Here is a 56,876-nt window from a genome sequence, read left to right as displayed (position 1 = left end):
CGCGCAGAGAGAGCTCGCGCAGCTGCTGGGGACTGGCTTCCGAAGGTGCGTTCATCAACAGGTCGTAGGCCTGCTGGTTCATCGGGAACATGGTGATCTCGCGCAGGTTCTTGGCGCCCACCAGAAGCATGACGACACGGTCGACGCCGGCCGCCATGCCGCCATGCGGCGGGGCGCCATACTGGAAGGCGCGATAGAGGCCGCCGAAGCGCTCCTCGACCGTGGCGCGATCCAGCCCGACCGTCTCGAACGCCTTGACCATGGTTTCGGGCAGATGGTTGCGGATACCGCCCGAGGCGATCTCGAAACCGTTGCAGACCATGTCGTACTGGAAGGCCTTGATGCCGAGCAGGTCGTCGCCACCGAGCGCCTCGATACCGCCCTGCGGCATCGAGAACGGATTGTGGGCGAAATCGATCTTCTTCTCCTCCTCGTTCCATTCGAAGAACGGGAAGTCGACGATCCAGCAGAGTTCGAAGCGCTCGCGGTCGACGAGGTTCAGCTCCTCGCCGGCCCGCGTGCGCGCGGCACCCGCGAAGGTAACGAACTTCTTCGGATCGCCGGCGACGAAGAAGGCGGCGTCGCCATCGGCAAGGCCAAGCTGCTGACGGATCGCCTCGGTGCGCTCCTCACCAATGTTCTTGGCCAGTGGACCGGCGCCTTCAAGCTTGTCGCCTTCCTTGCGCCAGAAGATGTAACCCAGCCCCGGCTGGCCCTCACCTTGCGCCCAGGAGTTCATGCGGTCGCAAAAGGCGCGGCTGCCGCCGGTCTTTGCCGGAATGCCCCACACTTCGGCCTTTGGATCGTTGGCCAGGATGTTGGCGAAAACCTTGAAGCCAGAGTCGCGGAAATGATCGGAGACGGCCTGCATCTCGATCGGGTTGCGCAGGTCCGGCTTGTCGGAACCGTATTTGCGCATCGCGACGTCATAGGGAATGCGCTGGAATTTCTGCGTCACCGGCTTGCCGTTGGCGAAGGTCTCGAAGACGCCCCGCATTACCGGTTCCATGGTCGACAGCACGTCGTCCTGCTCGACGAAGCTCATTTCGAGGTCGAGCTGGTAGAATTCGCCGGGTAGCCGGTCGGCGCGCGGATCCTCGTCGCGGAAGCAGGGCGCGATCTGGAAATAGCGGTCGAAGCCGGAGACCATGATCAGCTGCTTGTACTGCTGCGGCGCCTGCGGCAGCGCATAGAAGGTGCCGGGATGGATGCGCGACGGCACCAGGAAGTCGCGCGCGCCTTCCGGCGACGAGGCCGTCAAGATCGGCGTCGAGAATTCGGTGAAGCCGACATCGGTCATGCGCTTGCGCATCTCGGCGATGATCTTGGTACGCGCCACGATGTTCCTGTGCAGCGTCTCGCGACGCAGGTCGAGGAAGCGGTATTTCAGGCGGATATCCTCGGGATAGTCCGGCTCGCCGAACACCGGCAGCGGCAATTCCTTGGCCGCCGACAGCACTTCGATCTCGCGGGCAAAAATTTCGATCTCGCCGGTCGGCAGGTTGGCATTTGTGGTGTCCGGCAGGCGCGCCTTGACCTCGCCGTCGACACGGATCACCCATTCGCCGCGCACCGTCTCGGCGACCTTGAAGGCGGGCGAATCCGGATCGGCGACAATCTGGGTCAGGCCGTAATGGTCACGCAGATCGATAAACAGCAGGCCGCCATGGTCGCGCACGCGATGAACCCAGCCCGACAGGCGAACCGAAGAGCCGACGTCGCTCTTTCTCAACTGGGCACAGGTGTGGCTGCGGTAACGATGCATTGTCATGGGTAAAGTCCGGATGTTGCGGGCCGAGGCCGGCCTCAAAAATTTGCGCGAAAAGCGCATGGGAGGTCTGATTTGTCAAGGCAAGCCGGCCTCGGCTGGTATCTTGGTCGTCTTTCGGCTTTCCCCCTCACAGGCCTATGAGCCCAGAGCCGATTGCCTGAGGCGGTGTGCAAGATGATCGACGACCAATGCCGCGCTGGCGGAAGACGTTGCGGCGCGATGAAGGCGTATCTCCGCCCCGGGCAATGGCGGCACATAACGGCAGGGATTGATACCGCGCAGGCCAGGCGCCAGCATGCTGCCTTTGACTACGGTGATCGCCAGGCCCTGCTCGACGATTGCCTCCGTGGCGGCGAGGCTCGGGCTGACATAGGCCAGTCGCCATGGCCGGCCTGCTTTGTCGAGCGCCTCGATGGCCCAGGCGCGAAACAGGCAATCGGGATAGGACAGAGCGACGGGCAGCGGATCGAGCTCCTCGACGGCACGGGTGGACGCTGCCGCCCAGATCGCTCTTTCGCGGCATATCAGGTCACCCTCGGTCGTGCCCTCCGGATGCATTGCGATGACCACGTCAAAGGATGAGCCGAGGCGTTTGAGCAGCAAGGCGGTGAGACCGATCTCCATGTCGACCTGCACGAGCGGAAATCGCTCGGCGATGTCGGCAAGCAGGCTTGGCAGGATCCTGGTGCCATAGTCTTCCATCACCCCGATGCGAACGTGCCCGGCCACACGCTGATTGGAAACACGCGCAATTGCCTGCTCGTTGAGGGCGAGGATGCGGCGCGCATCGGTCAGAAAGCCCTCCCCGGCGGCCGTCAGTTCGACGCGAGCGGTCGAGCGCCGAAACAGGGCGGTGTCGAGGCGCTCCTCGAGACGTTTCACCTGCAAGCTGACGGCGGCCTGGGTTCGATTGAGCTGCTCGGCGGCGCGCGTGAACGACAGCCGGTCGGCAACGACGACGAAGGCGCGCAGCAGTTCGGGGTCGAGGCCTCGAGTATTCATAGCCAAGCATTATCAAACTCATTGCGCTTATTCGATTCCTTTCGACCAGCCTGCCCGATATCGCTGGCGCTGAACTGGCAAGGTCGGGAAACAATGGAAATTCTGGGCGTGCTCGCGGCGATTCTGTCCAGCGCTCTCGGCGGTACTGCCGTCGGCGCAACACGATATCTCGCCGGCACGCTTGATCCGCTGACCATCGGCGCGGTGCGGTTCAGTGGTGGCTTTCTGGTCTTGGTCGCAGTGGCGCTCTGGCGGCGGGACACATGGCCGCCGAAGAGCGATTGGCTTGGTGCCGGCGCCTTGGGCCTGCTGTTCTTCGGTCTGTTTCCGGTGCTCTTCAATGGAGCCCTTCTCTACACGACGGCGGCGCGTGGTGCGCTGGCGCTTTCGACACTGCCGCTGCTGACCATGCTTGCCGGAGCGGTGCTGCGGATAGAGCCGCCGACGATGCGCAAGATCGCCGGCGTCCTGATCGCCATGGCGGGGGTGGCCGCAGCACTCGGCACGAGCCTGGCGACGGCTCCCGCAAGTGCGTGGCGCGGCGACCTCATCATGGTCACGGCGGCGTTCTGCATGGCGCTCTACAGCGTGTGGTCCCGACCATTCCTGTCGCGCACCGCGCCGATCCCGTTCGTGGCGTTTGGCATGGGCGTCGGTGCGGTCTGCCTGTCGGCCCTTGCGGCTTCAAACGGCGGCCTCGCACGACTTGCGACGCTGAATGCACCGCAGTGGATTGCGAGCGGCTATCTGGCCATCGTCTGCGGCGCGTTCATTTTCTTTCTCTGGGCATTCGCGATGAGGCGCGCCGTGCCGACACTGGTTGCCGTCTCGGTTGCGGTCAATCCGGTAACGGCGTCGATCTTCGGCGTCGTCTTGCTGGGCGAACAGGTTAGCGCCAACCTGCTCGTCGGGCTCGCGGCGGTGCTGGCCGGAATAGCGATCGCTTCGGGAGCCACCAGAAGATTCGGCCTGTGACGGTCAAGCCGCTCGAGTGAACAGCCAGCGCACCCTTTAAGCCAAATGGATCTCAGCGCCCTGACGCTCGAAATCGGCGAGGATCGCGGACGGCGCGGTCTTTTCGACCACAAGGTGGCGGATCGCCTCGGGCCTGGCGACCCGGTAGGGTGCGGCGGTGGCCAACTTGTCATTGGTGACAGCGATGACGATGCCTGTGCTGTTCTTGGCCATGGCCCGCTTCACCTCGGCCTCCGCCGAATCGAAGGCCGTCACGCCGCGCGAGGCATCGAGACCGCAGGAGCCGAGAACAAACAGGTCCGCGCCAAGCTGCGCGACGGCGGCAAGCGTGTCGGCGCCGACGCAGGCGCCGAGGTGGCGGTCGAACCGCCCCCCCAGCACAATCAGCTCGATCAAGGCGTGGTCGGAGAGCGCCGAGGCAATTTCGAGCGAATTGGTGGCGACGGTCAGATCGAGGTCGCGCGGGATGGCCCGGGCGATCGCGGCATTGGTCGAGCCGCTGTCGATGAACAAAGTCTGTCCGCGCGACAGCAATGCCACGGTCGCGCGGGCCAGCCGCGTCTTCTCTTCGACCGCATGGCCGGCGCGCAGGCCGACTGGTGCGGACGCGAAAGGTGCGGGCGCGACCGCGCCGCCATAGACGCGACGGCATTGCCCAGCCTTGGCGAGTTCCCTGAGGTCGCGGCGAACCGTGTCTTCCGAAACGCCGAAGCGGCTTGCCAGCTCGCCGGCCAGCACCCTTCCCTCAACGGCCAGGCGATCGCGGATGATTTGATGCCGCTCATCGGTCAGCATTGCATGATCCTGTTTTCTTTATGCACGTTCTTGCACGATTTGCATGTTTGTGCAAGATATGGAGTATACTAGGCGGCGACAACCGCCGGCTCTCTCCCTCGAAAGCATCGTCATGACCTTTGGCCTCCGCCTTGCTCCGCAACACCGGGTCTATGCCGGTTTTGCGATCTACTCGTTCGGCATGGGCAACATCTTTCCGCGGCTGCCCGACATCAAGCATGCCATGGGCATCGAGGACGGCACGCTCGGGCTCAGCCTGATCGGGACGCCGATCGGCACCTTGACCGCGCTGACGCTAGCGGCGCCAATCCTGGAGCGCGTCGGCTTTCGCCGCGCCTTGCTCGGGCTGGTTCCGCTTTTGTCGGTAGCCTATGCCCTTGCCGTGCACGCGTCTGGGCCGCTGGCGCTGTTCCTGATGCTCATTCCAGTCGGCCTGATGATCGGCAGCGTCGAGATCATCCTCAATGTCGAGGCCGACAGAACCGAATTCCTGCTCAAGCGCCGGATCATGAACCGCGCGCATTCGTTCTGGAGCATAGGCTTTTTCGGCGCCGGCCTGTTCGGCGCAGCACTTGCGCATCTCGGCATATCGCCGCAACTGCACCTAGCCATCGTCGTACCGATTGTGGCGATAGGAATAGCACTGTTTCTCGGCGGCTACGAACCGGCGCCGAGCCGCTTCGCCGGCAATGACGAGACGGCGCCAAGGCTGGCGCGGCCGACGCTGCCGATCCTCGTCCTCGTCGCGGTGACGCTGTCGGCGATGCTGATGGAAGGCGCCAGCATCGACTGGTCGGCGATCTACATGCGCACCGTGTTCGATGCAGGCCCGTTCGTCGCCGGCTTCACGGTGGCGCTGTTTGCATTCTCGCAAGCAAGCACGCGCTTCTTCGCCGACAGCTTTGTCGACCGCCACTCGCCAAGCGGCGTGGCGCGAGTGCTGCTGGCAACGATGGCGGTAGGTGTGCTGCTGGTCTTCTTCTCGCCTGCCCCGCTCGTGTCGATGCTGGGCTTTGCCCTGCTGGGCATCGGCAGCAGTGCGATCTTTCCGCTGGCGATCTCGGCGGCCGCCCAGCGAACGGACCGCTCCGCGGCAATCAATGTCGCGGCGCTGTCGCAGATCTCCTTCGTCGCCTTCCTGCTCGGCCCGCCGCTGCTCGGCTTTGTCTCCGACCATTGGGGCATCCGTTCGGCCTTCGGCATCGGCATCCCGTTTATCATCCTCAGCCTGCTGACCGCCGGCTCGCTTGGCCGAAGGGCGGCCAGCCCTGTCGCGCCGACGGCGGGCGAAGCATTGGCGAGGGCTCACGAAGCTTGAACGGCGACCTTGGAGGGCACGCGCCTGTTGGCTAGCAGAATTGCCGCTGGCATTGGCTGATATGATGGTTCAAGAAGGAAGCCGACCAAGCGATTTCCTTCATGTCCTCCATCCGCCCGCTGATCCCGCTCCTCATCGCCGCCGGCATTCTGCTTGGCGGCAACGGGCTGCAGGGTACGCTGATTGCGCTGCGCGGCGCGCAGGAAGGGTTTTCCGCCTCCGACATCGGCCTGATGGGCACGTTCTATTTCGCAGGCTTTCTGTTGGGATGCCTCGCCGTCACCCGCATCCTGAAGGCGGTCGGCCATGTCCGGACGTTTTCGGCGCTCGCCGCCACCGCCTCGGCCGGCACGCTGCTTCTGGTGCTGGTGATCGATCCGGTGATGTGGTGCGCGGTGCGCTTTGCCGGCGGCTTCTGCTTTGCCGGCCTGTTCACCGTCATGGAAGCCTGGCTGAATTCCGGCGTCGAAAACAAGGATCGTGCGCGGGTGCTTGCGATCTACCGCATGGTCGATATCGGCTCGGTGACCGGCGCGCAGTTCCTGATCCCGATCTTCGGCCCCGGCGGCTTTGCCATCTTCGCCATCATGTCGATGATGATCACGCTGTCGCTGGTGCCGGTGTCGCTCGGCGACCGCTCCAACCCGACGCCGCCGGAAGACGTCAAGCTGGATCTGGCGCGCGTCTGGCGGATCTCGCCGCTCGGCTGCTTCGGCTGCATCTGCGTCGGCGTCACCAACAGCGCCTTCCGCACGCTGTCGCCGGTCTATGCCGAGCAGATCGGCATGTCGGTGGCCGATGTCGTCACCTTCGTCAGCGTCGGTATCTTTGGCGGTGCCCTTATCCAGTATCCGGTGGGCTATCTCTCCGACCGCTGGGACCGGCGCGCGGTGCTGCTGGCCACGACATGCGGCGCCCTGCTGGCGGCGCTGGCGCTGGCTTTCATCGCCGGAGCCAATCCGACCCTCAACCTGATCATCGTCTTCATCTTCGGCAGCTTTGCCATGCCGCTCTATTCGTTGTCGGCGGCGCATTCCAACGACCGCGCCGACAAGGGAGAGTTCGTGCTGATCAACGCCGCTTTGATGCTGTTCTATTCGTTCGGCGCCATTGGCGGCCCCTTCGCGGCCTCGACGGTGATGCAGTATTTCGGACCGGGCGCCCTGTTTGTATTCAGTGCTGCGGTCTATGCTACCCTCATCGCCGTCATCCTCTACCGCATGCAGGTGCGTGGCAGCGTGCCGGCGGGCAAGCGCAGCCGCTTCACGGCGCTGCTGCGAACATCGACTGTCTTCGCGCGGCTGGCGCGCAGGAATGGCGATTCCGACGGATCGACGGATACTTGACCGAAGGGCGGCTTGACGAAAGCGCCCACGGCTGAAATTGAAAGAGAACCTTACCTGTTACTAAAAAGCGATTTGATGCACGTCATCACCACCCAAAATGAGCTCGAGTCCGTTCTCGCCGCTTTTGAAAAGTCGGATTTCGTCACCGTCGACACCGAATTCATCCGCGAAACGACGTTCTGGCCGATTCTGTGCCTGATCCAGATGGCGGCGCCCGGCGTCACCGCGCTGATCGACCCGCTATCGCCCGACATCAACCTCGCCCCGTTCTTCCGGCTGATGGCCAACGAGGCGGTGGTCAAGGTGTTCCACGCCGCGCGCCAGGACATCGAAATCATCGTTCATCTCGGCGATCTGGTGCCGCATCCGGTGTTCGACACCCAGGTCGCGGCCATGGTCTGCGGCTTCGGCGACAGCGTCTCCTACGACCAGCTGGTGCAGCGCATCACCGGCGCCCGGCTCGACAAATCATCGCGTTTCACCGACTGGCGCCACCGGCCGCTATCCGACAAGCAGCTCGACTATGCGCTAGCCGACGTTACTCATCTGATCGATGTCTACAAGCATCTCAGCGCTGAACTGGAGCGAGAAAACCGCGCCCATTGGCTGAACGAGGAAATGGAGGTGCTGACCTCGCGCGAGACCTACGATCCGCACCCCGAGGATGCCTGGAAGCGGTTGAAGATGCGGCTGCGCAAGCCGCAGGAGCTGGCGATCGTGCAGACGGTGGCGGCATGGCGTGAGCGCGAGGCGCGCGAGCGAGACGTGCCGCGCGGCAGGGTGCTCAAGGATGACGCCATATACGAGGTCGCCCAGCAGGCGCCGCGCGATGCGGCCGCGTTGAGCAAGCTGCGCACCACGCCGAAAGGTTGGGAACGATCATCGACGGCAACCGCATTGCTCGGCGCGGTCAACACGGCGCTCGCTCTGCCCCGGGAAGAGATGCCGAAGCTGCCCAAGAGCTTTCAGCCTCCCGAGGGTTCGAGCGCGGCTGCAGAGCTGCTGAAAGTGCTGTTGCGAATCGTAGCCGAGAAGGAAGGCGTCGCCTCGAAAGTGCTGGCGTCCAGCGACGACATCGACCGCATCGCTGCCGAAGGCGAAGCCGCCGACGTGCCGGCGCTGCAGGGATGGCGGCGCGCCGTGTTCGGCGAGGCTGCATTGAAGCTGGTGCGCGGCGAAATCGGCATCAAGTTCGACAAGCGCAAGATCGCGGTGTTCGACCTCTAGCGTTTTGTTATTACGCAATTCCCAAGGGAAAGCGCTGCGCGCTTTTCCCGGGAAAACCGCTTCACACTTTTCCTGGAATTGCTCGAGAGACTTGCTGGCCTGCTCAAACCAGGCCGAGCAGGTGCAGCGCGAACCAGATCCATGCCAGCAAGAGAATGATCGCGCCCATGTAGAAGGCGCGGCTGCGAAACCGTAAATTGTTGCTGGTCAGGTGGACCCAGGCGTGGCCATAGCGGGAAATCACGAAAATCCACATCAAGGCCAAGGTCAGATAATTGACGCCATTGGTCGCGTGCAGCGCCAGGCACAGCACGTAGAAAAGTACCGGCAGTTCGAACTGGTTGATGAGATTGTTGGCGACGGTTATGCTGGACGCAGGCTCGGTCGTGCGCATCTTGTATTGACCGACCTTGGCTTCGCCTGATTTGACCGCACCGTAGCGGCGCCGGCCCATTACCACATAGACGATATAGACCAGCAGCACCTGCGCCAGCATCGGCCAGAAGATTGCGGTCTGGCTCATGGCGTTGCCCCCGCATGGTTGTTCATGCCTGCGGGCGCCGCTGGCTGGCGACGATGAAAGCCGCGATGACGGCGACCGGTATCGCCAGAAGCGCGAATTTGGTGACGATCAGCGACGAGGCGAAGGACAGCGAATCCGGATTGGCCGACAGCGCATCGGACAAAAGCCGCGCCACCGCAATGTTCTGGGCATAATCGGCGCAGGTGTAGGGCAGTACGACAACCAGCGCCAACAGCGACTGAAGCTGCACCGGCAGGGTGCGAAAGAGCTTCAGCCGCCGCCCTGTGGCAAGGATCAGGCTGACCATGGTCAGTGACAGCAGCGCCGGGAACAGAAGGTCGAAGGTCAAATAGTGCCAGACGAGGATGATCTCGCTGCCGCGCCGGCCGAGTGCCGTCAGCCAGGCCATGCCCTCATCCGGGGTGAAACCGCCAAAGCGCACATCGAGCGACGACAGGCCGCCGCTCAACTGGCGGAAATAGAAGAATTCCAGCAACGTCATCGCGATGAAAACCGCCGCGGAGGCAACACACAGCGCGCCGGCATGGCGCGCCAGCCGCAGCACGATCGCCGCCTGATTGCGCCAGAGCACGTTCCGCTCTGGCTGCTGGTCAGGCTCCGCCGGGATAATTCGGGCTTTCGCGGGTAATCGTGACGTCATGGGCGTGGCTTTCACGAAGTCCGGCGTTGGATATGCGCACAAAAGTGGCGCGCTCGCGGAAATCGGCAAGGTCGCGGCCACCGACATAACCCATAGCGGCTTTTAGCCCGCCTGCAAGCTGGTGCAGCACGCCGGACACAGGTCCTTTGTAAGGCACCTGCCCTTCAATGCCTTCCGGGACCAGTTTCAGCGTGTCACGCACCTCGGCCTGGAAGTAGCGATCGGCCGAGCCGCGCGCCATGGCGCCGACCGAACCCATGCCGCGATAGGCCTTGAAGGAGCGGCCCTGGTGCAGATAGACCTCGCCCGGGCTTTCGTCGGTGCCGGCCAGCAGCGAGCCGATCATGGCCGCACTGGCGCCGGCGGCGAGCGCCTTGGCCAGGTCGCCCGAATATTTGATGCCGCCGTCTGCAATGACCGACACGCCGGATTTGTGCGCCGTCTCGACCGCCGACATGATCGCCGAAAGCTGCGGCACGCCGACGCCGGCGACGATGCGGGTGGTGCAGATCGAACCCGGGCCGATGCCGACCTTGACCGCGTCGGCGCCGGCATCGATGAGCGCCTGCGTGCCTTCGGCGGTGGCAACGTTGCCCGCCAGGATGCGCACGGAATTCGAAAGCTTCTTGGCCCGGGTCACGGCATCCAGCACGCGCTGCGAATGGCCATGCGCGGTGTCGATGACCAGCAGGTCGACGCCAGCGTCGATCAACCGCTCGGCGCGCTCGAAGCCGTCATCGCCGACGCTGGTGGCGGCGGCGGCGCGCAGCCGCCCCTGCGCATCCTTGGTGGCGTGCGGGTTGAGCTGCGACTTCTCGATGTCCTTGACGGTGATCAGGCCGACGCAATTGCCCGTTTTGTCGACGACGACGAGCTTTTCGATGCGGTGCTGGTGCAGCAGCCGCTTGGCTTCGTCCTGGTCGACATTCTCCTTGACCGTGATCAGGTTCTCACGGGTCATCAATTCGTAGACTTTTTGCCCCGGATCCGAGGCGAAGCGCACGTCGCGGTTGGTCAGAATGCCGACCAGGCGGCCGATCTTCTGGCCACCGGTGCCGCCATTCTCGACCACCGGAATGCCCGAGATGGAATAGGTGCGCATCAGCGCCAGCGCGTCGGCAAGCGTGGCGTCGGGGCCGATGGTGACCGGATTGATGACCATGCCTGATTCGAATTTCTTGACCTGGCGCACCTGCTCGGCCTGTTCGGCCGGCGAGAAATTGCGGTGGATGACGCCGATGCCGCCGGCCTGCGCCATGGCGATGGCAAGCCTCGCCTCGGTGACGGTGTCCATGGCGGCCGACAGGATCGGCACGTTGAGGTCGATGTCGGTGGCGATGCGGGTGCGGATATCGGTCTCGCCGGGCATGACCTCGGAATGGCCGGGCTGCAACAGCACGTCGTCAAAGGTCAGCGCCAGCGCGCCGGTGGACGTTTCGATGATTTTTGCCATGGCCAGTCCTTCGAATACGAAAAAGTGCTGGGAGAATACAAAAAAGCGCTGGACCGCAATGGACAGCGCCGACTCGTTTCTTCCCTTTCAGGATTGGCGCTGGCTGGTAACACGTCGCGGCGCGGTTGAAAAGCCGGGTGATTGCATGTCACCGCAAAGTGTTGAGCCTGGCCCGATAGCCGCCACCACGGGTTGCGGTCGCACAAAAGTGACAGCAAATTAATGCGACATCCGGGTAAGGGCGTGATAACCGCCTTTTCGTGTCGGCTTGCCCCGGTCGGCACGCACCTTTTGCCAGTTCGGACGCGTTCGTTGAACCGCATCGTTCCGCTCATACTGGCGGTCGCTCTGTTCATGGAAAACATGGATTCGACCGTCATCGCGACATCGCTGCCGGCGATCGCCGTCGACATCCACACCAGCCCGATCGCGCTCAAGCTGGCGCTGACCGCCTATCTGGTGTCGCTGGCGATCTTCATCCCGATCAGCGGCTGGATGGCCGACCGGTTTGGCGCCAAGAACGTGTTTCGGGCCGCGATCGGTGTGTTCATCCTGGGCTCGGTCGCCTGCGCCATCTCCAATTCGCTGCCGGCCTTTGTCGTCTCGCGCTTCCTGCAAGGCATAGGCGGGGCCATGATGACGCCGGTCGGCCGCCTGGTGCTGGTGCGCGCGACGCCGAAAAGCGAGTTGGTCGCCGCCATGTCGTGGTTGACTGTGCCGGCGCTGGTCGGGCCGCTTGTGGGACCACCGATCGGCGGCTTCATCACCACCTATTTCACCTGGCACTGGATTTTCCTGATCAACGTGCCGATCGGGCTGATCGGCATCTGGCTGGCGACGCGCTTCCTGCCGCAAACCGATGCCGCAGAAACGCCGCCGCTCGATTTTCCCGGCTTCGTGCTAAGCGGGCTCGCCGCATCGGGCGTTGTCTTCGGCCTGTCCGTGGTCAGCCTGCCCTATCTGCCGCCGGCGATCGGCTTCATCACCGTGGCGGTCGGGCTGATTTCCGGCGCACTCTACCTCCTGCATGCGCGGCGCGCCAAAAACCCTCTGCTGGCGCTGGAACTGTTCCGCAACCAGGTGTTCCGCTCCTCGGTGCTCGGCGGCTCGCTGTTTCGCATCGGCATTGGCGCGGTGCCGTTCCTGTTGCCGCTGATGTTCCAGATCGGCTTCGGGCTAACGCCGTTCCAGTCGGGCATGATCACCTTCGTCTCGGCCATCGGCGCCATCGGCATGAAGTTCGTCACGGCGCTGATCTTCCGGCTGGCCGGCTTCCGCCGCGTTTTGATCTGGGGCTCGCTGATCGCCGCCGCATCGATCGCCATATACGGCCTGTTCACGCCGGAGACGCCTTACGCGCTGATGCTGGCCATCTTGCTGGTCGGCGGCTTCATCCGCTCGATGTTCTTCACCGGCGTCAACGCGCTTTCCTATGCCGAGGTGTCGGCGGAAGACACCAGCAAGGCGACGCCGATCACGGCGGTGTTCCAGCAGCTGTCGATCGCGCTCGGCGTGGCGCTGGCCGGCGGCATCCTGGAAGTCTCGACCTCGATCCATGGCGGCCCGCTGACGCTTGACGATTTCCACATCGCGTTTTTCATCGTGGCGGCGGTGTCGGCGGCGGCGTCAATATCGTTCATGCGGCTGGCGCCGGATGCCGGCAACGCCGTGTCGGGTCATGGCCGGTTGACGACGCCGAAGACGCTGGAGCCAGTGAGCACGGCGGGGAAGTAGGGCCATCAGGCCTCGGCGTCCCCCGGCCCTCCGCCGTGGCTCCGGGCGCTCGAGCCCTTCGGAACGTCCACTGGACGTTCCGATCCACCTGACGGTGGACCGGCCTCTCGCCCTTTGAAATCCTTCGCCAGCAGATACAGCTCCACCGACTCGTCCCGCGACGCCGGCGGCTTCACGTGGTGAACCGAGCGAAAGTTCTTCTTGAGCATGGAGAGCAGCTCGTTTTCGGCGCCGCCCTGGAAGGTCTTGGCCAGAAAATGCCCGCCCGGCTTCAGCACCGACAGCGCGAAATCGGCGGCGACCTCGCACAGATGCATGGTGCGGATATGGTCGGTTCGCTTGTGGCCGGTGGTCGGCGCCGCCATGTCGGACAGCACGACATCAGGGTCGCCGCCCAGCGCTTCGGCCAGCTTTTGCGGCGCTTCGGGATCGAGGAAATCCATCAGCAGCACGGGAGCGCCGGGCACGGCATCCATTTCGAGATAGTCGATGCCGATGACATGCGGATTGTCCGCCGTCGATTTCGTCCTCGCGGCCGCCACCTGGCACCAGCCGCCGGGCGCAGCCCCGAGGTCGATGACCTTCATGCCGGGCTTCAAGAGATGATGCTTGTCGTCGATCTCGATCAGCTTGTAGGCCGCGCGCGAGCGGTAGCCGTCGGCCTTGGAGCGCTGGACATAGGGGTCGTTGATGTGGCGCTGCAGCCAGCGGCGCGACAATTCCTTCAGGCCGCTCTTTTTCTTGATCCGCGTCTTCAGCACGCGGATGCTTGCGGAGCCCGGCTTTTCTGGCTTCTTGGTCATAACGGTATTTCTTGTTTGAGTTTTTGCACTCGCCGCGTTGCGGCCGTTTTTCGGCGGCTTCGCGTTTCGCGAAGGGCTTCCCCCACTCCGTCGCCGCTTCGCGGCGCCACCGCTCCTCCCTCCGGAGGAAGGGAGCCGGCCAGCCTAAGCTCACGCCCTTCCTCTCCCCCGTCGATCGGAGGAGAGGTGTCGAGCGAAGCTCGACGGGGTCGACTGTTCACCAAGGCAACGCAGCCGCTTTTCACGATCATGCTCGGCCTCGCCCACTGTTGCGCCAGACGCCGTCATCGGCCATCAGCTCGCTCAAAATGCCTTCGCGCAGGCCGCGGTCGGCGACGCGCAGCCGCTCCGACGGCCACACCGCGCGGATGGCTTCGAGGATAGCGCAGCCGGCCAGCACCAGGTCGGCGCGGTCGGCGCCGATGCAAGGGTTGGCGCAGCGCTGCTGGAAATCCCAGCCGACCAGCTTTTCGACCATGCGGTCGACGCTGTCGCGGTCCATCCACAACCCGTCGACACGGCGGCGGTCGTAGCGTTCGAGGTCGAGATGGACCCCGGCCAGAGTCGTCACCGTTCCGGATGTGCCCAGCAGATGGAATTTCGGGCTGGCCAGCACATGGCTCAGCCGGTCGCGGCCGTCGAAGGACCTCAGCCGCACGGCGACATCCTCGACCATGGCGGCAAAGATCTCGCGCGTCACCGTGCGGCCGCCAAAACGCTCGGCGAGCGAGACGACGCCGACCGGCAGCGACGTCCATGACACGATGTGGTTGGCAAGCCGCGGCGAGCGCTGGCCGGTGAGGTCGATCAGCGCGATTTCGGACGAGCCGCCGCCAATGTCGAACAGCACTACGCCTTGCGTGTCGCGCTCGACTAGCGAGCCGCAGCCCGACACCGCAAGGCGGGCCTCGGTCTGGCGGTCGATGATCTCGAGTTTCAGACCGGCCTCGCGCTCGACACGCTGCAGGAATTCGACGCCATTGTCGGCGGTGCGGCAGGCTTCGGTGGCGATCAGCCGCGCCTTCTTGATCTTGCGGTTGCGCAGTTTGTCGCCGCAGATTTTCAGCGCCTCGACGGCGCGGTCCATCGCCGCCTGGCTCAGATGCCCGTTGGCGGTCAGCCCCTCGCCCAACCTGACGATGCGCGAGAACGCGTCGATGACGCGGAACTGGCCATGGCGCTGCGGCACCGCGACCAAAAGCCGGCAATTGTTGGTGCCGAGATCGAGCGCGGCAAACACCGGCAATTCCTGCATCGGCGGCCGCTGTATAGGCTGTTCAGGCCTGGGCTGCGGAGCCGGAGGTGCAACTAGAGGGCTCGGGGCAGCGATGCTGACGGCCGGCGGGCCGGCTGCAACGAGGTGCGCTGATACCGCCAGCCCATCGCGTGCAAAAACCTTGCGTCCACGCCGGCGCTTGCGCCGCTTTCTCGCTTTGCCTCGCTGAGGCTGGGCGTCGCCGGCCTGTCCGTCACCGGACTGGGGCCCCGCCTGGCGGGGCCGCCCGGCGGATGGGCTTGGCCCGCCTGACGGCGGCGAAGCCCTGGACACGCCCACTTCCGGCGCGCCTGCGCCGGTGTCGTGGTCTTCCACTTCGGGTCCTTCCGGCGCCGCGCGAACCGGAAACCGGACGCAGCAGGCACCTAAATGTTTTAAGTTGCCGCCAGAGTAGCAGTGCGGGACCGGATCACCAAGAGCAGCGGGTCAAATTTTGCCGGCATCATGCAGCGGCAATGCTTGCAGCGTTGAATAGCGGGGCTTGTCCGGTTGAATAGCCGGCTTCAATGAGGCATTTCTGAAATGAGGGGCAATATTGGTGAATCGCGGATTTTTTCACGCCCGCCGGGGCGATGGGCAGCAACGCATGACGAGAACTCCATGAACTGGAGGCGCTATCTGTGGCCGGTCATCGGCATTGCGGCGGTCATCGCCTCGCTGCTGTTGCTGTGGCATGAGCTGCGCGGCATCTCGCTCGACGACGTCTGGGACGGCATCGTCGCCATCCCGACGCGCGGCTGGGTGCTGGCGGCGCTGAGTTCGGTGGTCGCCTACGCCTCGCTCGCCGGCTACGACCACATCGCGCTGTTGCATATCGGCAAAAAAGTGTCGTGGCTGTTCGTCACCTTTTGCTCCTTCACCACCTATGCGCTGTCGCACAACATTGGCGGCTCGGTGCTTTCGGGCGCCGTGATCCGCTACCGCGCCTATGGCACCCGAGGGCTCACCGGCCAGGATGTCGGCATATTGGTGGCGATCTGCTGGATCACTTTCGTGCTCTCCAGCCTGCTGGTCGGCGGCCTGGTGCTGGTGTTCGAGCCGCAGATCATCGGCCGCTTCTCCGGCGCACCCCACCGCGGGCTGGCGATCGCCGCCGGCATCGCTTTGCTCATTCTGGTCGGCGCCTATATCTTCGGCAGCTGGCTGCATCTGAAGCCATTGAAAATCGCCGGCTTCCAGCTGCATTACCCGGCGCTGCCGATCGTGGCGCGGCAATTGCTGATCGGCCCGATCGAGCTGCTGGCGGCGGCGGCAATCATCTTCTTTGCCCTGCCCGTGGCCGGCAATCCCGGCTATTTCGTCATCCTCGGCGTGTTCCTGGTGTCGTTCTCGGTAGCGCAGATCTCGCACGCGCCGGGCGGGCTCGGCGTGTTCGAGGTCGTGTTCCTGGCCGGCCTGTCGCAGATGGACCCGGTCGGCGTGCTGGCGGCGCTTCTGGTGTTCCGCCTGTTCTACCTGATCATCCCGCTGCTGATCGCGCTTGGCGTGGTGCTGTTCTTCGAGCATTCGCAATACAGCCGCGGCGAGACGTAGCGCCCTGCCCGCCCGCATGGACGCACAAACCAAAAGCCCGCGATTGAAACGCAGCGCAGGCTTGACTATTTTCCGGCGGCGGCTACAAGGCACGCGCGGCTGCTTCGGCGGCCCACCAGCGCGAGAGCGCCTGCTGGGGAATAGGTTAACGGTAGACCCACGGACTCTGACTCCGTTAGTCCTGGTTCGAATCCAGGTTCCCCAGCCAACAGTTTTCCAAACGAATTCAACACCTTAGTCCGGCGGGGGATTTTCCGTTTCGGCGATTTCGTGCCGCGACACGTTGCGACACGTCCCCCTTGATTTCCAACGGTTCCAAAACGTTCCCGGCAACTCGACGCGACATGGACCCGACATGAAAGGGCATCCTCATGGTATGGTCTGACCTGCTTTTATTCTCCCCTGTGATCCTTGGCGTCGCCGGCATGGCGCTGGCCAAGCTTCCCGATCTCCTGGACGCGATCCAAGGGACGCCGGGCCAGAGCGATTTCGAACGGTTCATGATGGATGCCGGCCGGCGCGGTCTCAGCTACTCGGATTCCATGCGCGAACTCGATATCAGGACTATCTTCGCGCGGCTTCGCCGTGAGGCTAGCGGCGCCGTCGCCATCAATATCAAGAACTGGCAACCCCTGCTGGAGGCCGCCGTCCAGAAATGCCTTGCTGACAATCCGCAACATGATCGCGAGCTTAAGGCGATGATGAAGGGACTATCCTACGGGCATACTCTCTACGAACGTGAGGCCCGCATGGTCGACGGCCTGTACATCGAGTTCCAGCGCCGCCGTGGCGGTCTTTCTGTGGACCAGCTGGCAGCATTACGATTTTCTGGCTGATCGTTAATACCGGCCAATCGATTCCCAAGCCTTGAAATATGGGTAGGGCGCAACTGTGCTCGGGTCTCTTCTGATATCCCCGCTGTGAGCCGAACCATCCTCGAACACCCATTGATGCCCGGCTGTCGCCAGATCATGGAGGTAATCTCTCAAAGTATCTGCTTGATGAATTCGATAAAGGTTGCGCTGATAGCGGACCGGCCCCCTGTCCAGCACGCGAAAAAGGAGGCTTATCTGGATCAGGGGCAAGCGGTCGCCGGTAGGAAACCTGTGCAACGCATAGACGTTAGTCTGAAAATCGGAAATCCAGTCACGCCGCCTCGGCATATTCCGCCCCTCTCGCGCGATTAACATGTCTCAAATCGTACCATAAAACATTGTCATATCCATTTTTGCTAAACTATGCGGAACCGATCTTAAGCCTCGGGCTTGAATCGCGGTTTCGTGAGTCATCGCATGCATCTCAAATTCATTCCGCCGCTCATGCCGACCCTGGTTCTGGCGGTGTCGGCATGATCCTTTCGAAGTTGCCCGACATGATCGACGCCGTCACCGGCGACGATCAAGCCCCTTTCGAACGGTTCATGATGGATGCCGGCCGGCGCGGCCTTGGCTATTCGGATGCGGTGCGCGAGCTCGATATCCGGACCATCTTCGCCGGCTTCGGCGCGAGGCCAGCGACGCCGTCGCCATCGGCATCGAGAACTGGAAGTCGATCCTGGATGCCCATGTCGACCGATGCCTTGCCGACAACCCACATGCCCGCGAGCTTATGGCGATGATGGCCGGCCTATCCTATGCCCACACCTCTATGAGGATGAGGCCGCCATGGCGGATGGCCTCTACAGCGCGTTCAGGCGCCGCGGTTTTGGCTTCGCCGTTGACCAGCGGGCTGCACTTCGAATTGCGAACGGATAACTAAGCAGACAGTCGGCTATTTGCTCGCGTAGGCCTCACACCATGCGTTTTTCCCCACCTTTGACACAATGGTCAAAAGAATAGCGATAATTGGAAGGATAATAGCGGACCCAAGGCCCAGATAGCTGCCAATGGCACCGGCAATTAGCGTCATCACATGCAGCTTACCCTTATCCCATTTCTTAGAGATATCTTTTCTGAGGGGCTCATAGCGACTACCGCCGCACATGAATTCCTTGAATTCATTTTTCAAAGATTCATAGTAATTCTTTGGAGCACCGCCAGCTCCAAATGGAGCTGTATTTTCCGATCCAGTCTTGGACAAGAGTCGCACCGCAATTTCCTCAAGGCCGGCGCCTTGGGACTCCATGTCCAGGATTGGAGCGGCTTGATAGGGTTTAAGACTCGAAATCCAAGAAGGGTCGCTGTCAATCTCCGCGAAGTCAGTCATTTGATCATATCCGAAATATATTCAGCAGAGATGGCATGTGTGGTTTGGTGAAGCGTCTGGGGATTTATTCCGCCAACTATTGCGAAGCCCTCCACCGCTGGAACGTAGCTTCCAATAATCATGGCGACGATCTCCGTCGTGCCAGTCCGGAAAACAGGTCCACCAGATTGCCCAGGCCGCGTCTGAGTGTTTAGAATCGCGTGCTTAGTTTTTATACCACCGGCACCAAGCAACACTCTCCCTCCGACATTCGATTGATGAGCGGTCAGGACCAGCCGGCCAAAATCCAAATGCGGAAACCCTAGACTGATAATCGACGAATTCACACTCAGCAAATCCGTACCTCTCAAAGCGTTATTTATATAGGGAAGAGTTAGCCCCTCATGAGTTTCTAAAATAGATATATCGCGAACAGCGTCATGCTCCACAACGTTAACCGGAAAGTTCTGGAATTGATTCACTGTTGTGTCTTGGTATGTAGACAATGTCTGAGCCGTCGACATTACAGCAACAATTTTTGTTGCTTCCACTCCGACAACGTGGGCGGCGGTCGCCATAAGTCTCGGACTGATTGCAAAAGCAGTGCCCAGTGGCGTTAGGCCACTCGCTTCAACTTTTCCGATCGCAAAAACAATCTTGGCGACATTTTCATCTAACATAGCTCCCCCCAATAGATTATATTTCAGAACTGTTGCAAATTTTGAAATATTAGTCAAAGCGCTCGTTCTCACGGATCGTCCCCACAAGAACCTTTCGCCGTCGCCGCCAGCTGAGCCGGGCCTGTCCTGTTACACTGGATGAACCGCGCTCTCTCACCGGTGATCTTTTCAATCGATTTCAATAGCGGTTCATGAACCTCACGCAGGGCGCAGTAGTGCTCGCAGTGTAATCTAGCAGCGGGCCGACAATGCTCTTGTGCATCGCTTCCGCTGCCGCCAGAAGCGCTCAATTTCCGCCTGTGAAAGCTGTTTGGAAGGTTTGGTTCTGCCCATGGCGATCTCCATTTGAGTTCGCCCCACTTGGGAACAGGATGTTGCATCGAGTGCGTTTATTGCTTTGCCGGTATCGGCACTAGGCCGGGACCAAAGTCCGGCTTGTGAATGGCCTTAAGCAAGCGCAATATCGCTGAGAACCCGACGGCTGAGGGCCTGGATCGCGACAGACAAGGCGGCCCAGGCTCTCGGCTTTTCGGAGGCGATGTTTGAGGGAGCAGCGCATTGTTCGTCGATTACTACGAACTCTTGGAGATCAGTCCCAACGCCAACTCGGAGACGCTGGAGCGAATATTTCGCTATTTTGCGATGCGCTATCATCCCGACAATCAGCAAACCGGAGATGAAGCCCGCTTCAGTGAAATAGTGGAAGCACACAACGTCCTGAAAGATCCGGTCAAGCGCGCCCAATACGACATCTCCTATCGAGAGCATGCCGGTCTGCGCCTTCAATTGGCCGAGGAAGCAAGCGACGGCAAAGGCATTCAGAAGGACGCTGTGGTCCAGGCCAAACTGCTTTCTCTGCTCTATGTGAAGCGCCGCCAGGATGTCAGCAACCCCGGGATTGGCGACGTCGAAATCGAACGGTTATTGGGCTGTCCGCGAGAGCATCTCGAATTCCATCTCTGGTACATGAAGGCGAAGGGGTGGATCGCAAGAATTGAGAACGGGACAATCGCGATCACGGTTGAAGGCGTCGACCGCGCCGATTCCGAACTGCGTCGCGACACCAGCATTCGGCTCCTGGGATCATAGCCTATCGAGTCATTAGTACCGGTAAGCTTCAAGCGTTGCCGCCCTTCCACACCCTGCCTATCAACGTGGTCAAAACCCTACGCCAGCGCGTTTTGCGGCGATCAAGCGTCTGCGCAGACGCCGAGCTCGCAAAGCCTGGCGTCGGCCTCCTCGACGTTCATTTCCACCGGCGAGATCGCCCTGTATTCGACCGGCTTGTCCTGCCAGTCCTTCGAAGTGAACGTCCGCCCGGCGAGCTTGAAGATGGCTCGAACCGCTATGCCTGACACGTGCGGCATTTCCGTCGAGCATATGGCGAACGCGGTGTAGGCTGGCGTCAGGCCGCTGCGGGCCGCATCGCGCTCGACATCGCTGCGGCAGCGCGTCACGCCGATCCCGGAAAAATCGCTACGGCGCAGGACAACCACGCCCTTGCCGGGGAGGCGTGCATAAACGCCCGTTTGATCGAATGCCTGGCTCAGATAATACGTGCCGGTATTCCCGTTGAAATCGGGAAAGGTGATCCAGGCGTGCAGATATTGCCAGAAATAGATCATGGCCACGGCAGCGACGGCCAGCATGGCGGCACCGGCGCGCTGCTGCGGCGGTGTCGGCTTCCAGCCGAAAATCCAGCCGCGCTCCCTGACCACGCGCGGCGTCGCCAGCAGCGGCGCGGACGGGCTGCCGCTGAATACGCGCCAGCGCGTCTCTATTTCCTGCCACAACTCGTCGGCGGGTACGGTCAGCAGGTCGTGGTGGAAGGCGACTTGCACCATCTCGTCCCTGGGAACGAAGTGGACGTCCCAACCGGGACCCCGCCCCCACCACGATTTGACCGGATTGTTGGCGTCGAAAAATTCCCGCGACACAAGCGCGGCCGTCACGTCGCGGAAGATATGACCCTTCGCCCCCCTGATGTCTATCAGTTCGAGACCGTGGATCTCGCTCCACGGAATGCGGAGTTCCTTGTTCTTCGCGATACGGAACAGGATGCCGGAGGGAGACAGCTCGAGCATCGGCTTTCGCGGGCTGTTGCGACGATGAAAGGCGAAGCCGATGTAGGCGAGGCTGGCAAAAATGATGAACAATGCGACCACTCTCGCCTCGCTGTCATCGCTGCTGTCGCCGCCGCGCGCGAGAAACAGGACCAGGATGGCAAGAGCCATGAAACCCAGCGCCCAGGGGATCTTCTTGAACAGATATTTTTCAATGCCGAAGGCCCGCGTCGCGGTGGCGTCGACCTCTTTGCTGTTCGCGCTGGTGTCGTTCATGGGGTCGCGATCAAGGCTGTTCGTGCCCGATTACAGCACCGGGCGAAACGGTGCGTCAATGACGTGTGTCACAGACGGGCAGCCGCAAGCCGGCGGCTCGGGGCGAGATTCCCGGAGCGAAAAAGATTGGCGACGGCTGGTTTGTGGTACTGCCTAAGCTTCGTCAAAGGTTCTTGCCCAAGGCCGCGTCATGCCCACTGACAGCCAGTTCATTCTCGAACGCATCCGCCAAGGCGGCGTGACGCTCTCCGAGGACGAGTTCGTCATCGACAGGCTGGTGAAGTATGTCGGCAATGGCAGGATCCGCTGGCACGTCGAATTGCGTGGGCATCGCATCGAGCTGACCACCGGCCAGATCAAGAAGCAGCCGACCTTCCGCAGAAAAATTCTTGAACAAGCCGGCGTGCTGCCGCCGCAGCGCGCAGGGGCTGACTACAGGCGATGGGCACTCGATCTGAGGAGAAATGCCATCGAGCTTCCGTGGCGCGACAGGCCGGTCGATGCCGGTTTCGCCATCGACAGGCTCGCCAGCCACGGCGATGGGCGCTGGACGGTTGAATACCAGGGCAAGGTCATCAAGTTCACGACGACCAAACTGCGCAGGCAAGTCAGCTTCCGCAAACGTATGCTGGCCAAGGCCAAGGTGCTGCCGCCCGAGCTGGCTCCTGCCGCCTATCGCAAGTGGATGGACTGGCTCATTCAAAACGCCACAGAGGCCGCACCGCAGGCCGGCCAAGCGTCGATGACGGAAAAGAGCTGGCTTGACGACCTGCCGGAGCTGGCCGGCTGGGAAAATGCCGCGCTGTCCGGAGAGACCGACTAGGACAGCTACTAATCAGTAATAGGATTTATCTGCATTTTAACTAATGTAGATCATCCTTACGGATTGTGTCTCGCGGCTTTTGGACAGAGCAGCATGGTCGACCTTGTGGATGAGGATGAAGTTCCAGCACCCGGCCGATCCGGACGCTGGCGCGTAATAGCTTTGACGACCCTCCAGATCGCCCCACCGGTCATTTCGGTGGGATGCGCCATCATGGCCGGCTATTTCGCCTTTGCGACCTCCAGCAAAAAGCCGCCCGCAGACATGGCAGCACTAGCCGTGTCGATCATGAAATCGGGCGATGCTTCTCCGGAACTGCGCGATTGGGCAGCGGACGTTCTGGGGATACAGACCGATATTGGAATGCCTACCAAAACTGCCCAGCAATAACCACCTGCTTGACTTGATATTCCTACGTCAGGAATTTGGTCGCCGCCCAAGCCGGCGGCCGGCGCCGCTCATCCACGAGATTGCCCGAGGAGGCGCCGGCCAGGCGGGCATTGGGGTACCCGCCGTCGCTAAATTAGCATTCGTGCATTGACCTGGAATGGCGCGAACGCGGAAGGCTGGCAGCCGCGGCACTACAGCAATTTTTCCCAAGACCCGGAACCCTCAACGCTGCAATGGTTGTGACCCCAGCGTCTTGGCGCGGCTTGCCCTGGAGACAATCATGACGACGTTTCTCACCGCTCTCGGCTCTGAAGGTCCTCCAGCCGACCGGGCGAAAGACATGGATCTGTATGGATGGTTGATTGGCAGTTGGGACATGGCGACGGTCCACCGCCGCAACGACGGCACAGTTCAGAAAATGGACGGCGAATGTCACTTTGGCTGGGTGCTGGAAGGCCGCGCCATTCAGGACATCTGGATCAGGCCCAGGCGCCCTTCCCCGTCCACCATGTACGGCACAACCTTGCGCGTCTTCGACCCCGGGATCGGTGGCTGGCACATCATCTGGAGCGATCCGCTCAACCAGGATTATTCGCGCCAGATCGGGCGGGCCGAGGGCAAGGTATTGTCCAGATCGGCGCTGACTCGCGCGGCCTGCAGGCCCGGTGGCGGTTCACCGAGATCACCGCCGACAGCTTTCACTGGATCGGCGAGGAGAGACGCGCGGAGAGCGACCCCTGGCGCGTGACGTATGAACATTTTGCGCGGCGGACGGGTTCCTGAAGCACGCCTGCGCTTTTTGCTGCCAGCTTCTGGCATCAGCCGGGCATCTAGTGTCCCAGCACCTTGGCCTTGCAGGCTGGCTAAGGTCGGGCAGGTGCTAACATAGATTAGCGCGAGCTTAAACAACGCCAAGCCAGTATCTCAAATCCGCCGCGACAAACGCGCCAATAATCTCTTATGTATTGAGCGCGAATAGCGGGTAGACAAGCGAAGATTTCCAATAGCATTGTTGGCACTGGGACGGGGCTCGACCGGCAAGCGCTAACGATGCTTGTCGGTGGTTGGCAACAGCTAAACCGTACAGCCGTAATTGCCACGGTTGTAAGACAAGGAGTCCCAACGATGCCGAACCCAAGCCAGGCCAGCGATCAATGGTGGATCAACGACCAGACGCCGGATAACCCCTATGGCAAAAGCGAAGATTACGGCGCCTTCCTCGACTACCTTGGAGCGCTGGACCGGTCGCTGACGCCGGCTATCGCGGCGGGCACGCTACGGATCAATGTCTCCGAGCTCAATGACCATCCCGAATACAAGGCCGCGGCAATCGGCGCCTTGCAGATGTGGGCCAGTGTCACGCCTCTGAAGTTCGAAATCGTCGACAATGCACCATACAACAGCGCGACCGACTGGATGCAGGTTGTCAGCCCCGAACTGGGCGAGGAGGACGACGGCAGCGCCTATTCCAACGACCGCTATGTCAGCATAGGTCAGCGTTTCCACGACACCGAGCACAACAAGACGGATATTGGCGGCTATGTGTTCGATTCCTTCATCCATGAATTCGGTCATGAGTTCGGCCTGAACCATCCCGGCCTCTACAATTACAGCGGTCCCGGCGGCGTGCAGATCAATTATCTGAACAATGCGACCTGGACCTACGACCGCCAGCAATACAGCGTCATGTCCTATTTCGACGGGATCGATGTCGGTGAACCCACCCGCTGGTCAGCATCAACGCCGATGATGGCCGACATCGAGGCTGTCATCCGCCGCTTTTTCTCGACCGTCGACGAGAACGGGGTGCGCACCTATCAGCATATCGACCTCAACACGGGCGACAACGTCTACGGCTTCGGCAGTACTGTGGATGGCTACCGGCTGACCTCCTCGGGCATGCAGCACGATATCGGTTTTGTCATCCATGACACCGGCGGAACCGATACGATCGACTTCTCCGGCTCGACAGCGGGCACGATCCTTGACCTGCGCGCCGGACAGTTCTCCAGCGTCAACGGCCACAGCAACAATGTGTCGATCTTTGCCGGGCACAACGCCGATGGGACCGACTATTACATCGAGAACGGCATCGGCAGCAGCCATGACGACGTCCTGATCGGCAATGACGGAAACAACGTGCTGGATGGCCGCGGCGGCGGCGACCGAATGGCCGGCAATGGCGGCGACGACACCTACTTCGTCGACTCCCTTGACGACATCGTGCGTGAGGAAGCCAATGGCGGGAGCGACACGGTCGTTCTGCTGTCCCGGAACTTAAACATCCGGAAAATCGCCAACGTCGAACACATCATCTACGCCGACGAGTCGACACTGCAGCCTGGAGGCGGTGGCACCGAAACCCCACCACCGATCATCGGCGACAACACGATGACCAGTATCATCTTCGGCGACAATGGGAACAATACGCTCGACGGCGGCGCCGGCAACGACACGATCTTCGGTCAGGGCGGCGATGACCTCATCATCGGCGGCCGCGACTCGCTCGCCAGCCGCGACATCAACAACACCATCGATGTCGCCGACCTTGAAGACCAGACCGAGAGCGACGACGGCAATGACACGCTCTATGGCGGCGGCGGCAACGATACGATCCTCGGCGGCCAGGGCAACGATATTCTCGACGGCGGCGCCGGCGACGATACGCTGAGCGGCCAGGATGGCGTCGACATATTCAGGGGCGGCGCGGGCGTCGACACAGTCGACTTCAGCAAGGAAAGCCCCTTCCAACTGCTCGTCAACCTCGCCACCAACGTTGCCAATGGCGGCACCGGCACGGGCGACACCTTCTACAGCATCGAGAACCTGATCGGGTCCGATGACCGCATCGACCGTTTCATCGGTACGTCGGCGGCAAATCATTTCTGGGGCCGGGGCGGCGGCGACTATTTCAACGGCGGCGGCGGCAATGACATACTGGATGGCGGCAATGACGGCGACATCCTGTACGGTGAAGCCGGCAACGACACCATCATCGGCGGCGCCGGCCAGGACTATCTGGATGGCGGCGCCGGTATCGATACGGTCGTCTACGAAGGCAGCTCCTCGGGTGTGACGATCGACCTCGCCAATGGCACGGCCAATGGCGGTGACGGCGATGGCCCGGTGCAGATCGTCGGGCGCGGCACCGTTATCCGGCACGATATCCTCGTCGGTTTCGAAAACGCCGTCGGTTCATTCTTCGACGACCATCTCATCGGCAATGCCCAGGCCAACAAACTTTCCGGCGGCGCGGGCAACGACACACTGACTGGCGGCGGCGGCGCCGACACATTGAATGGCGGCGCCGGCAGCGACACGGCGGACTACGCCGACGCGACCGGCGGGCTCAGCCTCAAACTGGGTGGCGGCAAATCCGGCGGCGACACCTATATCTCGATCGAAAATCTGGCCGGTTCGGGCTTCAACGATCAGCTGACGGGCAACAGTGCGGCCAATGTGCTGACCGGCCAGGGCGGCGCCGACAAGATCGACGGCGGCGGCGGCGACGACACTCTGCTCGGCGATTTCGCCTATCAGGGCGATGCTCCGTCACGCCCGGGCATGGGCACCGGCTACGCCACGCTCGGACCGGAGGCGACGAACAATTCGATCTCGACCGCCTTCGACATCTCGAACAACTTCTCGCTGGCCGCCGACCCCGACATCTTCGATTCGACGACCACGCTTCACACCACCGTCAACGCCACCGGAAACGGCCTGGGCGGATATTATAGCCTCAACCTGGCGGCCGGCACGATCATCACCATCGACATCGATGGAATTGCCGACCCCAATGTCCATGACAGCATCGTCAGGCTGCTGGACAGCGATGGCAATGTCGTCGCCCAGAACGACGACGGCGGCGACGACCCCGGCTCCACAAACGGCCGGGATTCGAGCACGAGCTTCATCGTTCAGGAAACCGGAACCTACTATATTCTGGAAGGCGAATGGTCGGCATCGGCTCCCGGCGATGGCTGGGTGGAATCCGTGCCCGAGGGCTCGACATATAAACTGAACGTATCGGTCGAATTCCCGCCCGCGCCGGCCCAGCCGGGCGTTGCGGGCGCCGATACGCTCAACGGCGGCGGCGGCAACGATCTGCTGGATGGCGGGCTGGCTGCCGACACGCTGACCGGCGGCGCGGGCGAGGACTATTTCCGCTTCTCGACAGAACTCGGGAACGGCAATATCGATTGGATCAAGGACTTCAAGGTCGCCGACGATACGATCTTGCTGGACAACCTCATCTTTGCCAGCGTTGGCGGCGACGGCGCCCTCGCCCTGGGCTCATTCTACAAGAGCGCAGCGGGTGCTGCTCATGATGCCGACGACCGCATCATCTACGATTCCGACAATGGAATATTGTCTTACGACGCCGATGGTTCTGGACAAGAAGCAGCCATTCAATTTGCGCACCTGAACACAAATCTGGATCTTTCGGCTGCAGACTTCATTGTCATCTAACGCGTTACCAGGAGGGGGGCTTTCAGGCTTCCCTCCTGAAGCGCGTCGCCGCAGCGAAAAGGGAGAGGACGCAATGACCGACCGCCGCACAGTATTGATAGCCGCAGGAGTTGCGGCTGTCGCCGCGGCCACCGGGGCAGCGGCTGCGCAATCGACGGATATTCGCGGCTCAGTCACGTTCGTGGGCGGCAAGGTCATCCCGGAAGGTCATCTGGAGATCTATCTCGAAGACCCCGCCATTCAGGACAGTGCGCGACGTCGCGCTGCGAAAACCAGCCTCAAAAGCGAGGGCGGCTCAAAGACGATAGAATTTTCCTTGCCCCTGCCCGCAAGCTCGGTTGCTTCACCAACGCTGCAGGTCGTTGCGCGCCTGGAGCGTGCGGACGGCTGGCTGGTCGCGCGGGGCAGCGCTCAGTTCGAGGCGGGCTTGCCCGTCCATGTCACGCTCAAGGCAGTTACGTATTGAGGGACGCGATGCCATATTCCGATTGCGAGCCTGCATGCAGCTGACGCCATCGCCGCCGCTTACGCTGGTTGGAATTCTGGCGTCGTTTCGACGTGCTTTTTCGGGCATTGTCCTGATGAGCGGGGTGGTCAACGTGCTGACCCTGACCGGCTCGTTCTTCATGTTGCAAGTCTATGACCGGGTCGTTCCGGGTCGCAGCGTGCCGACGCTGGTCGGCCTGGCGGTGCTTGCGGGAACACTGTTCGTGTTTCAGGGGGTGCTGGAGCTGATCCGCTCTCGCCTCATGGTGCGGCTGGGACAGGGGTTGGACGCAAAGCTGAGCCCGTCGGTCTATTCGGCGCTGATGCGCCTGCCGCTGCGCGCCAAGCCTTCCGGTGACGGACTGCAGCCCTTGCGGGATCTGGATCAGGTTCGCGCCTTTATCGGCAGTCCCGGGCCGACCGCGCTGTTCGACCTGCCATGGATGCCGCTCTATATCGGCATCTGTTTCATTTTTCATTTCTGGATCGGCGTCACCGCGCTTGCCGGCGCTGTTGTCCTGTTTGCCCTGACGCTTCTGGCCGAATTCCGGACCCGCGGCCCGACAAGGATCGCCGGACAGCACGCAGCCGTCCGCAGCACATTGGCCGAGGCGACAAGGCGCAATGCCGAGGCCATGCAGGCCATGGGTTTTGGCGGGCGTATCGCCGAGCGATGGCATGCCGTCAATGCCGAGTACCTGAATGCCCATGCGGCTGCCAGCGATGTGGCGGGAACGCTTGGAACGATTTCCAAGATCCTGCGATTGATGCTGCAATCGGCAATGCTGGCGATCGGCGCTTATCTGGTCATCCAGCAAGAGGCGACCGGCGGCATCATGATCGCAAGCTCGATCATGATGGGCAGGGCGCTGGCTCCGATCGAACTGGCGATAGCGCATTGGAAGGGTTTCATTGCGGCGCGGCAAAGCTGGGCACGCCTGAAGCAGCTGTTGTCCGCGCTGCCGGATGGTGCAACCGGCGTAACCCTGCCTGCGCCGGTCAGCGCGTTGGCGGTTGAGAATGTCAGTGTCGCGCCGCCGGGCGAACGGACGCCGGTGGTGTGGGATGCTAGTTTTTCACTGGCCAGGGGATCTGGCCTGGGGGTCATCGGCCCGAGCGCTTCCGGTAAATCGTCGCTGGTGCGGGCGCTTGCGGGTGTCTGGCTGCCGGCGCGGGGCGCCGTGCGGCTGGACGGCGCGACGCTTGACCAGTGGCCGACCGACGAGCTGGGCAAACATATCGGCTATCTGCCGCAGGATGTGCAGCTGTTTGATGGAACGATTGCGCAGAACATCGCCCGCTTCGACCCGGATGCGTCATCCGACATGGTGCTTGCGGCGGCCAAGGCCGCCGGCGTGCATGATCTCGTCGTGCATCTGGCCGACGGTTACGACACACGGGTTGGCGAAGCCGGCGCCTCGCTGTCGGCGGGGCAACGGCAGCGTATCGCCCTGGCGCGCTCTCTCTATGGCGATCCGTTCATGGTCATCCTGGACGAGCCGAATTCCAATCTCGATGCAGACGGTGAAGTGGCCTTGTCCGCCGCCATTCAGGGCATCAGGGATCGCGGCGGCATCGTCATCGTCGTCGCGCACCGATCCACTGTCCTGGCCAATGTCGATACGGTGCTGGTGATGGCCAATGGGCATGTGCAGGCCTTCGGTCCGAAGGATGAGGTGCTGAACAAGGTTTTCCGAACGGCAGCACCGCTCAAGGTCGTTGCCGCCACGGAGCGAGGGGTTCCGGCATGAGCGAGGACAGAGCCGCGTTGCATCATAGGCAGGTCCACCGCTATCTCGTGGCTGGGGTTGCTACCTGTCTGCTGCTCGTCGGCGGTGTCGGCGGCCTGGCGGCAGTGACCAAAATGTCGGGTGCGGTGATCGCAGCTGGCCGGCTGGTGGTCGATTCTAATGTAAAGAAGGTTCAGCACCCGACCGGCGGCGTGATCGGCGAGATCAGGGTGCGTGAAGGCGACCGGGTCAAAGCGGGCGATATTCTGGTGCGCCTGGATGAGACGACAACGCGCGCCAACCTGGCGATCGTCTCAAAAGGTCTGGATGAGTTTTATGCACGGCTGGCGCGCCTGGAGGCAGAGCGTGACGGCAAGGACACGATCAGCTTCCCGGAGGTTTTGACATCGCGGCGCGGCGAGGCTGGCGTCGCCGCATCGATGGCCGGAGAACAATCGCTGTTCGATTTCCGGCGCCAGGCGCGATCTGGCCAGCGATCGCAATTGCGCGAACGGATCGCCCAGTTGACGCAGGAGACCGCCGGTCTGACCGAGCAGCTGCAGGCCAAACGCCGCGAGATCGAGCTGATCCAGATCGAGCTGGAAGGCGTGCGGTCCCTGTGGCATCGCAAGCTGATAGGAATCGAGCGCATGACGTCGCTGGAACGGGACGCGGTGCGGCTCGAAGGCGAGCATGGGCAGCTGACCGCGGGAATAGCCCAGGTGAAAGGCAAGGCCTCCGAGATCGAACTGCAGATCATCCAGATCGACCAGGATCTTCGCAGCGAGGTCGCGACCGATTTACGCGAGACGCAAGGAAAGATCTCCGAGTTCGTCGAACGCAAGGTAGCGGCCGAGGACCAGCTGAAGCGCATCGATCTGCGCAGCCCGCAGGATGGCGTGGTGCTGCAACTGGCCGTGCATACGATCGGCGGGGTCATCACCCCCGGCGAACAGGTGATGCAGATCGTACCGGTAACGGACGACCTGACCGTTGAAGCGCATATTGCACCGCAGGATATCGACCAGGTGACGATGGGCCAGAATGCGATTTTGCGCCTGTCGGCCTTCAATCGGCAAACCACGCCGGAACTGACCGGGACGCTGTCGCGGATTTCGGCGGATCTCACCACCGAGGAGCGCACCGGAGCAGCCTTCTATGTCGCGCGGGTGACGCTGCCGAAAACCGAGGTCGCCAAGCTGCGCGGGCTGGCGCTGGCGCCGGGCATGCCGGCCGAAGTGTTCTTCCCGACGGGCGACCGGACGATGCTTTCCTATCTGGTGAAGCCGCTGTCGGATCAGATCCAGAAAGCTTTCCGCGAAGAATGAAGCCGCACCTTTGAGAGCTGAAGCATCCAGACCGGCTGGCTGCCGATCCCGAAGGGGTAGCCCCTACTCCGCCGCCTCGTAGCCGGCGATGCCCTTGATCTCGAGGAAATCCTCCAGCCCGTATTCGGCATTGTAGCCGCAGAACGGCAGGCCAGCGTCCGGGGTGGGGTAGTTGATGTAGGCGTTGGCGGTGCGCATGCGGGCGGCGATTTCGCGGGCCTTGTTCATGTCCTTGGTCTGGATGTAGGAGGCTAGCCCATAGACGGTGTCGTTGGCGGTGCCGATCTGCCCGCAACGTCTCCGCGCTCAATCGGTACGGCCATACATATTAGCATTCAACGATATATTAATAAGTATGATCGAGCCTTTGCGTATCGGGACCAATTCCCGATCGACGATCCGGCACTATTTGTGTGCCGTGACGCTCGACCGATGCGGAGTAAAACGCATGAGTGTCGAAACCGCACTGGCGCAGCTATTGCGCATGATCCACGGCCGCGCCCTCAATTTGGCGGCGTTGCCTGATGATGAGAGAGTTACGCACTACGACAGCATCCGCCGGTCATGTTGCGGAGCCGCCGAGCATGTCGGCCAGAGTCCCGACGATGCAGCCATCACGGCAAACAGCATGGTCGAATTCACCCGCGCCATGGTTGGGATCATCGAGACAAACCGCGGCTATGACAAGCGGCGGTCCGTCTCCGGGCGGTGACCCGGTTGACGAGACCAGCGAGGGCGCGGCCGAGACCGCGCCCCTTCGATTGCATTGGAGCTAGCGAGGGCCTTGTCTCCCTGCCCTACTCCGCCGCCTCGTAGCCCGCGATGCCCTTGATCTCGAGGAAATCCTCGAGCCCGTATTCGGCGTATTCACGGCCGTTGCCGGATTGCTTGTAGCCGCCGAAAGGCAGGCCGGCGTCCCACTGGGGATAGTTGATGTAGACATTGCCGGTGCGCATGCGGGCGGCGACTTCGCGGGCCTTCTGGATGTCCTTGGCCTGGATGTAGGACGCCAGACCATAGACGGTGTCGTTGGCGGTGCCGATCGCCTCTTCGACGGTGTCGTAAGGCATGATCGCCAGCACCGGCCCGAAGATTTCCTCGCGCGCGATGCGCATGTCGGGGGTGACATCGGCGAACACGGTCGGCCTGACATAGTAGCCACGGTTGAGCTCGGCCGGACGGCCTGGTCCGCCCGCCACCAGCGTCGCACCCTCGTCTATGCCGGCCTGGATCAGGTCCTGGATCTTGTCGAACTGGATCTGGCTGACCACCGGGCCGAGCTTGGAGCCGGCCGCATCTGCCGGGCCGACGGTGAACTTTTCCGCCGCCGTCTTGGCATAGCCGGCAGCCTCGTCATGGCGGTCGCGCGGCACGAACATGCGCGTCGGCGCGTTGCAGGACTGGCCTGAGTTGCTGAAGCAGCCGGCGACGCCCTTGGCGACGGCCTTTTCCAGGTCGACATCGGGAAACAAGATGTTGGCCGACTTGCCGCCGAGCTCCTGATGCACGCGCTTGACCGTGTCGGCGGCCGCCTTGGCGACCAGTATCCCGGCGCGGGTCGAACCGGTGAACGACATCATGTCGATGTCGGGGTGGCTGGACAGCGCCTGGCCGACGCCCGGGCCGTCGCCATTGACGAGGTTGAAGACGCCCTTCGGCACGCCGGCCTCGTCGATGATTTCGGCGAAGATGATGGCGTCGAGCGGCGCGATCTCAGACGGCTTCAGCACCATGGTGCAGCCGGCGGCAAGGGCGGGACCGACCTTGCAGGTGATCTGGTTCAGCGGCCAGTTCCACGGCGTGATCAGGCCGACAACGCCGATCGGTTCCTTGACGATCAGGGACGAGCCCTTGACGTGGCGGAATTCGAACGACTTCAGCACCTCGGCCATCTTCTGCAGATGCGCAAGGCCAACGCCGACCTGGCTGTCGAGCGCCATCCGGCGCGGCGCGCCCATTTCGCGCGACACGGCCAGAGCCAGATCGCCGCTGCGCTTCTTGTAGATCTCGATGACGCGGTTGAGGATATCGAGGCGTTCCTCGGCCGAAGTACCGAACGTGTCGAAGGCGCGCTTGGCCGCGGCCACCGCCTTGTCGACATCGGCCTTGGAGCCGAGCGAAATCTGGGCGAAGGCGTCTTCGTTGGACGGGTCGATGACGTCGAAACTGTTGGGCACGACCGGGTTGACCCAGGCGCCATCGATATAGAACTGCAGATTGTGGGACATGGGTTTTTCTCCCTGGGGGATTTCTGATGTGATTGGGGGGGATCGGCGGATCGTCGTATCGGTTCAGAGATAACGATGTGGCAAGAGCGATGTCAAACGCAAGGGCTCGCGATTGAGCCAGACGGCTACAGAAGCGTGTGCCCCGCCGCGACCAGAAGCCCCCTTGCCGCAGCTTCATCCTTCACTTTGACGAGCAGATGGTCGCCATCGAAAGTAGATACCAGAAAAATGCCGAGTTCGTTTTCCGACAACGGCTTTATCACCGACAGCACGATGCCTGTTTCGTCGAAGGCAAAGGGACCCTGGAGCTTCAGGCCGACCCAGTCCCTGTCGTGCTTCACGCCGTCCGGGACCCGATCCTGCAGGCAGACGACCGAAAGCTCGTCCTCGGTCCGGGTGATGCTGACGAAGCCTGGCCCGTCGGCCCAGCCGGGAATGCTCTCTTTTGCTTCGAGGCGCGAAACTGCGTACCGCCCCGAGAGCGGCTTCAACCGGACCCTGACTGCCATCCGATCCTCCCCGTTTGTTGGCCATCACGCCAGCCTCTTGCTCATATAGACCGTCGTGCCGTTCATGAATGGCTCTTCGCGGTCGATCGTGTAGCCGTGCTTCCTGTAGAGCGACACATTGGCTTCGAACGCGCCGTTTGTCAGCAGGCGCAATTCGCGGCGCCCAGCCGCGCGTGCCTTCTCTTCGGCCCGCTCCAGCAACAGCCGGCCAATCCCCCTGCCCTGTGCCTGCGGTGCGACGCAGACATTCTCGATCCAGAGATGATCGTCCTCCAGCGTGGTTTCGAGCATGCCGACAATGCGGTCGCCCTCGATGGCGAGATCGAAGGGATGCTCGGCAACCGCCTTGTCATAGTCGGCGCGCATCGGCAGCGGCTCGCGGCCGATCACCGGCACCCATTTGGCATAGGCGGCGCGCACAATGTCCCGGATCGCGGCGGCGTCAGCGCGTTCGGCCGGCCGAAACCGGATGGAAGAATTGGTCATAACAAGCTCCAGACATGAAAACCCCGCCGGCTGATATTGCGGGCGGGGCTGGAAACGAACGAACCGAGATCTATCGTGCCGGTCTTTGTCGTCGCGCAATCAGCTTGCCGCTCCGCATCGTGCAGAGGCGACGTCGCTTGGTGATGGCGAGCGAGAAAACGGACATGGCGCCACGCTGGAACAGGAAGCGCAGCCCGTCAAGATTTTGAGATTGGCCCAGCCTGTAGAATTCAGGGATGCTCCCTCGTCAGGTCAGAACCGATCGTTCGTAAAACCAGATCATTCTAACCAAAACAATTCGTTGGAAAGATTGGTTCAGGAATGGCATTCCTCCGGCGTAGTCGCTTGGAGAATTTCATTGTCTTCCGCCACCCACATCGCGAACGATATTCCGAAAAACACGATTTCTGCCGATCTGGCGGCGGGCCGCAAGCGGCTCGATTCGGCGTGGAACGGCGTTATCCCCGGCGTCGTGCTGGTGGCGATGATCACGGCTGTGGCCTTCTCGGCCCATAACGTCTCCGGCTTCGCGCTGTTCAGCCCGATGATCCTCGCTGTCGTCGCCGGCATGATCTATTCCAACGTGCTCGGCACCCCCGCCCACGCCAAGGCCGGCATCGCCTTTTCGCAAAAGCGCCTGCTGCGCTTTGCCATCGTGCTGCTCGGCTTCCAGCTGACGCTCGGCCAGGTCGTCTCCATCGGGGTCAGTGGCGTCGGCATTGTTGCGGCTACCCTTGGCGCGACCTTCGTCTTCACCATCACGCTCGGCCGGCTGCTCGGCGTCGACGCCAAGCTGGCGCAACTGATTGCCGCCGGCACCTCGATCTGCGGCGCCTCGGCGATCGTCGCCACCAACATCGTCACCGACGCGCGCGACGAGGACGTCACCTACGCCGTCGCCTCGATCACGCTGTTCGGCACCGTCGCCATGCTCGGCTACCCGCTGCTGGCGCCGGTGCTCGGCCTCGACCAGCACGCATTCGGTCTGTGGGCAGGCGCCTCGATCCACGAGGTTGCGCAGGTCATCGGCGCGGGCTTCCAGAACGGCGCCCAGTCCGGCGAGATTGCCACCGTCGCCAAGCTGACCCGTGTTTCCATGCTGGCCCCGATGGTCATCGCGCTCGGCCTGATGGCGCGCCGCAAGACGAGCAGCGACCGGTCAGGCGATCAATCGGCGGCACGGCCGCCCATGCCGTGGTTCGTCGCCGCTTTCGTCGCCGTCGTGGCGCTGAACAGCCTGATCACCGTGCCGGCGGAAGTGAAGTCGGCAATGGCGCTCGGCACCACCATCATGCTGACCATGGGGCTCGCCGCCATGGGCCTGCAAGCCAACATTTCGCAGCTGCGCTCGCGCGGCCTGCGGCCGCTGGCACTCGCCTTCTCGGCCTTCATGTTCATCGGCTGCTTCAGCCTGATGCTGGTGAAGTTCGCTTAAAGCCGCTCAATCCACGAAAGAACTTGCCGCGACATAGATCGCGGCCAGCGCCTCGATGCCGGCCTGGTCGTCCTTGTCGAAGCGGCCGGGTGTCGGGCTGTCGAGGTCGATCAGACCGAAGACGCCGTCATTGTCCCGGAGCAGCACGACCAGTTCCGAACGCGAGGCGGCGTCGCAGGCGATGTGGCCGGCAAACTCGTGCACATCCTTGACCAGCATCGACATTTCGAGATCGATCGCGGTGCCGCACACGCCCTTGCCGACGGCGATGCGCACGCAGGCCGGCTTGCCCTGGAAGGGTCCGAGCACCAGCTCCTCGTCGGAGGCCAGGAAATAGAAACCGGCCCAATTGAGGTCGGGCACCATCTGGAAGATCAGCGCCGATGTGTTGGCGGCATTGGCGACCGAATCGCTCTCGCCCTCCAGCAGCGCCTTCAACTGGGCTACCAGTTCGCGGTAGAAGGCTGGCTTGTCGGTGCTGTCGATGGTCTGAGCCGCAAACATGGTTGGTCTCCGTTGCCGGCGAGCCAAGATGCCCGCTATATCCCTGTCTGCCACCAATGACGCGCCCGGGAAATACACAATTGTGAATACCGTCCATGCCAGCAGAAGACAGGATCGGGTGCAGCCGGCAGCGAGCGAAGGCCCTCTCACCTTCGCCGTGCTGGTCTTTCCCGGCTTTCCGATGATGGCGTTCAGTTCGGTGATCGAGCCGCTGCGCGCCGCCAATGTGCTGGCCAAACGGGATTGTTATCGCTGGGTGATCGTCGGCGCCGACCAGGGCACGGTCGAGGCGTCCAATGGGGTTGTCATACAACCGGGATTCTCAGCCTCTGGCGCGCCGAAGGTCGACCGCATTGTCGTCTGCTCGGGCGGCAATGCGGACTTGCTTGTCGCCGACGATGCGGTTGCCTGGATGCGCAAGAGCCTGCGGGGCGGCGCCCATATCGGCGCGGTGGCCGATGCGGCGTTCTTCCTCGCCAGGGCCGGCTTGCTGGACGGCCATGCCTGCACCTTGCACTGGACCAGCCAGGCGGCCTTCACCGAGGCATTCCCGGACATCGAGCTTCGGCGCGACCTCTATGTCATCGATCGCAAGCGCTTCACCTCGGCGGGCGGCGTCGGCAGCCTCGACATGATGCTGGAGATCATCACCAACGACTATGGCGGCGAGCTCGCGGCCGGTGTCGCCGAATGGTTCGTGCACAGCCCGTTGCGTTCCAGCGTCGACCGCAAGCTGATGCCGCTCAGGCTGCGCACCGGCGTCCAGAACGAACTGGTGCTGTCGGCCATCGCCATCATGGAGGATGCGGTCGAGGAGCGGCTCGGCATGACGGAACTGGCGGCAAGGCTCGGCGTCTCCTCCGACAAGCTGGAGCGCAATTTCCGCAGCGAGCTCAGCATCTCGCCCAACGGCTACTACCGGCGCCTCAGGCTACGGCGCGCGGCTGACCTTCTGGCGCATTCGACGCTGATGGTGCGAGATGTTGCGCTGGCCTGCGGGTTTGCGTCGATGTCGAGCTTTGCGAGGGCTTTCCGCGAGGAGCACGGACATGCGCCGAAGGCGATGCGACGGCATTAGGGATTGAGCGCGGCTGCGCTTGCGGCATTTCGCACGACATTTGCGGGATTGCGCACAGCCTTTGCTCAACGCCGAGCTATGTTCGAGCCTTCAGGAGGCGCACCCATGAGCATCGTCGTTTTCGACCCCGACAGCACCGAGGATGTGGACTTCAAGGACCGTATGCGCCACCCGGTCGCGGCCGACTCTGCCGGCGGCATGTGGCTTTCGGATACCGAGCCGTCCTTCATCGATGCCGACGCCTTGCGCAAAGGACGGCTTGCGAAGCTGCGCCAATGGATGCGCGAGGCCGGCTATGGCGGCATAGTGCTATTCGACCCGTACAACCAGCGCTACGCCACCGGCTCGCGCAACATGTTCGGCTATTTCCTGCGCAACTCGACGCGCTATTTCTTCATTCCGACCGAAGGGCCGATCGTGCTGTTCGAATATCCGCAGAGCTACCATGTTTCGATGGTGCTCGACACGATCGACGAGGCGCGTCCTTCCAAACTGGTGTGGTCTTCGGTGTCGGGCCGCGACGACGAGACCGCCGGCCCGTTTGCCGACGAGATCACCGAGCTTTTGAAGAAGCATGGCGGCGGCTCGATGAAGCTCGGGCTCGACCGCTGCAGCCATCTGCAGGCGCTGGCGCTGGAAAAGCGCGGCTGCGATGTCAGGGACTGCCAGGGGGAAATCCTGGCTGTGCGCGCCGTCAAGACGCCTGAGGAAGTCAAATGCCTGCAGGTTTCGATGGCCGGCGCAGAGGCGGCTGTCTACGCCGTGCGTGAGGCGATCAAGCCCGGCGTCTCCGAAAACGAGCTGTTCGCCATCATGTATGGCGAGGTGATCCGCCAAGGCGGCGAGTTTATCGAGACACGATTGCTCACCTCGGGACAGCGCACCAATCCTTGGTTCAACGAAGCCAGCGGCCGCAAGATCCGGCCGGGCGAATTGCTGGCGCTCGATACCGACACGATCGGTTGCTATGGCTACTATTCCGATTTTTCCCGCACCTTCCGCTGCGGCCCGGGCAAGCCGACCGACTACCAGAAATCGCTCTACCGCATGGCGCACGACCAGGTTCAGCACAATATTTCGATCGTCAAGCCGGGCATGGCCTTTCGCGAGATCGCCGAAAAAGCGTGGAAAATCCCGGACCGTTTTGTCGACCAGCGCTATACCTCAGTGATGCACGGCGTCGGCATGCATGGCGAGACGCCGTTCATTGCGCATGCCATGGACTATGAGACCTACGGCCGCGACGGGGTCATCGTGCCCGGCATGGTGGTGAGCGTGGAAAGCTATATCGGCGAGAAAGGCGGCCGCGAGGGCGTCAAGCTGGAGGACGAGATCCTGATCACCGACACCGGCACCGAGCTTCTGTCGCGCTTTCCCTATGAGGACGAGTTTCTGGAGAAACAGATTTGATCCCAATGCCCCCTACTGATGTTAGCGCGGTATCGCAAACCTTCGGGAATAGCCGAGGCACCCATGCCTTCGTCATCCTAGGGCGAAGCAAGGAGCGCAGCGACGCGGCGCAGACCCTAGGATCCATGCCGGGACTCCCGAGCGCCGCACCGGTGCGAATTCTGCTCCGCCGTGTTCCTTGGCCGATGTCACGGCATGGATCCTCGGGTCTCCGCGACGGAGCTTCGCTCCTGCTTCGCCCGTGGATGACGAAGGTTGGGAGGCACCGGCCAATCACCACCGTTTGCGCCAGTTTAATGAATGGAATGGCGTTGGTCGCGAACCCAGGCGCAGCCGCATGAAAAGCCCGATCTCGATCAAACGCGGCGCGGTGGCGGCGGTGTTCATCGACCTCCAGGAGGAGCATCGGCAGGACAAGCGCTATCTGGTCGAAGGCTATGGCGAGGTGCTGGCCAACGTCCAGCGCCTGCAGGCGGCGGCGCGGCGCAACTTCGTGCCGCTCTACCACTGGGCCTATGTTGTCGATACCGCCAAGGCGCGGCCGTTCCATCCGCTCGATGCCGACGGCAAGTCGGCCTTTTCCGACAAGAGCGATCCGCTGACGGAAATCTGTCATGAGGTGGCGCCGGCCAATGGCGAAGCGTTGCTGATCAAGGCGGAGGCCAGCGCCTTCCGTTCGGGGCCGGCGGCGCGCGACCTCAAATCCGGCGGCATCGAATGGCTGATCGTCGCCGGCGTGTGGACCGAGGCCTGTATCGATGCCACCGTGAAGGATGCGGTGGCATCCGGCTTTCGTGTACTTTTGGTCAAGGATGCCTGTGGCAGCGGCAGTGCCGCCATGCACCAGACCGCCATCCTCAACCTCGCCAACCGGCTCTATGGCGGCGCCGTCACCAACACCATCGACGCCTGCCGGCTGATGGCGGGCGATACCGTCAGCGCATGGCAGGTCGAGGGCTCGGTGCCGCTGCGCTTCACCTTTGACAACGCCGGCCGGCTCTACGGCGAACTCTGAGGCACAGGATGGGCACACTCCACCAGCTCAAGACAGCAGGGCGGGGAAAATACGCCACCATGCTCGACCCGGCGCTGTGGGATTACATCGACCTGGTCAACGACTGGTTCCCGCCCGAAATCGCCGAACTGCCGATTGCCGAGCAGAGGTCAGTGTACGACGCGATGTGCCGCGCCTTCCATCAGGGTTATCCCAAAGGCGTCACCGCAAACGATGGCATCATTGCCGGCGATAAAGGGCACGCCATTCCCATCCGCCACTACCGTATTGCGGGCAAGCCGTTACGCGCACTCGTCGTCTATTATCATGGCGGCGGGTTTGTGCTGGGCGGGCTCGACAGTCATGACGACATCTGCGCCGAAATCTGCGCCGGCACCGGCTTCGACGTCGTCTCCGCCGACTACCGGCTGGCGCCGGAACATCCGCATCCGGCTGCCTTCGAGGATGCGCTTGCCGCCTTCGAATGGGCGGCGCAGACGACCGACCTGCCAATCGTGCTCGTCGGCGAGAGTGCCGGCGGCAACCTTGCCGCCGCGGTCGCGCATGCGTCGCGCCGCCACCCGCGCCACGCCGTCGGCCAGGTGCTGATCTATCCCGGCCTCGGCGGCGACGAAAACGCCGGCTCCTATGTCGAGCACGCACAAGCGCCGCTGCTGACGCTGCGCGACATCGAGACCTACCGCGCCATCCGCTCAGGCCCGGCGCACACGCCCGACGACCCGACATTCTCGCCGCTTAAAGACAGCGATTTCTCCGGCCTGCCGCCGACGGTCATCGTGACTGCCGAATGCGATCCGCTGTCGTCGGACGGCGAAACCTATCGCGACCGTATCGTTGCCGCCGGCGGCCGCGCCTGGTGGTACGAGGAGCCGCGGCTGGTGCACAGTTTCTTGCGTGCCCGCAAGAATGTAGGGCGCGCCGGCGAGGCTTTCCTGTGCATCCTGGCGGCCATCGCCGCCGTCGCCGTGCTCGGCAAGAACGACGAAACGCTGATCTCCCCCCTCGTGGGGGTTGAGGAGTGGTCCGCATAGCGGGTGGAAAGCCAATTGCTTGGCTTTCCGAACGACGAAAGCCGGCAGGCCAGAGGGGGCGCGAAGGATCGCGGCCCTTCAATATTCTAACGCAACGATTGTCTGCGAAGACACTCCAGCCGACAGAAGGGGCCGGCGGAAAGCACCCCCCTGTGTCCTGCCCGTCCTCCGCAGCAGCTGCGCCGCATCTGCGGAGGGTGGACCGGACATCTCCCCCACAAGGGGGGAGATTGGCGGCACACCCCTGCGGAACAGCGCACAAGAATTGCGGAAAAGCGAACATTTCCCTGCGTCAGCCCGCCCTATCATCGACGCTCAGGTAATGGCCCCCCGGCGGTCGCATCCGCCCCCAGCGGAGGCGATCCGTCGGGCCGCTCAACAAAGAGGGAACGACGATGAAATTCATGCTGACCGACAGAAGATTGCATCCGAAGGCGAAACCCGTTGCCGACGATTTCAGGAAGGGCGGCGTCAACCGGCGCGAATATCTCGCCATCATGGCTGGCTTCGGAGTCAGCGCGGCTGGCGCGCTGGCGCTGGGCGGTCTTGCCCCCTCGCCCGCCCGGGCCGAGGAGCCGAAGCGCGGCGGCACCTTGCGCGTCGCCATGAACGTCAAGGGCTTCAAGGATCCGCGCACCTTCGACGGCGTCGAGATGTCGAACGTCGCGCGCCACTGCAACGAATATCTGGTGCGCTGGAACCGCGACTTCACCTTCGAGCCGTGGCTGCTCGAAAGCTGGGAAACCAGCGACGATGCGAAAACAATCACCCTGCATGTGCGCAAGGGCATCGCCTGGTCGAACGGCGACACCTTCAACGCCGACGATGTCATCCACAATCTCACACGCTGGTGCGATGCTTCCGTCGCCGGCAATTCGGTCGCCGCGCGCATGGGTGCGCTGGTCAATGCCGACACCAAGAAGCCGGTCGACGGCGGCATCGAGAAGGTCGACGACTTCACCGTCAAACTCAATCTGCCGAAGCCTGACATTTCGCTGATCGCCGGCATGGCCGACTATCCGGCACTGATCATGCACCGCTCCTACGAAGGCGGCGACGACCCGATGAAGGCGCTGGCGATCACCACTGGTCCCTGCGAGCTGGTCAGTTGGAATGCCGAGACAAGCGCGGAGGTGAAGCGCAAGGACAAGCCCTGGTGGAAGGGCGACTTCTACCTCGATGGCATCAAATGGGTCGATTACGGCTCGGACCCCAATGCCATGCTGTCGGCCTTCGAATCCGGCGAGATCGACACCGACCACGAAACCGCCTCCGACGCCGTGTCGCAGACCGAGCAGATGGGCCTGCTAAATTCCGAGATCGCCACCGGCTCGACCATCGTCGCCCGCTTCAATGTCGGCAATGCACCCTATGACGACGTCAAGGTGCGCCGCGCTGCCCAGCTTTCGGTCGACAATTCGGCCGTGCTGGCGCTTGGCCTCGGTGGTCGCGGCAAGCCCGCCGACAACCATCATGTCGGCCCGATGCATCCTGAGTTTGCCGATATCGGCCCGGCCAAGCGTGACGTGGATCAGGCGAAGAAACTGCTTGCCGAGGCCGGCAAAGCCGACCACGAATTCGACCTGATCTCCGTCGATGTCGAATGGCAAAAGAGCACTGGCGACGCGATCGCAGCGCAGATGCGCGAGGCCGGCCTGAAGATCAAGCGCACGGTGTTGCCGGCGGCGACCTTCTGGAACGATTGGAGCAAATACCCCTTCTCCACCACCGAATGGCTCGGCCGCCCGCTTGGGGTCCAGGTGCTGGCGCTCGCCTATAAATCGGGTGCTGCCTGGAACGAAAGCGCGTACGCCAACAAAGAGTTCGACGAGCTTCTCGACACGGCGCTGGCAACGCCGGACGCCGCCCAGCGCAAGGAGATCATGGCCAAGATCGAGCAGAATCTGCGCAATGCCGGCATCATCATCCAGCCCTACTGGCGCTCGGTCTACCGCACCTATCGCAAGGGCGTGCAAGGCTGCGAACAGCACCAGTCGCTCGAGCAGCACTTTGAGAAGGTGTGGCTGGAAAGCTGATCCCTCCCAGGACTGTTGGGCCGGCGCGGTTCGAATGAGCCGCGCCGGCCGAATGCCGTTTGCCATGCGCATGATTTTTGGCACAGATTGCGCCTGACCGACTTTCGGCTCAGAGCGAATCAGGCATGGATCACTTCGACCTCGGCACCTATCGCCGCCCCATCTCCACATCCTCGGCCGATACGCAGCGCTGGTTCGATATCGGGCTGAACTGGTGTTACGGCTTCAACCATGAGGAAGGCATAAAGTGCTTCGAGAAGGCGTTGGAGACCGACCCTGATTGCGCCTTCGTGCATTGGGGCATCGCCTATGCCGCCGGGCCTTTTTATAACCTGACCTGGAAGGAGCACGGCAAGGACGAGGCAAACCGTGCAGCCAAGCGCTGCTTCGACCATGTGCAGTTGGCACGCGCCCATGCGGCAAAAGCCAGCGCGGTGGAGCAGCAGCTGATAGAGGCGCTGGCAACCCGTTTCCAGCAGCCGCATGACGTCACGCCCGTGGAATTCGAACAATGGGACAATGCCTATGCCGCCGCGATGCGGCAGGTCTATCGCGACTTTCCCGACGACCATGATGTAATGGCGCTCACCGTCGAGGCGCTGATGATGCGCACCGTTCGGCGGCTATGGGATCTGAAAACAGGGAGACCGGCGCCCAATTCGGATGTGCTGGAAGCACTGGAAGTCTGTGAGCGTTCGATCCGGCTGTCGGACGAAGCCGGCACTGCGCCGCACCCGGCGATCCTGCATCTGCACATCCATCTCCTGGAAATGTCGACGCAGCCGGAGCGCGGCATTCGCTCGGCCGACCGGCTCGGCACGATGTGTCCCGATGCCGGCCACATGAACCACATGCCTGGGCATATCCATGTGCTGTGCGGCGAATACGAGAAGGCGAAGCTCGCCAGCGAAAAGGCGGTGCGCGCCAACGACCTCTACCTCGCCTATGCCAGTGAGCCGACTTACTATCTGCTCGGCTGCTGCCACGATCTGCATCTGATGATGTTCACCTGCATGTTCCTTGGCCAATACGAGCCGGCGCTGTGGGCGGCCGACAAGGTGCGCAGCCTGGTCGCGCGCGACGTGGTCGCCATCCAGGACCGGCCGAAGCTGACGCAGACGGTTGAAGGCTATCACGCCATGCGCGCGCATGTGCAGGTGCGCTTCGGCCGCTGGCAGGAGATCATCGACGAGCCGATGGTGGCGGAGCCGGAACTCTACGTGCTGACATCAGCCATGCAGCACTACGCCAAGGGCGTCGCGCATGCCACGCTCAAGCAATTTTCGGCGGCCGAGCGCGAACGCGAGAACTTCCGCAGGCATGTCGAGGCCATTCCCGCCGAGCGGCGCTTCCTCAGCAATCCGACACGGGCCTCGCTGGCTGTCGGTGCAGCCCTTCTCGATGGCGAGCTCGCCTATCACCAGGGCCGGCATGACGAGGCCTACGATCACCTGCGCCACGCAGTCGAGCTCGACGACAATCTGTCCTACACCGAGCCATGGGCCTGGATGCACCCTCCCCGCCATGCGCTGGCCGCCCTGCTGCTCGACCAGGGCCACGCTGAAGAGGCCGAGCAGGTCTATCGCGACGATCTGGGCTTGAGCGGCAGGGTGCAACGCTGCGCCCAGCATCCCGATAATGTCTGGGCGCTGCACGGGCTGGTCGAGTGCCTGAAACGGCGCGGCGAGAGCGTGGAGATGCCGGAGTTGCAGGCGAAGCTTGCCGCCGCGCTGGCGAAGGCGGATGTGGCGATCACCTCGTCATGCCTGTGCCGGACGAGTGTGCAAGCGGACCATAGCTGTTGCCATTGAAGCCCAGCCGACCGCAGCGGCGTCGCCTTACGAGAAGATTTCCGCCAGCTCGTCGACGCTGGTGCCTTCCTTGACCTGGCGCAGCTCGACATAGCTGACCGCGGCGGCGACCGACAGCAGCATCGACATCACGCTTTGCACCAGCCCCGCCACGATGGCCGCGACAACGCCGTGAAACAGGTAGACGACCACGCCAACCGCCCCCTGGATGACCATCGCGATGATGATCAGGACCAGGAACAGGCCGAACAGCGACCAGCGGCTGCCCTTGGTCAGGGCGCGGCTGCGCGACATTGAACCAAACACGCCAAGCCGCTCCTGGATCAGAACCGGCACCGAAACCGACCAGCCGAGCCAAAGGATGATGCCGGGCACGATCAAGGCGATCATGGCCAGGCCCGATCCCAAAGCAACGAGGAAACCTATCCCCAGGGTCGGCAGCAAAAAACGAATGGCGATCTGCAGGCTGTCGCCAAAGGTCGGACGCTTTCCGTTCAAATCCTCGATCGTGGCCCGCACAAGCGCAGACTGAAGCAGCAGCGCAAAAATGGAGCTTATGAAAATGGCGACAAACGAGATCCAGGAATTGCGAAACGCGAAGGCGGGATCGGCCGCGGCGCCTGGATCGACCGCCAGGATGGCTTGCATGCGCGATTCAGTCCACAACTGCATCAAGACCGTCGGCAACCCTGAAAACAGCAATGCCAGTCCGACAGTCAGGACGATATTTCGGCCGATGACGGAGAAGCTGTTGTTGAATACCCTGCCGATCTGAAATTTCTCAGGCCGTGCAAATGTTGCCGAAGTCATGATGCGCCCCCTGTTTCGCCGCCGAATATTGTCCGGCGATCGCAGCAGTAAATTTGCCAAGATTGGTGAGCGCCGTCTAGCCCACTTGCAAATGTTGCGCTGCATTGTCAGTGTCGGCCCGCGAACCGCAGGTTGCATGGGGGCGAAAAGGTGACTGCTGCACAGCCGGACGCTGCGCAAGCCGAATGGCTGACCAAACTGCACAAGCAGTTGCTGTCGGACGATTCGATCCAGTTCGACCTGCCGGCCTATGTGCAGCCCCAGCCCCCCGAGTGGCTGAAGCCGTTTGGCGAGTTCCTGAAATGGCTTGGCCCCTACATGATCTACCTGTTCTGGGGCGCCGTGATCACAGGTGCCGCGATCATCCTGTTGCTGATTTTGCTCGAGGTGAAAGGCGTTGCCTGGCGCCTGCCGTGGCGGCGCAAGAAGAGCGTGACCGAGGCTGAGGCGACGTGGCGTCCCGACGTCGGCGCGGCCCAGATCCTGTTGTCGGAAGCCGATGCGCTGGCTGCCCGCGGCGAGTATGACGAGGCGGTGCATCTTTTGCTTCGCCGCAGTGTCGCCGACATTGCCGGGCGCCTGCCCGACTTCCTGCGCCCGTCGCTGACCGCGCGCGACATCGCCAGCGCGGCGTCGATCCCGACACGGGCGCGCGGCGCCTTTACTCAGATCGCGCGCATCGTCGAGGCGGCGCTGTTCGCGCGCCGGCCGGTCGGCCCCGAGGGCTGGCAGGAGGCGCGCGGCGCCTATGAGCGATTTGTCTTCAGGGATGCCTGGGTGTGAGTGCTTCGACCGCCGACATCGCCGAGCAGGAACCGTTCAGCCGCAGAACGCTGTTCTGGGGCATTTTTGCCAGCTTGCTCGCGGCGGCGGGCTTCTTCCTGCTGTCCACCTATGCCCCCGACTTCCGTCAGCCCAGCGTCGGCGGCGCGACGCCACTGTCGAAGAGCGGCATCGGCTATGCTGGCCTGGCGGAATGGCTGAAGCTGACTGGCGAAGCGCCCGATATGGCACGGTCCGACAGCGATCTTGAGACCGAAATGCTGCTGGTCGTCACCATCTCACCCGACAGCGATCCGGATGCGCTCGCCAACATCATCAAGCTTCGCAAGGGTATGGATACGCTGTTCGTGCTGCCCAAATGGGCGACCTTGCCGCTGTTCCAGCATGAGGGCTGGGAGATGAAGATCGAGCGGCTGCCGGCCGTCGTGGTGAACGACTGGCTCGGCCGCATCGCCAAGGCCAAGCTCGGCGGGGGCGAGATCACGGTCAAACAAATCGACGTCTCAGGGCAGACGGTCAACGTTCCCGACCAGTTGCAGTGGGTAGCAGACGAACACCCGCTGATTGCCGCCGGCAATGGCAAGGCGGTGCTGACCGAGGTGGAAGACGAGCGGTTCTACATCCTGACCGACCCCGACCTGATCAACAATGCCGCGCTCAAGGATCCCGACAAGGCAGCGGCGGCGCTGAAGCTGATCGAGTTCCTGCAGTCTGAAGAGGGTCCGGTGATGTTCGACCTGACGCTGCACGGTTTCGGGCGAAAATACGATCTCGCCAAGCTTCTGGTCGAGCCGCCATTCCTGGCGCTGACGCTGACCATTCTGGCGGCGGCGGCACTGGCGTTCCTGCATGGCCTTGGCCGGTTCGGGCCGCCGCGGGCCGATCAGCGCGCCATCGCCTTCGGCAAGCGCGCGCTGGTCGACACAACGGCGATGCTGTTGCGCCGCGCCGGCCGGCTGGAAGAACTGGGCGATCGCTATGGCGCGCTGGCGCGGGTGCGCGCCGGCGCACTGCTCGGCGCGCCGCATGGTTTGCAGGGCGAAGCGCTCGACCGCTGGCTCGATTCCCGCGATAAGGACGAAACCGGCGGTTTCACGACCCGCCTGCAAGCCGCCGACGCCGCGAAAACCCTGACACAAATGCATGAGGCAGCCGAAAAGCTGCACGACTGGACGGCAAGGAGGCTCGGTGAACGTCGATGATGTAAAGGCCCTGGCGACACAGATCAGGGAAGAGGTGGCCAAGGCCATCACCGGGCAACACGATACGGTCGATCTAATGCTGACGGCATTGTTCGCCGGCGGGCATATATTGCTCGAGGGACCACCGGGCACGGCCAAGACGATGACGGCGCGCTGCTTTGCCCAGGCGCTGGGCGTCGCCTATGGCCGCATCCAGTTCACGCCAGACCTGATGCCCGGCGACATCGTCGGCTCCAACATCTACAATTTCCAGACCGGGCAATTCACGCTGACGCACGGTCCAATCTTCTGTGACCTGCTGCTTGCAGACGAAATCAACCGCACACCGCCAAAGACCCAGGCCGCCCTTCTGGAGGCGATGCAGGAGCATGCCGTCACCTTTGACGGCACCACCCATTCGCTCGGCCAGAATTTCATGGTGGTGGCGACGCAGAACCCGATCGAACACCAGGGCGTCTATCCCCTGCCCGAGGCCCAGCTCGACCGCTTCCTGTTCAAGCACCGGGTGAGCTACCCCGACGCGCAAGAGGAAAAGGCGATCATCATCCATCACGGCGGCGGCACCGCCTCGCACGATATCAAGCAGTACGGCATCACCGCCCAGGCCGACCGCAAGACGCTGGAAAAGGCACTGGCGACGGTCGGCGAGGTCACGCTGGTCGACGATGTCGTCGATTATATCGCCAGGCTGGTGCGGGCGACGCGCGCCAGCCCCGATCTGGAGGTTGGCGCCAGCCCGCGCGCGGGCGCCATGCTGGCGAGAGCCGCACGCGCCCGGGCAGCGCTCGACGGCCGTGCCTATGTCATCCCCGACGACGTCAAGGCGCTTGCCGTGCCGGCGCTGCGCCATCGCGTGATCCTGTCGCCGGCGGCGCAGATCGACGGCCGCCTGGTCGAGCAGATCGTCACCGACCTTGTCGACCAGACGGAAGCGCCACGTTGATCTATCCAAGCGGCCGGGCAGTCTGGGCAGGTGCGGCAGGGGCAATACCGGCCTTCCTGATCGCGCTCGCGCTGCCGTCGCTGTGGTATCTCGGCCTGCTGTGGATCTGCGTGCTGCTTGCTTTCCTGGCTGTGGACGCGGCCGCCGGGCGCGGACGCGCTTCCCTGGACGCCACCATCCATGCACCGCCGCAAGTCAGCGTCGGCGGCCAGTTCACCGTCAATGTCACCGCCAGGCTCAGCGGACGTCCGCGCGCGGTGCAGGCGCGTCTCGGCCATGATGAGCGGCTGGAGCCGCTGGGCGGCACCGGCGGCGCATTGACTGCTGAGGCCGGCAGCGCATCGCTCGACCTCAAATTCCAGGCGCTGCGGCGCGGCATAGCCAGGCTCGATCGCCTGTGGGTGCGCTGGCGCGGGCCGTTCGGTCTGGTCTGGAATCAGGTCGTCCTGCCGATGGACAACAAGGTCGCGGTGCTGCCTGACATCCGCAGCGCCCGCGACGAGGCGATCACGCTTCTGCAGCGCCAGTCGCTGCCCGACGGCCATGCGCAACGCCGCGCCGGCCAGGGCCGCGAATTCGAGGCGCTGAAAGATTACCAGCCCGGTATGGGCCGGCGCATGATCGACTGGAAGCGCAGCGCCCGCCACGGCAGGCTTCTGGCGCGCGAGTTCCGCATCGAGGAGAACAACAACATTGTGCTCGCCATCGATAGCGGCCGGCTGATGTGCGAGCCCGTCGACGGCGTGCCGAAGGTCGACCGAGCCGTCACCGCCGCCTTGCTGACGGCGTTCATTGCGCTGAAGGGCGGCGACATGATCAGCCTGTTCGGCTTCGATGCGCGGCCGCGCGTTTCCAGCGGCGCCGTGCGCGGCTCGGCCAGCTTCGCCATGATCCAGAAGCGCGCGGCCGAGATCGACTATTCCACCGAAGAGACCAATTTCACTTTGGCGCTGACCACGCTTGCGGCGCGGCTCGACCGGCGTTCGCTGGTGATCATCTTCACCGATTTCGTCGATCCGATCAGCGCCGAACTGATGCTGCGCACCGTCGGCCGGCTCACCGAACGGCATCTGGTGCTGTTCATGATGATGAAGGATGTCGAGCTGGAGACACTGGCCGACATGCCACCGGACACACCAGAGGATGTAGCGCGCTCGGTCGTCGCCGGCGGGCTGCTGCGCGAAAGGCAGGTCGTCATCGGAAGACTGCGGTTGCTCGGCGCGCATGTCATCGAGGCCGACCATCAAAGGCTGGGGCCGGCGCTGGTCGAGCGCTATCTCGAGCTCAAGCAGGAGGATCTGTTGTGAACGCGCTGGTCGGCAAGGATGCCGTGCGCCAGTCGCTGGCGAGCTTCCGTTCGGAACGCGAGGCCGACTGGAAGGCGTTCGAGGCGCTGCTTGCCCGGGTCGAGAAACGCGCTCCGCGTACGCTGTCGGAAGACGAGCTTTTGTCGCTGCCGCTGCTCTACCGCTCGGCGCTGTCCTCGCTCTCGGTGGCGCGGGCGACGTCGCTCGACAATGCGCTGGTCGGCTATCTCGAAGCGCTGTGCCTGCGCGGGTACTTCTACCTCTATGGCGCGCGCCGCAGCTTGCGGCAGCGTATCGGCGATTTCTTCCTGCATGATTGGCCGCATGCCATTCGCGATTTGTGGCGCGAAACCTTGCTGTCGGTCGTCTTGACCTTTGTCGGCTTCGGCGCCGGCTACTGGCTGGTGACGAAAGACAAGGGCTGGTACGACGCCATCATTCCGCCGAGTCTCGCCGGCGGGCGCAACCCGGACGCCTCAGTCGAAGTGCTGCGCCAGGTGCTCTACGATGGCGCCGACAGCAACTTCCTGTCGGGCTTCGCCGCCTATCTGTTCACGCACAATGTTCAGGTGGCGATCCTGGCCTTCGCGCTCGGCTTTGCCTTTGCGGTGCCGAGCGTGCTCTTGATCCTGATGAATGGCTGCCTGCTCGGCGCGATGTTCCAGATCTACGTCGCCAAGGGGCTTGGCATAGAACTGGGCGGGTGGCTGTCCATCCACGGCACCACCGAGATGTTTGCGATCGCGCTCGCGGGCGCTGCCGGCATGCGCATCGGCACGCGCATCGCCTTCCCCGGCGAACTGACCCGGATGACGGCCGCGGCCGATGCCGGGCGCGTGGCGGCAACCACCATGGTCGGGGTGACGATCATGCTTTTGTGTGCCGGCCTGCTCGAAGGCATCGGCAGGCAGGTCATCACCAGCGACGTGACGCGCTATGCCATCGGCGGCGGCATGCTGACCTTGTGGCTTTGCTATTTCTATTTGTTCAGGGTAGTGCGGCATGGCGACCGCTAGGCGCGCTGCCGTCTCGACGATACGGCCGCTGATCACGCCGGAAGGCGTCGATCTCCAGATCAAGCTCGCCGATGCCGGCACACGCGCCGCTGCCTTCCTGCTCGACTTTGTCATCATCATCGTCACCGCCATCGTGATCACGATCGTCGCGCTGTTCGGGCTGGCCGGCCTCAACGGCGAAGGGGCGCAGCCACTGTTCATCGTCTGGATCATCCTGATCTTCTTCCTGCGCAACGCCTATTTCATCGTCTTCGAGGCTGGCCGCCGCGCCGCTACGCCCGGCAAGCGGATGCTCGGCATCCGGGTGGCGTCGCGCAGCGGCGCCGGCCTTTCGGTCGATCAGGTCATCGCCCGCAATCTGATGCGCGAGATCGAGATCTTCCTGCCGCTGTCGATTATCCTCGGCCGCAGCGAGATGGGGCTCGCCGACACGCTGTCGACGATCTCCGGACTGGTGTGGGCGCTGCTGTTTGCGCTCTTCCCGCTGTTCAACCGCGACCGCATGCGCATCGGCGATCTGCTGGCCGGAACCTGGGTGGTCGAGGCGCCGAAGCTGGCGCTGGTCGAGGACCTGTCGCAACGCCAGAACGCACGTGCCTTCCGCTTCACCCAGGTGCAGCTCGATGCCTATGGCATCGCCGAACTGCACAAGCTGGAAGAGGTGCTGCGCCGTGACGACTATTTCGCGCTGAAAGCCGTGGCGGAGACGATCGGGCGCAAGATCGGCATGACGGTGGAGCCGGGAGATTCCCGGGCTTTCCTCACCGCCTATTACGGCGAGCTGCGGGCACAGCTCGAACGCAAGCTTTTGCTGGGGACACGCAAGGCGGACAAGTATCAGCGGTAGGAAGGCACTCTAAGCGCCTGGTAACAATCACAGAACGCCAGCGCTGCCCCTCATCCGCCTGCCGGCACCTTCTCCCCGTATAGTGACGGGGAGAAGAGAGCTGGCCGCAGCGCCGCGCCTATTCTGCACAGCTGGATATTGGCGAAACCATCCGCGACAGCATCTTTCTCCCCGTCGCTATACGGGGAGAAATGCCCGGCAGGGCAATGAGGGGCAGCACCAGCCGATGAAATGGAGTGCCTCTCGCCTACCCCACCCACTTCTCATAGTCTGACACCAGCAGATGCACCGGCGCAACGTCCTCGTCGATGTTGGAGAAGCGGCCGATCGGCTCGCGGAAGACGTTGTCGGTCAAATCGTCGTTGACGGTCGAGACCTCGCCGATCAGCACATCCTTGCCCTCGGCCCAGAAGGCGTGCCAAACGCCGGGCATCAGCGTCACGCTCTGGCCGGGATCGAGCTTCAACAGCCCGCCCGCCGGCAGCCTGTGGATGGTGCCGTCGACAGGCACCGACACTTCGGCCTTCGGATCGATGCCGCCGTCGCGATCATGCATGAACAGTTCGAGCACCAGCTTGCCGCCGCCGCGGTTGATGATGTCCTCGGCCTTGATGTTGTGGCGATGCATCGGCGACAGCTGGTCCTTGCGCGAGATCATGATCTTCTCGGCATAGAGCATGCCCATGCCCTTCTTCATGTCGGCATAGACACCGTTGCGCACGGTGAACAGGAACAGGCCGAGCTCGTCGAATTTCTCCTGGCCGTAATCGGTGATGTCCCAGCCCAGCCGCGAGGTGAAAATAGCCGCGGAGTCAGCCTTGCGCACCTTCATCTCCTCCGGCGACCAGTAGGCGAAGGGCGGCATGATGTAGCCGAACGAGCGGATGAAGGCGTCGGCATCGCGGATGATGTCGTTGACGGTGGAGCGTTTCATGGTCGTGATCCCTTGGCGTCGCGTTCCTGCCTAAAGCGCATAGCCGAACAGCGTTGCGGTGTCGACGCAAACTGCATGCTGGCCTCATGACATCCGGGTCGATCGGGGCCATAAGTCCAGCCAAATTTCCCAAGGTGACATTCATGCAAGGCATAGACGACCTCGATACGCCGGCGATCCTGATCGATGCGACCCGCGCCGAAGCCAACATCGCACGAGCGCAGGCGCATGCCGATCGCCATGGGCTGAAGCTCAGGCCCCACATCAAGACGCACAAGCTGCCCTATTGGGCGAAGAAGCAGGTGGCGGCGGGAGCCGTCGGCATCACCTGCCAGAAGATCGGCGAGGCTGAGGTGATGGCCGATGCCGGGCTATCCGATATTTTTCTGCCCTACAACATTTTAGGTCGCGCCAAGCTTGAGCGCCTCAAGGCGCTGCATGGCCGCGTGACGCTTTCGGTGACTTCCGACAGCCATGAAACGCTGGAAGGGCTCGCCGCCACCTTCACCGATGCCGGGCATCCCCTGCCCGTCCTGGTCGAATGCGACACCGGCATGCGCCGTTGCGGTGTGCAGAGCGCCGCCGAGGCCCTGGCGCTGGCGAAAGTGATCGACCAGGCCAAGGGGCTTACCTTCGGCGGACTGATGACCTATCCGGCGGCCGGCCGCGCCGCCGAGGCCGAGGCATGGTTGAGAGACGCCAAGCAGGCACTCGCGGCGTCGGGTCTCGAATGCCTGCGCATCTCCAGCGGCGGCACGCCGGACATGTGGCGTTCGGGCGAGGACGTCGTCACCGAATATCGCCCCGGCACCTACATCTATCTCGACCGATACCAGGTCGCCAAAGGCGTCGGCACCTTGGACGATTGCGCGCTGACAGTGCTCGCCACGGTGGTCAGCCACCCGACGCCGGCCCGCGCCATTCTGGACAGCGGCAGCAAGGCGCTGTCCAGTGACACGCTGGGATTGCCTGAGTTTGGCGAGTTGCTCGGCATGCCCGGCGCCCGCGTCACTGGCTTAAGCGAAGAGCACGGCACGGTCACGCTTGGAAATGGCGCGAGCCTTCGCATCGGCGAGCGCGTGCGCGTGGTGCCGGACCATTGCTGCGTGGTGACGAACCTGTTCGACCAGGTGCATCTCATCGACGGCGACAAGGTGCTGGAGACGCTGCCTGTCGTGGCGCGTGGGCGGATGGGGTGAATGGCGCTTCCCTTCCCCCTTGTGGGAGAAGGGGGAGCTCAGTTTGCCTGCCGCGCCGCTACCCTGCGCATGGCGATCACCCGGCGGCGGCGGATTTCGGTGCGCATCGCCGTCAAATGCAGGGCGAAGAACAGCACGGTGAAGCCGAGCGCCATCACCAGCAGCGGCCACAGCAGACTGGGATCGATGGTCGGCCCGCCAAGCCGGAACACTGAAGCCGGCTGGTGCAGCGTGTTCCACCAGTCGACCGAGAATTTGATGATCGGGATGTTGATGAAGCCGACCAGAGTGATGATGGCGGCAGCCCAGGCGGCGCGGCTGGCGTCATCCAGCGCGCGCGTCAGCGCGATGATGCCGAGATACATCAGAAAGAGGACGAACACAGACGTCAAGCGCGCGTCCCACACCCACCAGGTGCCCCACATCGGCTTGCCCCAGATGGAGCCGGTGATGAGCGCAAGCGCGGTGAAAGTGGCGCCGATCGGGGCTGCCGATTTCAGCGCGACGTCGGCCAGCGGATGGCGCCAGACCAGCGTGCCGAGCGCGGCGACCGCCATGACCGTGTAGCACATCATGGCGAGCCAGGCGAAAGGCACGTGGATGTACATGATGCGCACCGTGATGCCCTGCTGGAAATCCTCAGGCGCGGCAAAGCTCATATAGAGGCCAACGGCGAGCAGGATCGCGGCGATCGACGCCAGCCACGGCACCAGCCTGTCGGCCAGCCCGACAAAGCGCGTCGGGTTGGCAAGATCCATCCAGCCTGCAAGGCGTGAAGTCGTGTCGCTCATGCGGACCTAAATAGACCGACGGGGCGCTTGGGGCAATCGAGGGAGTGTCGCAGGGGTGAGAAGCGGTCCGCGTTAGCGGACGAAAGGCCAACTGCTTGGCTTTTCGAGCTTCGAACGCCCTGAGCCTGCGAAGGGCCGGGCGGGGGCTGCCGATCCTCCCGGCCGGGTCCCCGCTGCTCCGCAGCGTCCCGGCGTTCGCCGGCCTTTCATCGTGCCACTGGCACGATGAATTCGCTTACGCGAACCGGCTGCTCACCCCACAAGGGGGAGGTAGAAAAGGTTAAGCCGCTTCGATATTCACCGTGCGGCTGAGGCGGCGGACTTCCTCGTCGTTGAGCAGGCCGCCGGCGCGCAGCAGGCTGGCGAAACGGCCGTTACGCAGCGACAGTTCGGCGAAGCCGCCCATCTCGACCACCTTGCCCTTGTCCATGAACACGACCAGATCGGCGTCGCGGACGGTGGTCAGGCGATGGGCGATGATGAAGGTGGTGCGGTTGCGCCTCAATTCGTCGATCGCTTCCTTGACGCGGTCCTCGGTCTCGACGTCGAGCGCGCTGGTCGCCTCGTCGAGCACCAGGATCGGGGCGTCCTTCAGCACGGCGCGGGCAATGGCGATACGCTGACGCTCGCCGCCCGAAAGCTGGCCGCCACGCTCGCCGACGACGGTGTCGTAGCCGGCGCTCTTGGCCAGAATGAAATCCTGGGCAGCGGCAGCATCGGCGGCGGCATGGACTTCGTCATAGGTCGCCTCGGCGCGGCCGACACGGATGTTGTCCTCGATCGAGCGGTTGAGCAGGCCGGCATCCTGGAACACGGTGGCGATCGAGTGGCGCAATGACTTGCGGGTCACCGTGCGGGTGTCGATGCCGTCGATCAGGATACGGCCGTGGGACGGCGAGAAAACGCGCTGCAACAGATTGATCAGCGTCGTCTTGCCGGCGCCGGTCGGGCCGACGATGGCAACGGTCTGGCCAGCCTGGACCTCGAACGAGACGTCATCGATGCCCTGCCCCGAATTGCCGAACTCGAAGCCGACATTCTCGAAGCGGATATGGCCGGTGACATTGGCGAGATCGCGGAGGCCATCCGGCTCGGCGGCGTCGGCGGCCGAATCCTCGAGATGGTAGAAGTCCTCGAGCTTGGCGCGAGCTTCCGAAATCTGGTTGGCGAAAGCCGACATCTGGTCGAGACGAGCGATCAGCAGCGTGGCAAAGCCGGTGAAGGCGATGACGTCGCCGATCTTGAGCTGGCCATGGGTGACGAGATAAGCGCCGATCAGCAGCACGATCATCATCGAAATGGTCGACGACAGGCGGTGCAGCGCATTGGCCATCGCCCACCAGTCAAGCACGGGGTTCTGCGCATCGAGCAGGTTCTTGACGTAGCGGCGCAGCGTATCGGCCTCATGGCCGAGACGGTTGTAGCTCTGCAGCACGGCGACGTTGCTGACCGAGTCGGTCACATGCGCAAACACCTTGTGATAGTGGCGCTCGACGGCGGCCTGGCCTGCCTTGGTGCGCTTCATCACCAGGCGGCCGATACCGACATAGAGAACGCCAAGGCCCATCAGCACCATGGACATGCGCAGATCCATGCTGATCGCGGTGGGGATCAGAAGAGCAAGCGCAACGGCCGTCGACAGATGCTGGCGCATGAATTCAAGCCACAGGCTGAACAGCGTCTCGACAGCGCGCAGCAGCGTGTGCAGCGCGTTGGAGGTGCCGCGTTGATGGTGCCAGGCAAGCGGCATGGTGATCACGCGCTCGAACGACTGGCACAGCACTTCGCTGCGGCGCTTGTGGGCAAAACGGTCAGCGCCACGCGCCACCAGCACGAAGGCAATGATGTTGAAGGCGCCGAGGCCGGCCCAGAGAGCCAGCGTCGAAAACACCGAACCCTTATCGGAGATGGCGTCGATCACCCGACCGAACATGATCGGCTCGAGGATGGCGATGATGGCAAGCGCGACATTCGCACCGCAGATCAACGCAACGCGTTTCCTGTCGGCTGCGAGATAACCCAGCGCTCTCCAGTAGATTTGCAGAAGTGACACTTCAGCTACTCCGCCCAAACATTCATTGTGCACTGCACCATTTCTTGACACGTATCGGTTAACGGGTCGCAAAACAATGCCCGTCTACCTCTTCCGTTCCCATTCTGCGAACAAAAGATGACGACGCTGCGAAATCTGCCGTGATCACCTAACGGTTTGAGATAAAAGGTGAAATGTCAGTCTTGCGGCAAAATCGTGGCACGTGCCCAAGGCTGCCACATTTTTAATCACCCACGCCCGGCAGCGCCAAACATAAGAAGCAGGGCTGCCTTGCACCATGCGCATGACCAAATAGAAACGCGCGCCCTGAAAGGCGCGCAAAAATTGGTTCAAGCCTTTGATTTTACGCGGGTATCTTGACGACCACCTCGGTCTTGTCACCGGCTTTCGGCTCAAAGCCGGAAGACTTTGTCTTGGTTCCATTGACTTCGAGCGAGATGGTCTTGGCCTTTTTGTCGCGGATGACGCGAACTTGGACCTCGGCCCCCAGCATCTTGAGCGTTGCCGAGTAACCGTCCCAGTGGCTGGGCAGTTTGGGCCGGAACGTGATCTGCTTGCCGCGCCGCTCGATGCCCAGAATGCCTTCGACGGCGGCACGGTA

53 protein-coding genes and 1 tRNA gene (2 of these 54 running past the window's edge) are annotated in these 56,876 nt (G+C 62.9%); 33 read left to right on the top strand and 21 right to left on the bottom strand.

The features are described from left to right. Positions 1 to 1,765 carry the 5' portion of an aspartate--tRNA ligase gene (gene aspS, locus ACYHH6_RS19885; RefSeq protein ID WP_352589593.1) on the bottom strand. The gene continues 23 nt to the left of window position 1, outside the view, so only the first 1,765 of its 1,788 coding nucleotides appear in the window; it begins with the start codon at positions 1,763 to 1,765; its stop codon lies beyond the left edge, outside the window. Between the two features lie 141 nt (positions 1,766 to 1,906). After that, the gene (locus ACYHH6_RS19880) at positions 1,907 to 2,773 is read right to left on the bottom strand and encodes a LysR family transcriptional regulator (RefSeq protein WP_352589440.1); all 867 of its coding nucleotides are present in this window, start codon (positions 2,771 to 2,773) and stop codon (positions 1,907 to 1,909) included. A 93-nt stretch (positions 2,774 to 2,866) separates the two neighbouring features. Here ACYHH6_RS19880 and ACYHH6_RS19875 point away from each other — a divergent pair, with 93 nt between their 5' ends. Further along, positions 2,867 to 3,748: a DMT family transporter gene (locus ACYHH6_RS19875; protein WP_352589443.1), complete on the top strand. Its 882-nt coding sequence runs from the start codon at positions 2,867 to 2,869 to the stop codon at positions 3,746 to 3,748. Positions 3,749 to 3,784: 36 nt separating this feature from the next. Here the strand turns inward: ACYHH6_RS19875 and ACYHH6_RS19870 are convergent, their stop codons facing one another. Next, positions 3,785 to 4,543 (bottom strand): DeoR/GlpR family DNA-binding transcription regulator, encoded by a 759-nt coding sequence (locus ACYHH6_RS19870; protein WP_352589446.1) that lies wholly within the window; start codon positions 4,541 to 4,543, stop codon positions 3,785 to 3,787. 112 nt (positions 4,544 to 4,655) lie between these two features. Between ACYHH6_RS19870 and ACYHH6_RS19865 the strand changes: the two genes are divergently transcribed. From ACYHH6_RS19865 to rnd, 3 genes are all read left to right on the top strand, one after another. Beyond that, positions 4,656 to 5,861 carry an MFS transporter gene (locus tag ACYHH6_RS19865; protein ID WP_352589449.1) on the top strand — a complete coding sequence of 402 codons (1,206 nt, stop codon included), beginning with the start codon at positions 4,656 to 4,658 and terminating at the stop codon, positions 5,859 to 5,861. Positions 5,862 to 5,962: 101 nt separating this feature from the next. After that, the gene (locus ACYHH6_RS19860) at positions 5,963 to 7,207 is read left to right on the top strand and encodes an MFS transporter (RefSeq protein ID WP_352589452.1); all 1,245 of its coding nucleotides are present in this window, start codon (positions 5,963 to 5,965) and stop codon (positions 7,205 to 7,207) included. Positions 7,208 to 7,282: 75 nt separating this feature from the next. After that, entirely contained in the window at positions 7,283 to 8,434 is a 1,152-nt protein-coding gene (gene rnd / locus ACYHH6_RS19855; protein ID WP_112563616.1) for a ribonuclease D, read from the top strand. Between the two features lie 103 nt (positions 8,435 to 8,537). Here rnd and ACYHH6_RS19850 read toward each other — a convergent pair whose 3' ends face one another. The 3 genes from ACYHH6_RS19850 to guaB are packed head-to-tail and all read right to left on the bottom strand — an operon-like array spanning position 8,538 to position 11,071. Then, entirely contained in the window at positions 8,538 to 8,957 is a 420-nt protein-coding gene (locus ACYHH6_RS19850) for an MAPEG family protein (protein WP_352589455.1), read from the bottom strand. A gap of 22 nt (positions 8,958 to 8,979) precedes the next feature. Then, positions 8,980 to 9,525, bottom strand: coding sequence for a hypothetical protein (locus ACYHH6_RS19845; protein ID WP_352589596.1), 546 nt, complete (start codon positions 9,523 to 9,525; stop codon positions 8,980 to 8,982). A gap of 43 nt (positions 9,526 to 9,568) precedes the next feature. Continuing rightward, positions 9,569 to 11,071 carry an IMP dehydrogenase gene (guaB, locus tag ACYHH6_RS19840; protein ID WP_352589458.1) on the bottom strand — a complete coding sequence of 501 codons (1,503 nt, stop codon included), beginning with the start codon at positions 11,069 to 11,071 and terminating at the stop codon, positions 9,569 to 9,571. On the opposite strand from guaB, the gene ACYHH6_RS19835 reads away from it, so the two are divergent. Together ACYHH6_RS19835 and ACYHH6_RS19830 are read left to right on the top strand one after the other, a co-directional pair. After that, positions 11,058 to 11,294, top strand: a complete 237-nt coding sequence (locus ACYHH6_RS19835; protein ID WP_352589461.1) for a hypothetical protein — start codon at positions 11,058 to 11,060, stop codon at positions 11,292 to 11,294. The genes guaB and ACYHH6_RS19835 overlap by 14 nt on opposite strands. Positions 11,295 to 11,383: 89 nt before the next feature. Then, the gene (locus ACYHH6_RS19830) at positions 11,384 to 12,805 is read left to right on the top strand and encodes an MFS transporter (protein WP_352589463.1); all 1,422 of its coding nucleotides are present in this window, start codon (positions 11,384 to 11,386) and stop codon (positions 12,803 to 12,805) included. 5 nt (positions 12,806 to 12,810) lie between these two features. Here ACYHH6_RS19830 and ACYHH6_RS19825 read toward each other — a convergent pair whose 3' ends face one another. After that, a complete protein-coding gene (locus ACYHH6_RS19825) occupies positions 12,811 to 13,608 on the bottom strand; it encodes an RlmE family RNA methyltransferase (RefSeq protein WP_488500461.1) in 798 nt (265 codons plus the stop codon). 247 nt (positions 13,609 to 13,855) lie between these two features. Further along, positions 13,856 to 15,199: a Ppx/GppA phosphatase family protein gene (locus tag ACYHH6_RS19820; RefSeq protein ID WP_352589469.1), complete on the bottom strand. Its 1,344-nt coding sequence runs from the start codon at positions 15,197 to 15,199 to the stop codon at positions 13,856 to 13,858. A 285-nt stretch (positions 15,200 to 15,484) separates the two neighbouring features. Here ACYHH6_RS19820 and ACYHH6_RS19815 point away from each other — a divergent pair, with 285 nt between their 5' ends. From ACYHH6_RS19815 to ACYHH6_RS19800, 4 genes are all read left to right on the top strand, one after another. Then, positions 15,485 to 16,417, top strand: a complete 933-nt coding sequence (locus ACYHH6_RS19815; RefSeq protein WP_352589472.1) for a lysylphosphatidylglycerol synthase domain-containing protein — start codon at positions 15,485 to 15,487, stop codon at positions 16,415 to 16,417. A gap of 134 nt (positions 16,418 to 16,551) precedes the next feature. Continuing rightward, positions 16,552 to 16,625, top strand: a tRNA-Gln gene (locus ACYHH6_RS19810). A gap of 163 nt (positions 16,626 to 16,788) precedes the next feature. Beyond that, positions 16,789 to 17,253, top strand: coding sequence for a hypothetical protein (locus tag ACYHH6_RS19805; protein ID WP_352589475.1), 465 nt, complete (start codon positions 16,789 to 16,791; stop codon positions 17,251 to 17,253). Positions 17,254 to 17,789: 536 nt separating this feature from the next. Continuing rightward, on the top strand, positions 17,790 to 18,035 hold the full coding sequence (locus ACYHH6_RS19800; protein WP_352589478.1) for a hypothetical protein: 246 nt from the start codon (positions 17,790 to 17,792) through the stop codon (positions 18,033 to 18,035). 152 nt (positions 18,036 to 18,187) lie between these two features. On the opposite strand, the gene ACYHH6_RS19795 is transcribed toward ACYHH6_RS19800, so the two are convergent. After that, entirely contained in the window at positions 18,188 to 18,622 is a 435-nt protein-coding gene (locus ACYHH6_RS19795; RefSeq protein ID WP_352589481.1) for a hypothetical protein, read from the bottom strand. Continuing rightward, entirely contained in the window at positions 18,619 to 19,353 is a 735-nt protein-coding gene (locus tag ACYHH6_RS19790) for a trypsin-like serine peptidase (RefSeq protein ID WP_352589484.1), read from the bottom strand. The genes ACYHH6_RS19795 and ACYHH6_RS19790 overlap by 4 nt, the downstream gene beginning before the upstream one ends. Before the next feature lie 486 nt (positions 19,354 to 19,839). Between ACYHH6_RS19790 and ACYHH6_RS19785 the strand changes: the two genes are divergently transcribed. Then, positions 19,840 to 20,370 (top strand): J domain-containing protein, encoded by a 531-nt coding sequence (locus tag ACYHH6_RS19785; protein WP_352589487.1) that lies wholly within the window; start codon positions 19,840 to 19,842, stop codon positions 20,368 to 20,370. A gap of 101 nt (positions 20,371 to 20,471) precedes the next feature. Here the strand turns inward: ACYHH6_RS19785 and ACYHH6_RS19780 are convergent, their stop codons facing one another. After that, positions 20,472 to 21,620 carry a hypothetical protein gene (locus ACYHH6_RS19780; RefSeq protein ID WP_352589490.1) on the bottom strand — a complete coding sequence of 383 codons (1,149 nt, stop codon included), beginning with the start codon at positions 21,618 to 21,620 and terminating at the stop codon, positions 20,472 to 20,474. 190 nt (positions 21,621 to 21,810) lie between these two features. On the opposite strand from ACYHH6_RS19780, the gene ACYHH6_RS19775 reads away from it, so the two are divergent. From ACYHH6_RS19775 to ACYHH6_RS19745, 7 genes are all read left to right on the top strand, one after another. Beyond that, positions 21,811 to 22,443, top strand: a complete 633-nt coding sequence (locus ACYHH6_RS19775; protein ID WP_352589493.1) for a hypothetical protein — start codon at positions 21,811 to 21,813, stop codon at positions 22,441 to 22,443. 93 nt (positions 22,444 to 22,536) lie between these two features. Then, positions 22,537 to 22,833: a hypothetical protein gene (locus ACYHH6_RS19770; RefSeq protein ID WP_352589496.1), complete on the top strand. Its 297-nt coding sequence runs from the start codon at positions 22,537 to 22,539 to the stop codon at positions 22,831 to 22,833. 280 nt (positions 22,834 to 23,113) lie between these two features. After that, positions 23,114 to 23,581, top strand: a complete 468-nt coding sequence (locus ACYHH6_RS19765) for a hypothetical protein (RefSeq protein WP_352589499.1) — start codon at positions 23,114 to 23,116, stop codon at positions 23,579 to 23,581. Between the two features lie 377 nt (positions 23,582 to 23,958). Continuing rightward, positions 23,959 to 27,303, top strand: a complete 3,345-nt coding sequence (locus ACYHH6_RS19760) for a M10 family metallopeptidase C-terminal domain-containing protein (protein WP_352589502.1) — start codon at positions 23,959 to 23,961, stop codon at positions 27,301 to 27,303. 73 nt (positions 27,304 to 27,376) lie between these two features. Then, positions 27,377 to 27,769, top strand: a complete 393-nt coding sequence (locus ACYHH6_RS19755; RefSeq protein WP_352589505.1) for a hypothetical protein — start codon at positions 27,377 to 27,379, stop codon at positions 27,767 to 27,769. A 34-nt stretch (positions 27,770 to 27,803) separates the two neighbouring features. Continuing rightward, positions 27,804 to 29,540, top strand: a complete 1,737-nt coding sequence (locus ACYHH6_RS19750; RefSeq protein ID WP_352589507.1) for a type I secretion system permease/ATPase — start codon at positions 27,804 to 27,806, stop codon at positions 29,538 to 29,540. Beyond that, the gene (locus ACYHH6_RS19745) at positions 29,537 to 30,847 is read left to right on the top strand and encodes an HlyD family type I secretion periplasmic adaptor subunit (protein ID WP_352589510.1); all 1,311 of its coding nucleotides are present in this window, start codon (positions 29,537 to 29,539) and stop codon (positions 30,845 to 30,847) included. The genes ACYHH6_RS19750 and ACYHH6_RS19745 overlap by 4 nt, the downstream gene beginning before the upstream one ends. A 63-nt stretch (positions 30,848 to 30,910) precedes the next feature. Here ACYHH6_RS19745 and ACYHH6_RS19740 read toward each other — a convergent pair whose 3' ends face one another. Then, complete coding sequence (locus ACYHH6_RS19740) at positions 30,911 to 31,132, bottom strand: aldehyde dehydrogenase family protein (protein WP_352589599.1); 222 nt, start codon at positions 31,130 to 31,132, stop codon at positions 30,911 to 30,913. Between the two features lie 163 nt (positions 31,133 to 31,295). On the opposite strand from ACYHH6_RS19740, the gene ACYHH6_RS19735 reads away from it, so the two are divergent. Next, a complete protein-coding gene (locus ACYHH6_RS19735; protein WP_192253083.1) occupies positions 31,296 to 31,559 on the top strand; it encodes a hypothetical protein in 264 nt (87 codons plus the stop codon). Between the two features lie 85 nt (positions 31,560 to 31,644). Here ACYHH6_RS19735 and ACYHH6_RS19730 read toward each other — a convergent pair whose 3' ends face one another. The 3 genes from ACYHH6_RS19730 to ACYHH6_RS19720 form a co-directional block, all read right to left on the bottom strand. Then, the gene (locus tag ACYHH6_RS19730; protein ID WP_352589514.1) at positions 31,645 to 33,075 is read right to left on the bottom strand and encodes an aldehyde dehydrogenase family protein; all 1,431 of its coding nucleotides are present in this window, start codon (positions 33,073 to 33,075) and stop codon (positions 31,645 to 31,647) included. A gap of 125 nt (positions 33,076 to 33,200) precedes the next feature. After that, positions 33,201 to 33,584: an ACT domain-containing protein gene (locus tag ACYHH6_RS19725; RefSeq protein WP_352589517.1), complete on the bottom strand. Its 384-nt coding sequence runs from the start codon at positions 33,582 to 33,584 to the stop codon at positions 33,201 to 33,203. A gap of 24 nt (positions 33,585 to 33,608) precedes the next feature. Continuing rightward, positions 33,609 to 34,070: a GNAT family N-acetyltransferase gene (locus ACYHH6_RS19720; RefSeq protein WP_352589520.1), complete on the bottom strand. Its 462-nt coding sequence runs from the start codon at positions 34,068 to 34,070 to the stop codon at positions 33,609 to 33,611. Positions 34,071 to 34,428: 358 nt separating this feature from the next. Here ACYHH6_RS19720 and ACYHH6_RS19715 point away from each other — a divergent pair, with 358 nt between their 5' ends. Then, positions 34,429 to 35,505, top strand: coding sequence for a YeiH family protein (locus tag ACYHH6_RS19715; protein ID WP_352589523.1), 1,077 nt, complete (start codon positions 34,429 to 34,431; stop codon positions 35,503 to 35,505). A gap of 6 nt (positions 35,506 to 35,511) precedes the next feature. Here the strand turns inward: ACYHH6_RS19715 and ACYHH6_RS19710 are convergent, their stop codons facing one another. Next, positions 35,512 to 36,009, bottom strand: coding sequence for a GAF domain-containing protein (locus ACYHH6_RS19710; RefSeq protein WP_352589526.1), 498 nt, complete (start codon positions 36,007 to 36,009; stop codon positions 35,512 to 35,514). 181 nt (positions 36,010 to 36,190) lie between these two features. Here ACYHH6_RS19710 and ACYHH6_RS19705 point away from each other — a divergent pair, with 181 nt between their 5' ends. The 6 genes from ACYHH6_RS19705 (at position 36,191) to ACYHH6_RS19680 (ending at position 44,390) form a co-directional block, all read left to right on the top strand. Next, entirely contained in the window at positions 36,191 to 37,087 is an 897-nt protein-coding gene (locus tag ACYHH6_RS19705) for a GlxA family transcriptional regulator (RefSeq protein WP_352589602.1), read from the top strand. Positions 37,088 to 37,192: 105 nt separating this feature from the next. Next, positions 37,193 to 38,497, top strand: coding sequence for a M24 family metallopeptidase (locus ACYHH6_RS19700; RefSeq protein WP_352589529.1), 1,305 nt, complete (start codon positions 37,193 to 37,195; stop codon positions 38,495 to 38,497). Between the two features lie 337 nt (positions 38,498 to 38,834). Further along, a complete protein-coding gene (locus ACYHH6_RS19695) occupies positions 38,835 to 39,512 on the top strand; it encodes an isochorismatase family protein (RefSeq protein ID WP_352589532.1) in 678 nt (225 codons plus the stop codon). Positions 39,513 to 39,520: 8 nt separating this feature from the next. Continuing rightward, positions 39,521 to 40,543, top strand: coding sequence for an alpha/beta hydrolase (locus ACYHH6_RS19690; protein WP_352589535.1), 1,023 nt, complete (start codon positions 39,521 to 39,523; stop codon positions 40,541 to 40,543). A 395-nt stretch (positions 40,544 to 40,938) separates the two neighbouring features. Then, positions 40,939 to 42,579: an ABC transporter substrate-binding protein gene (locus tag ACYHH6_RS19685; protein WP_352589538.1), complete on the top strand. Its 1,641-nt coding sequence runs from the start codon at positions 40,939 to 40,941 to the stop codon at positions 42,577 to 42,579. Positions 42,580 to 42,704: 125 nt separating this feature from the next. Further along, positions 42,705 to 44,390: a tetratricopeptide repeat protein gene (locus ACYHH6_RS19680; protein ID WP_352589541.1), complete on the top strand. Its 1,686-nt coding sequence runs from the start codon at positions 42,705 to 42,707 to the stop codon at positions 44,388 to 44,390. A gap of 27 nt (positions 44,391 to 44,417) precedes the next feature. On the opposite strand, the gene ACYHH6_RS19675 is transcribed toward ACYHH6_RS19680, so the two are convergent. Then, positions 44,418 to 45,380 carry a hypothetical protein gene (locus ACYHH6_RS19675; protein ID WP_352589544.1) on the bottom strand — a complete coding sequence of 321 codons (963 nt, stop codon included), beginning with the start codon at positions 45,378 to 45,380 and terminating at the stop codon, positions 44,418 to 44,420. On the opposite strand from ACYHH6_RS19675, the gene ACYHH6_RS19670 reads away from it, so the two are divergent. From ACYHH6_RS19670 to ACYHH6_RS19645, 6 genes are read left to right on the top strand one after another with little or no spacing between them, the layout of a single operon-like run. Next, positions 45,351 to 45,983 carry a DUF4129 domain-containing protein gene (locus ACYHH6_RS19670; protein WP_352589547.1) on the top strand — a complete coding sequence of 211 codons (633 nt, stop codon included), beginning with the start codon at positions 45,351 to 45,353 and terminating at the stop codon, positions 45,981 to 45,983. The genes ACYHH6_RS19675 and ACYHH6_RS19670 overlap by 30 nt on opposite strands. Then, entirely contained in the window at positions 45,980 to 47,185 is a 1,206-nt protein-coding gene (locus ACYHH6_RS19665) for a DUF4350 domain-containing protein (RefSeq protein WP_352589550.1), read from the top strand. Before ACYHH6_RS19670 ends, ACYHH6_RS19665 begins: the two co-directional genes overlap by 4 nt. Beyond that, positions 47,172 to 48,128 (top strand): AAA family ATPase, encoded by a 957-nt coding sequence (locus tag ACYHH6_RS19660; RefSeq protein ID WP_112563586.1) that lies wholly within the window; start codon positions 47,172 to 47,174, stop codon positions 48,126 to 48,128. The genes ACYHH6_RS19665 and ACYHH6_RS19660 overlap by 14 nt, the downstream gene beginning before the upstream one ends. Next, positions 48,125 to 49,435 (top strand): DUF58 domain-containing protein, encoded by a 1,311-nt coding sequence (locus ACYHH6_RS19655; protein ID WP_352589553.1) that lies wholly within the window; start codon positions 48,125 to 48,127, stop codon positions 49,433 to 49,435. Before ACYHH6_RS19660 ends, ACYHH6_RS19655 begins: the two co-directional genes overlap by 4 nt. Then, complete coding sequence (locus ACYHH6_RS19650) at positions 49,432 to 50,451, top strand: stage II sporulation protein M (protein WP_352589556.1); 1,020 nt, start codon at positions 49,432 to 49,434, stop codon at positions 50,449 to 50,451. Before ACYHH6_RS19655 ends, ACYHH6_RS19650 begins: the two co-directional genes overlap by 4 nt. Beyond that, positions 50,438 to 51,298, top strand: a complete 861-nt coding sequence (locus tag ACYHH6_RS19645) for an RDD family protein (RefSeq protein ID WP_352589559.1) — start codon at positions 50,438 to 50,440, stop codon at positions 51,296 to 51,298. The genes ACYHH6_RS19650 and ACYHH6_RS19645 overlap by 14 nt, the downstream gene beginning before the upstream one ends. Before the next feature lie 247 nt (positions 51,299 to 51,545). Here ACYHH6_RS19645 and ACYHH6_RS19640 read toward each other — a convergent pair whose 3' ends face one another. Continuing rightward, entirely contained in the window at positions 51,546 to 52,232 is a 687-nt protein-coding gene (locus ACYHH6_RS19640) for a D-lyxose/D-mannose family sugar isomerase (RefSeq protein WP_352589562.1), read from the bottom strand. Positions 52,233 to 52,375: 143 nt separating this feature from the next. On the opposite strand from ACYHH6_RS19640, the gene ACYHH6_RS19635 reads away from it, so the two are divergent. Next, the gene (locus tag ACYHH6_RS19635) at positions 52,376 to 53,431 is read left to right on the top strand and encodes a D-TA family PLP-dependent enzyme (RefSeq protein ID WP_352589565.1); all 1,056 of its coding nucleotides are present in this window, start codon (positions 52,376 to 52,378) and stop codon (positions 53,429 to 53,431) included. A 38-nt stretch (positions 53,432 to 53,469) separates the two neighbouring features. On the opposite strand, the gene ACYHH6_RS19630 is transcribed toward ACYHH6_RS19635, so the two are convergent. The 3 genes from ACYHH6_RS19630 to ACYHH6_RS19620 all read right to left on the bottom strand — a co-directional run. Beyond that, on the bottom strand, positions 53,470 to 54,222 hold the full coding sequence (locus tag ACYHH6_RS19630; protein ID WP_112563598.1) for a heme ABC transporter permease: 753 nt from the start codon (positions 54,220 to 54,222) through the stop codon (positions 53,470 to 53,472). 280 nt (positions 54,223 to 54,502) lie between these two features. Next, the gene (locus ACYHH6_RS19625) at positions 54,503 to 56,275 is read right to left on the bottom strand and encodes a glucan ABC transporter ATP-binding protein/ permease (RefSeq protein ID WP_352589568.1); all 1,773 of its coding nucleotides are present in this window, start codon (positions 56,273 to 56,275) and stop codon (positions 54,503 to 54,505) included. 343 nt (positions 56,276 to 56,618) lie between these two features. After that, on the bottom strand, positions 56,619 to 56,876 hold the end of the coding sequence (locus tag ACYHH6_RS19620; RefSeq protein WP_488500460.1) for a glycoside hydrolase family 94 protein. 8,322 nt of this gene lie beyond the right edge of the window; only the last 258 of its 8,580 coding nucleotides appear in the window; the start codon falls outside the window, past its right edge; the stop codon is at positions 56,619 to 56,621.

It is taken from the genome of Mesorhizobium sp. P171375 (genome assembly GCF_057786075.1).
Note: the sequence above shows the minus strand (reverse complement) of the source record. Positions and strands in the feature narration are given on the sequence as shown.

Excerpts from the sequence above, each read along its gene's own strand:
- ACYHH6_RS19645 (WP_352589559.1), top strand. The coding sequence starts at position 50,438 with ATGGCGACCGCTAGGCGCGCTGCCGTCTCGACGATACGGCCGCTGATC.
- ACYHH6_RS19635 (WP_352589565.1), top strand. The coding sequence starts at position 52,376 with ATGCAAGGCATAGACGACCTCGATACGCCGGCGATCCTGATCGATGCG.
- ACYHH6_RS19800 (WP_352589478.1), top strand. The coding sequence starts at position 17,790 with ATGATCGACGCCGTCACCGGCGACGATCAAGCCCCTTTCGAACGGTTC.
- ACYHH6_RS19875 (WP_352589443.1), top strand. The coding sequence starts at position 2,867 with ATGGAAATTCTGGGCGTGCTCGCGGCGATTCTGTCCAGCGCTCTCGGC.
- ACYHH6_RS19775 (WP_352589493.1), top strand. The coding sequence starts at position 21,811 with ATGCCCACTGACAGCCAGTTCATTCTCGAACGCATCCGCCAAGGCGGC.
- ACYHH6_RS19880 (WP_352589440.1), bottom strand. The coding sequence starts at position 2,773 with ATGAATACTCGAGGCCTCGACCCCGAACTGCTGCGCGCCTTCGTCGTC.
- ACYHH6_RS19695 (WP_352589532.1), top strand. The coding sequence starts at position 38,835 with ATGAAAAGCCCGATCTCGATCAAACGCGGCGCGGTGGCGGCGGTGTTC.
- ACYHH6_RS19680 (WP_352589541.1), top strand. The coding sequence starts at position 42,705 with ATGGATCACTTCGACCTCGGCACCTATCGCCGCCCCATCTCCACATCC.
- ACYHH6_RS19630 (WP_112563598.1), bottom strand. The coding sequence starts at position 54,222 with ATGAGCGACACGACTTCACGCCTTGCAGGCTGGATGGATCTTGCCAAC.
- guaB (WP_352589458.1), bottom strand. The coding sequence starts at position 11,071 with ATGGCAAAAATCATCGAAACGTCCACCGGCGCGCTGGCGCTGACCTTT.
- ACYHH6_RS19860 (WP_352589452.1), top strand. The coding sequence starts at position 5,963 with ATGTCCTCCATCCGCCCGCTGATCCCGCTCCTCATCGCCGCCGGCATT.
- ACYHH6_RS19700 (WP_352589529.1), top strand. The coding sequence starts at position 37,193 with ATGAGCATCGTCGTTTTCGACCCCGACAGCACCGAGGATGTGGACTTC.
- ACYHH6_RS19745 (WP_352589510.1), top strand. The coding sequence starts at position 29,537 with ATGAGCGAGGACAGAGCCGCGTTGCATCATAGGCAGGTCCACCGCTAT.
- ACYHH6_RS19720 (WP_352589520.1), bottom strand. The coding sequence starts at position 34,070 with ATGACCAATTCTTCCATCCGGTTTCGGCCGGCCGAACGCGCTGACGCC.
- ACYHH6_RS19870 (WP_352589446.1), bottom strand. The coding sequence starts at position 4,543 with ATGCTGACCGATGAGCGGCATCAAATCATCCGCGATCGCCTGGCCGTT.
- ACYHH6_RS19835 (WP_352589461.1), top strand. The coding sequence starts at position 11,058 with ATGATTTTTGCCATGGCCAGTCCTTCGAATACGAAAAAGTGCTGGGAG.
- ACYHH6_RS19705 (WP_352589602.1), top strand. The coding sequence starts at position 36,191 with ATGATGGCGTTCAGTTCGGTGATCGAGCCGCTGCGCGCCGCCAATGTG.
- ACYHH6_RS19640 (WP_352589562.1), bottom strand. The coding sequence starts at position 52,232 with ATGAAACGCTCCACCGTCAACGACATCATCCGCGATGCCGACGCCTTC.
- ACYHH6_RS19805 (WP_352589475.1), top strand. The coding sequence starts at position 16,789 with ATGGTATGGTCTGACCTGCTTTTATTCTCCCCTGTGATCCTTGGCGTC.
- ACYHH6_RS19725 (WP_352589517.1), bottom strand. The coding sequence starts at position 33,584 with ATGGCAGTCAGGGTCCGGTTGAAGCCGCTCTCGGGGCGGTACGCAGTT.
- ACYHH6_RS19825 (WP_488500461.1), bottom strand. The coding sequence starts at position 13,608 with ATGACCAAGAAGCCAGAAAAGCCGGGCTCCGCAAGCATCCGCGTGCTG.
- ACYHH6_RS19685 (WP_352589538.1), top strand. The coding sequence starts at position 40,939 with ATGAAATTCATGCTGACCGACAGAAGATTGCATCCGAAGGCGAAACCC.
- ACYHH6_RS19750 (WP_352589507.1), top strand. The coding sequence starts at position 27,804 with ATGCAGCTGACGCCATCGCCGCCGCTTACGCTGGTTGGAATTCTGGCG.
- ACYHH6_RS19815 (WP_352589472.1), top strand. The coding sequence starts at position 15,485 with ATGAACTGGAGGCGCTATCTGTGGCCGGTCATCGGCATTGCGGCGGTC.
- ACYHH6_RS19690 (WP_352589535.1), top strand. The coding sequence starts at position 39,521 with ATGGGCACACTCCACCAGCTCAAGACAGCAGGGCGGGGAAAATACGCC.
- ACYHH6_RS19850 (WP_352589455.1), bottom strand. The coding sequence starts at position 8,957 with ATGAGCCAGACCGCAATCTTCTGGCCGATGCTGGCGCAGGTGCTGCTG.
- ACYHH6_RS19730 (WP_352589514.1), bottom strand. The coding sequence starts at position 33,075 with ATGTCCCACAATCTGCAGTTCTATATCGATGGCGCCTGGGTCAACCCG.
- rnd (WP_112563616.1), top strand. The coding sequence starts at position 7,283 with ATGCACGTCATCACCACCCAAAATGAGCTCGAGTCCGTTCTCGCCGCT.
- ACYHH6_RS19755 (WP_352589505.1), top strand. The coding sequence starts at position 27,377 with ATGACCGACCGCCGCACAGTATTGATAGCCGCAGGAGTTGCGGCTGTC.
- ACYHH6_RS19780 (WP_352589490.1), bottom strand. The coding sequence starts at position 21,620 with ATGAACGACACCAGCGCGAACAGCAAAGAGGTCGACGCCACCGCGACG.
- ACYHH6_RS19760 (WP_352589502.1), top strand. The coding sequence starts at position 23,959 with ATGCCGAACCCAAGCCAGGCCAGCGATCAATGGTGGATCAACGACCAG.
- ACYHH6_RS19765 (WP_352589499.1), top strand. The coding sequence starts at position 23,114 with ATGACGACGTTTCTCACCGCTCTCGGCTCTGAAGGTCCTCCAGCCGAC.
- ACYHH6_RS19865 (WP_352589449.1), top strand. The coding sequence starts at position 4,656 with ATGACCTTTGGCCTCCGCCTTGCTCCGCAACACCGGGTCTATGCCGGT.
- ACYHH6_RS19770 (WP_352589496.1), top strand. The coding sequence starts at position 22,537 with ATGGTCGACCTTGTGGATGAGGATGAAGTTCCAGCACCCGGCCGATCC.
- ACYHH6_RS19795 (WP_352589481.1), bottom strand. The coding sequence starts at position 18,622 with ATGACTGACTTCGCGGAGATTGACAGCGACCCTTCTTGGATTTCGAGT.
- ACYHH6_RS19710 (WP_352589526.1), bottom strand. The coding sequence starts at position 36,009 with ATGTTTGCGGCTCAGACCATCGACAGCACCGACAAGCCAGCCTTCTAC.
- ACYHH6_RS19735 (WP_192253083.1), top strand. The coding sequence starts at position 31,296 with ATGAGTGTCGAAACCGCACTGGCGCAGCTATTGCGCATGATCCACGGC.